This window comes from Mesorhizobium australafricanum (assembly GCF_033977265.1).
GTDB classification, from domain to species: Bacteria; Pseudomonadota; Alphaproteobacteria; order Rhizobiales; family Rhizobiaceae; genus Mesorhizobium; species Mesorhizobium australafricanum.
Window position 1 is genome coordinate 1 of sequence record NZ_JAVIIT010000027.1, and the last position, 48,369, is coordinate 48,369.

General features: G+C 63.8%; 44 protein-coding genes. 26 read left to right on the forward strand and 18 right to left on the reverse strand.

Going from position 1 to position 48,369, the window contains the following annotated elements:
* Window positions 1–300: 300 nt before the first annotated feature.
* Complete coding sequence (locus tag RFM98_RS29725) at window positions 301–558, reverse strand: hypothetical protein (RefSeq protein ID WP_320212693.1); 258 nt, start codon at window positions 556–558, stop codon at window positions 301–303.
* A 120-nt stretch (window positions 559–678) separates the two neighbouring features.
* On the opposite strand from RFM98_RS29725, the gene hemF reads away from it, so the two are divergent.
* The 5 genes from hemF (at window position 679) to RFM98_RS29750 (ending at window position 4,456) form a co-directional block, all read left to right on the forward strand.
* Window positions 679–1,593 carry an oxygen-dependent coproporphyrinogen oxidase gene (gene hemF / locus RFM98_RS29730; RefSeq protein ID WP_320312076.1) on the forward strand — a complete coding sequence of 305 codons (915 nt, stop codon included), beginning with the start codon at window positions 679–681 and terminating at the stop codon, window positions 1,591–1,593.
* Window positions 1,594–1,839: 246 nt separating this feature from the next.
* The gene (locus RFM98_RS29735) at window positions 1,840–2,100 is read left to right on the forward strand and encodes a DUF1344 domain-containing protein (RefSeq protein WP_320312077.1); all 261 of its coding nucleotides are present in this window, start codon (window positions 1,840–1,842) and stop codon (window positions 2,098–2,100) included.
* A gap of 248 nt (window positions 2,101–2,348) precedes the next feature.
* Window positions 2,349–2,534 (forward strand): DUF1059 domain-containing protein, encoded by a 186-nt coding sequence (locus RFM98_RS29740; protein ID WP_320312078.1) that lies wholly within the window; start codon window positions 2,349–2,351, stop codon window positions 2,532–2,534.
* A gap of 284 nt (window positions 2,535–2,818) precedes the next feature.
* On the forward strand, window positions 2,819–3,397 hold the full coding sequence (locus RFM98_RS29745) for a hypothetical protein (RefSeq protein ID WP_320312079.1): 579 nt from the start codon (window positions 2,819–2,821) through the stop codon (window positions 3,395–3,397).
* A 78-nt stretch (window positions 3,398–3,475) separates the two neighbouring features.
* Complete coding sequence (locus tag RFM98_RS29750) at window positions 3,476–4,456, forward strand: S8/S53 family peptidase (protein WP_320312080.1); 981 nt, start codon at window positions 3,476–3,478, stop codon at window positions 4,454–4,456.
* Window positions 4,457–4,478: 22 nt separating this feature from the next.
* Here RFM98_RS29750 and RFM98_RS29755 read toward each other — a convergent pair whose 3' ends face one another.
* From RFM98_RS29755 to RFM98_RS29765, 3 genes are read right to left on the reverse strand one after another with little or no spacing between them, the layout of a single operon-like run.
* Window positions 4,479–5,747, reverse strand: a complete 1,269-nt coding sequence (locus RFM98_RS29755; protein WP_320312081.1) for a CCA tRNA nucleotidyltransferase — start codon at window positions 5,745–5,747, stop codon at window positions 4,479–4,481.
* Entirely contained in the window at window positions 5,744–6,376 is a 633-nt protein-coding gene (locus RFM98_RS29760; RefSeq protein WP_320312082.1) for a CoA pyrophosphatase, read from the reverse strand. The genes RFM98_RS29755 and RFM98_RS29760 overlap by 4 nt, the downstream gene beginning before the upstream one ends.
* On the reverse strand, window positions 6,376–7,020 hold the full coding sequence (locus RFM98_RS29765) for a DUF1285 domain-containing protein (protein ID WP_320312114.1): 645 nt from the start codon (window positions 7,018–7,020) through the stop codon (window positions 6,376–6,378). The genes RFM98_RS29760 and RFM98_RS29765 overlap by 1 nt, the downstream gene beginning before the upstream one ends.
* 154 nt (window positions 7,021–7,174) lie before the next feature.
* On the opposite strand from RFM98_RS29765, the gene RFM98_RS29770 reads away from it, so the two are divergent.
* Genes RFM98_RS29770 through RFM98_RS29785 form a run of 4 tightly spaced genes read left to right on the forward strand, consistent with a single transcriptional unit; the run spans window position 7,175 to window position 14,000 of the window.
* Window positions 7,175–8,179, forward strand: a complete 1,005-nt coding sequence (locus RFM98_RS29770; RefSeq protein ID WP_320212700.1) for an AAA family ATPase — start codon at window positions 7,175–7,177, stop codon at window positions 8,177–8,179.
* Complete coding sequence (locus tag RFM98_RS29775) at window positions 8,179–9,093, forward strand: DUF58 domain-containing protein (RefSeq protein WP_320312083.1); 915 nt, start codon at window positions 8,179–8,181, stop codon at window positions 9,091–9,093. Before RFM98_RS29770 ends, RFM98_RS29775 begins: the two co-directional genes overlap by 1 nt.
* Entirely contained in the window at window positions 9,090–11,909 is a 2,820-nt protein-coding gene (locus RFM98_RS29780) for a DUF4159 domain-containing protein (RefSeq protein WP_320312084.1), read from the forward strand. Before RFM98_RS29775 ends, RFM98_RS29780 begins: the two co-directional genes overlap by 4 nt.
* A 3-nt stretch (window positions 11,910–11,912) precedes the next feature.
* The gene (locus tag RFM98_RS29785) at window positions 11,913–14,000 is read left to right on the forward strand and encodes a hypothetical protein (RefSeq protein ID WP_320312085.1); all 2,088 of its coding nucleotides are present in this window, start codon (window positions 11,913–11,915) and stop codon (window positions 13,998–14,000) included.
* A 174-nt stretch (window positions 14,001–14,174) separates the two neighbouring features.
* Here RFM98_RS29785 and clpS read toward each other — a convergent pair whose 3' ends face one another.
* The 4 genes from clpS to RFM98_RS29805 form a co-directional block, all read right to left on the reverse strand.
* Window positions 14,175–14,480 (reverse strand): ATP-dependent Clp protease adapter ClpS, encoded by a 306-nt coding sequence (gene clpS / locus RFM98_RS29790; RefSeq protein WP_320312086.1) that lies wholly within the window; start codon window positions 14,478–14,480, stop codon window positions 14,175–14,177.
* Between the two features lie 131 nt (window positions 14,481–14,611).
* Entirely contained in the window at window positions 14,612–14,941 is a 330-nt protein-coding gene (locus RFM98_RS29795) for a hypothetical protein (protein WP_320312087.1), read from the reverse strand.
* A 153-nt stretch (window positions 14,942–15,094) separates the two neighbouring features.
* The gene (locus tag RFM98_RS29800; protein ID WP_320312088.1) at window positions 15,095–15,370 is read right to left on the reverse strand and encodes a hypothetical protein; all 276 of its coding nucleotides are present in this window, start codon (window positions 15,368–15,370) and stop codon (window positions 15,095–15,097) included.
* A complete protein-coding gene (locus RFM98_RS29805) occupies window positions 15,367–15,714 on the reverse strand; it encodes a hypothetical protein (protein WP_320312089.1) in 348 nt (115 codons plus the stop codon). The genes RFM98_RS29800 and RFM98_RS29805 overlap by 4 nt, the downstream gene beginning before the upstream one ends.
* Window positions 15,715–15,948: 234 nt before the next feature.
* Between RFM98_RS29805 and RFM98_RS29810 the strand changes: the two genes are divergently transcribed.
* The 3 genes from RFM98_RS29810 to RFM98_RS29820 all read left to right on the forward strand — a co-directional run bounded on the left by RFM98_RS29810 (window position 15,949) and on the right by RFM98_RS29820 (window position 18,540).
* Window positions 15,949–16,665 (forward strand): response regulator, encoded by a 717-nt coding sequence (locus tag RFM98_RS29810; protein ID WP_320312090.1) that lies wholly within the window; start codon window positions 15,949–15,951, stop codon window positions 16,663–16,665.
* The gene (locus tag RFM98_RS29815) at window positions 16,662–18,071 is read left to right on the forward strand and encodes an ATP-binding protein (RefSeq protein WP_320312091.1); all 1,410 of its coding nucleotides are present in this window, start codon (window positions 16,662–16,664) and stop codon (window positions 18,069–18,071) included. The genes RFM98_RS29810 and RFM98_RS29815 overlap by 4 nt, the downstream gene beginning before the upstream one ends.
* A gap of 94 nt (window positions 18,072–18,165) precedes the next feature.
* Entirely contained in the window at window positions 18,166–18,540 is a 375-nt protein-coding gene (locus RFM98_RS29820) for a YciI family protein (protein WP_320312092.1), read from the forward strand.
* 20 nt (window positions 18,541–18,560) lie between these two features.
* On the opposite strand, the gene RFM98_RS29825 is transcribed toward RFM98_RS29820, so the two are convergent.
* Both RFM98_RS29825 and RFM98_RS29830 read right to left on the reverse strand, forming a co-directional pair.
* The gene (locus tag RFM98_RS29825; RefSeq protein ID WP_320312093.1) at window positions 18,561–20,042 is read right to left on the reverse strand and encodes a pyridoxal phosphate-dependent decarboxylase family protein; all 1,482 of its coding nucleotides are present in this window, start codon (window positions 20,040–20,042) and stop codon (window positions 18,561–18,563) included.
* An 82-nt stretch (window positions 20,043–20,124) separates the two neighbouring features.
* On the reverse strand, window positions 20,125–21,210 hold the full coding sequence (locus tag RFM98_RS29830) for a PLP-dependent cysteine synthase family protein (RefSeq protein WP_320312094.1): 1,086 nt from the start codon (window positions 21,208–21,210) through the stop codon (window positions 20,125–20,127).
* 169 nt (window positions 21,211–21,379) lie between these two features.
* Here RFM98_RS29830 and RFM98_RS29835 point away from each other — a divergent pair, with 169 nt between their 5' ends.
* Window positions 21,380–23,446: a transcriptional regulator gene (locus tag RFM98_RS29835; RefSeq protein WP_430682367.1), complete on the forward strand. Its 2,067-nt coding sequence runs from the start codon at window positions 21,380–21,382 to the stop codon at window positions 23,444–23,446.
* 270 nt (window positions 23,447–23,716) lie between these two features.
* Here the strand turns inward: RFM98_RS29835 and RFM98_RS29840 are convergent, their stop codons facing one another.
* The 5 genes from RFM98_RS29840 to RFM98_RS29860 all read right to left on the reverse strand — a co-directional run bounded on the left by RFM98_RS29840 (window position 23,717) and on the right by RFM98_RS29860 (window position 30,258).
* Complete coding sequence (locus RFM98_RS29840) at window positions 23,717–24,754, reverse strand: MBL fold metallo-hydrolase (protein ID WP_320312095.1); 1,038 nt, start codon at window positions 24,752–24,754, stop codon at window positions 23,717–23,719.
* 186 nt (window positions 24,755–24,940) lie between these two features.
* The gene (locus RFM98_RS29845) at window positions 24,941–26,974 is read right to left on the reverse strand and encodes an autotransporter outer membrane beta-barrel domain-containing protein (protein WP_320312096.1); all 2,034 of its coding nucleotides are present in this window, start codon (window positions 26,972–26,974) and stop codon (window positions 24,941–24,943) included.
* A gap of 114 nt (window positions 26,975–27,088) precedes the next feature.
* On the reverse strand, window positions 27,089–28,270 hold the full coding sequence (gene choV, locus RFM98_RS29850) for a choline ABC transporter ATP-binding protein (protein ID WP_320312097.1): 1,182 nt from the start codon (window positions 28,268–28,270) through the stop codon (window positions 27,089–27,091).
* A complete protein-coding gene (gene choW, locus RFM98_RS29855; RefSeq protein WP_320312098.1) occupies window positions 28,267–29,121 on the reverse strand; it encodes a choline ABC transporter permease subunit in 855 nt (284 codons plus the stop codon). The genes choV and choW overlap by 4 nt, the downstream gene beginning before the upstream one ends.
* Before the next feature lie 201 nt (window positions 29,122–29,322).
* A complete protein-coding gene (locus RFM98_RS29860; RefSeq protein WP_320312099.1) occupies window positions 29,323–30,258 on the reverse strand; it encodes a choline ABC transporter substrate-binding protein in 936 nt (311 codons plus the stop codon).
* A gap of 231 nt (window positions 30,259–30,489) precedes the next feature.
* Between RFM98_RS29860 and RFM98_RS29865 the strand changes: the two genes are divergently transcribed.
* The 10 genes from RFM98_RS29865 (at window position 30,490) to RFM98_RS29910 (ending at window position 41,999) form a co-directional block, all read left to right on the forward strand.
* On the forward strand, window positions 30,490–31,101 hold the full coding sequence (locus tag RFM98_RS29865) for a thymidine kinase (protein ID WP_320312100.1): 612 nt from the start codon (window positions 30,490–30,492) through the stop codon (window positions 31,099–31,101).
* A 133-nt stretch (window positions 31,102–31,234) separates the two neighbouring features.
* Window positions 31,235–31,624 (forward strand): c-type cytochrome, encoded by a 390-nt coding sequence (locus tag RFM98_RS29870; protein WP_320312101.1) that lies wholly within the window; start codon window positions 31,235–31,237, stop codon window positions 31,622–31,624.
* A 282-nt stretch (window positions 31,625–31,906) separates the two neighbouring features.
* Complete coding sequence (locus RFM98_RS29875) at window positions 31,907–32,995, forward strand: coiled-coil domain-containing protein (RefSeq protein ID WP_320212730.1); 1,089 nt, start codon at window positions 31,907–31,909, stop codon at window positions 32,993–32,995.
* 34 nt (window positions 32,996–33,029) lie between these two features.
* Window positions 33,030–34,175, forward strand: a complete 1,146-nt coding sequence (locus tag RFM98_RS29880) for a hypothetical protein (RefSeq protein ID WP_320312102.1) — start codon at window positions 33,030–33,032, stop codon at window positions 34,173–34,175.
* Window positions 34,176–34,222: 47 nt separating this feature from the next.
* Window positions 34,223–35,014: a Fic family protein gene (locus RFM98_RS29885; protein WP_320312103.1), complete on the forward strand. Its 792-nt coding sequence runs from the start codon at window positions 34,223–34,225 to the stop codon at window positions 35,012–35,014.
* A gap of 2 nt (window positions 35,015–35,016) precedes the next feature.
* Window positions 35,017–36,921: an ATP-binding protein gene (locus tag RFM98_RS29890; RefSeq protein ID WP_320312104.1), complete on the forward strand. Its 1,905-nt coding sequence runs from the start codon at window positions 35,017–35,019 to the stop codon at window positions 36,919–36,921.
* Between the two features lie 61 nt (window positions 36,922–36,982).
* On the forward strand, window positions 36,983–37,396 hold the full coding sequence (locus tag RFM98_RS29895; protein WP_320312116.1) for an endonuclease domain-containing protein: 414 nt from the start codon (window positions 36,983–36,985) through the stop codon (window positions 37,394–37,396).
* Window positions 37,397–37,460: 64 nt separating this feature from the next.
* A complete protein-coding gene (locus RFM98_RS29900) occupies window positions 37,461–38,759 on the forward strand; it encodes a DUF6638 family protein (protein WP_320312105.1) in 1,299 nt (432 codons plus the stop codon).
* Between the two features lie 116 nt (window positions 38,760–38,875).
* Window positions 38,876–40,000, forward strand: coding sequence for a DUF2333 family protein (locus tag RFM98_RS29905; RefSeq protein WP_320312106.1), 1,125 nt, complete (start codon window positions 38,876–38,878; stop codon window positions 39,998–40,000).
* A 319-nt stretch (window positions 40,001–40,319) separates the two neighbouring features.
* Entirely contained in the window at window positions 40,320–41,999 is a 1,680-nt protein-coding gene (locus RFM98_RS29910) for a formate--tetrahydrofolate ligase (RefSeq protein WP_320312107.1), read from the forward strand.
* 86 nt (window positions 42,000–42,085) lie between these two features.
* Here RFM98_RS29910 and RFM98_RS29915 read toward each other — a convergent pair whose 3' ends face one another.
* Complete coding sequence (locus tag RFM98_RS29915; protein ID WP_320312108.1) at window positions 42,086–43,399, reverse strand: hypothetical protein; 1,314 nt, start codon at window positions 43,397–43,399, stop codon at window positions 42,086–42,088.
* 463 nt (window positions 43,400–43,862) lie between these two features.
* Window positions 43,863–44,504 (reverse strand): cysteine hydrolase family protein, encoded by a 642-nt coding sequence (locus RFM98_RS29920; RefSeq protein ID WP_320312109.1) that lies wholly within the window; start codon window positions 44,502–44,504, stop codon window positions 43,863–43,865.
* Window positions 44,505–44,630: 126 nt separating this feature from the next.
* On the opposite strand from RFM98_RS29920, the gene RFM98_RS29925 reads away from it, so the two are divergent.
* A complete protein-coding gene (locus RFM98_RS29925) occupies window positions 44,631–45,629 on the forward strand; it encodes a helix-turn-helix domain-containing protein (protein WP_320312110.1) in 999 nt (332 codons plus the stop codon).
* Between the two features lie 36 nt (window positions 45,630–45,665).
* Here RFM98_RS29925 and RFM98_RS29930 read toward each other — a convergent pair whose 3' ends face one another.
* Complete coding sequence (locus RFM98_RS29930; protein WP_320312111.1) at window positions 45,666–46,223, reverse strand: sugar O-acetyltransferase; 558 nt, start codon at window positions 46,221–46,223, stop codon at window positions 45,666–45,668.
* A gap of 132 nt (window positions 46,224–46,355) precedes the next feature.
* On the opposite strand from RFM98_RS29930, the gene RFM98_RS29935 reads away from it, so the two are divergent.
* Window positions 46,356–46,817, forward strand: a complete 462-nt coding sequence (locus RFM98_RS29935; protein ID WP_320312112.1) for a DUF4126 domain-containing protein — start codon at window positions 46,356–46,358, stop codon at window positions 46,815–46,817.
* Window positions 46,814–48,190 carry an FAD-containing oxidoreductase gene (locus RFM98_RS29940; RefSeq protein WP_320312113.1) on the forward strand — a complete coding sequence of 459 codons (1,377 nt, stop codon included), beginning with the start codon at window positions 46,814–46,816 and terminating at the stop codon, window positions 48,188–48,190. Before RFM98_RS29935 ends, RFM98_RS29940 begins: the two co-directional genes overlap by 4 nt.
* Window positions 48,191–48,369: the final 179 nt, after the last annotated feature.

The window sequence follows — 48,369 nt, forward strand, 5'->3', positions numbered from 1 at the left end:
ATCGCCAGAAATATCCTTCAGGCCGCAGATGCCGACAAAGTTCCAATCAGCCACCGCATCAAAAAATGCGCCTGGAATGACGCCTATCTCATCCAGGCGATAACTCATATGCGATAGCCCTGCCGTTCACGGGGAGAAGGTGCCCGAAGGGCGGATGAGGGGCGGCGCTGATTTCGGTGATTGGCTGCGGCCCCGGGGCGACGCCAAAACCATCGCCTGGCTATGCGATAGTCTCGGAAGCCGGCGCCGCCCCTCACCTGCCTGCCAGCATCCTCTCCCCGTAAACGGGGCGAGGAAATCCTAATCCGCCGCCGGCAACCGCCGCATGGTGAACTCGATGACATCGCCCGGACGTTCGAACCAGCTTTCGATCTCGGTCCAGTAGGCTTGCTTGGGGAAGCGCTCGAACCATTCCTTGGCCTTGAGGCGGGCGTCGGGGCGTGGCAGCACGAAGGTCTCGCGCAGGAATCCGTCACGCGGCTCTCTTTCGCGCTCGGCCCGCGAGCGCTCCAGCCTCTTCTTCAAGCCATCCAGCGGCGGTCTTGCCGGGGTGCGCACGAAGGAACTCCTTGCACCTTGGTCAGATGAGACTTGACCCTTGCCCCCAAGAGATTAGGGATCGCGCGCAGAAAAAACGAGTCATTTATCGGGCAAGTGCGCCTGTAGCCGGAGACTGAATTGGAAAGACCTGACCTTCCCGTGGGGCTGCCGGCCGACATCGAGCAGAAGAAGATGAAGGCCCGCCTCTGGTTCGAAGCTTTGCGCGAACGCATCTGCGCCACCTTCGAGCAGATCGAGCAGGAACTCACCGGACCGCAATCCTCATGGTCGCCCGGCCATTTCGAAAAGACCGCCTGGGAGCGCGACGAAGGCCGTGGTGGCGGCGGCACCATGTCGATGATGCGCGGCCGCGTCTTCGAGAAGGTCGGCGTGCACACCTCGACCGTCTATGGTGAATTCTCGCCCGAGTTCAGGAAGCAGATGCCCGGCGCCGAGGAGGACCCCCGCTTCTGGGCGAGCGGCATCTCGCTGATAGCGCACCCCTGGAATCCCAATGTGCCGGCCGTGCACATGAACACGCGCATGGTGGTCACCACGCGCCAGTGGTTCGGCGGCGGCGCCGATCTGACGCCGGTGCTCGACCGTCGCCGCACCCAGGACGACCCGGACACGGTCGCCTTCCATCGCGCCATGCAATTCGCCTGTGAGAAGAACGCCGCGGTCGCCGACTATCCCAAATTCAAAGCCTGGTGCGACGAGTATTTTTTCCTGCCGCACCGCAACGAGGCGCGCGGCATCGGCGGCATCTTCTTCGACTGGCTGCATTCGGACGAGGACAAGGGCGGCTGGAATGCCGATCTCAATTTCGTCCAGGATGTCGGGCGGTCTTTCCTCGTCGTCTATGCCCATCTGGTGCGCGGCAACTTCGACCGGAACTGGACCGATGGCGAGCGCGACGAGCAGCTCATCCGGCGCGGCCGCTACGTCGAATTCAACTTGCTTCACGATCGCGGCACCATCTTCGGCCTGAAGACCGGCGGCAATGTCGCCTCGATCCTTTCCAGCCTGCCGCCCGAGGTAAAATGGCCGTAACGATCCGGTGAGCGCGGCCATGGCCGCATTGTTGTCCCATTCGCCGAATCTTGGCGCGCAATGTGGCGGGCCGGATTTCTTTTTCGTCTAATATCCTTTTGAAAAAATTGAGTTATTTAAGGTCGTCGGGCCGAGAAGCGCCGGCGGTTCGCCATTACTGCGAGCCGTGACCCGACGCGACTTGACGGCCCTGATCGAGAGGGATGCCTTGCCAAACGGGCACCCGCATTTCCAGGAGAGCATGCCATGCGCAAGCTTATCGTGACGGCGGCAGCCGCCGCCTTTCTCGCCTCCGGTGGCGCCGCGTTCGCGGCGGTCAAGCACACCACCGGCACCGTCAAGAGTTTTGATGGAACGGCCATGAGCCTTGTACTGGACGATGGATCGACTTTCACGCTGTCCAAGGCCTTCAAGGATCCCGGCATCCAGACCGGTGAGAAGGTCCGCGTGTCCTGGGACATGAGCGGTAAGAACAAGATTGCCGAGGCCGTCAAGATCATGAAGTAACGGCTATCCCGGCAACGCAGGCTCAGGCAGCACGAAAGGCGGAGCACCCAGTGCTCCGCCTTTCGGTTTCGTGTTTTTGCCGCGCCGACCGCCCTTGGCTACTCTTCATGCAACCGAAACCGGCGGCATGTGTTATTGATATCCATCCGAGCAATCCCGCGAGAACGCGCCCCGCTTCCGATGGATTGCATAAACAATCGCTGGAGCGGTCGGGCTGGGTGGCTCCAGAGCGAGGAAAGGAAAACCCCATGAAGGAATTTCAGTGTGGATCGCTGGTTCCCGGCTGTGACTGGCACACGCGCGCCGGCGAGGAAGCGGAGGTCATGCGCCGCGCCGTCGAGCATATGCGCGAGACGCATGGCGAGACCGTCATCCGCGAGACCATGATCGAGGCGATCCGCTCGCGCATCCAGAAGGTTCGCGACGCCGCCTGATCGGGTCAAGTCGCAGCCTTCGAAACGTCACAAACCGACAGGCAAGATGGCGGGACGTTGCTCCCGACGCATCCGGCCTTCTTCGTTGGCGATCCCCTGATCGCCGGCCGAGGTGTTATTCATGCATAATTCAAGCAAATTCTTATATTCGTAACGGCTTAGATAACTTTGCGGTAACGGTGCGCGTGCGACCCTCCTGCCCATGATCCGGCCAGAGGCGGCTGCCCGAGGAGCCCTTCGCCATCAAGGCGCTGTCCGGAATGGTGGGGTGAGGTGCTTCGCGCATGCGCGAGCGGTCCAACATTCGAGGCGGTCTCTGCGTGGCGGCGCTGCTGTCGTGCACGTTCCTCTGTGCGTCCGCGGCAACCGCCCAGGAATGGACCACCTCGCTCGTCGATGTCCATCAGGGCTCTCCGCTCAGCGACCGCGCCAGGGGCCTCGGCAATGGCGGCTACGAGTTGCAGAGCGGAAGCTGGGTGTCCTTCAGCCGCTGGTACCATGCGAGCTGGGTCGATATGCACGTCGATCTTCTCACCCAGATCACGCCCGATACGGGCATTCTCTGGGGATTTGGCACCGGGGAGCAAGCCGAGAAATACCGCATCCAGCCCAGTCTCAAGCTTGGCTTTCTCACCCAGACCCATCCGAACCCGAACAGCACCCTGTCCCTGTCGGTTACTTCGACCTTCGGCGGCAACCTGACTGAAAAGCCCTGCGTGGCCGACTACGGCGACCTGGGTAGCTACAGCGTCAATTGCCGGCTCGCCGCTGGCGAGACGGCGCCCGAGGAAACGTTGAAGTATCTGGTGAGCGCCAAGCCGGAGACCATGCATCTCTGGCTGAACTACCGTCTCACTTTCTGATTGGAGGGCTGATGAAAATCATCTCGTCCCGAAATTCACGATCGTCCGTCCTGGTTCTTGTCTGACTGGAGAATGAACATGTCGGTTAACTCCTTGAAGTTCGGCCTCGCTGTCGCCCTGGCCACCCTTTCGGCACCGATCGCATCGGCGCAGGAGGCTCTGAGCCCAGACGAGATGGCCGCGCTCTGTCATGGCGGTGGGTCCATATGCGTGAGCGCTACAATCCCGGTCGCACGGACGACGCAGGCCGTGCAGAGCTGGATGAACCCCGATGTCGGCGCGGCATGGGCAGCCGGTTACAAGGGCAAGGGCGTCACCATCACGATGGTCGACGACTTCAGCAGCACCTCGCGCTTCTCCGGCAATTTCGGCATCGGTGTGCAGACGCAGCGGCACGGTGAATGGACGCGCGAGGAGGCAAGCATGATCGCGCCCGCGGCGACCATCCGCTCCAAGGATTTCTCGACAGGTTCGGCCGTCTCGCTGGCCGCCGGCCGCAACGTGCTCAACCTCAGCTACGGCATGTACACCACCGCGGGCTACAGCGTGAACCAGATCGGCTGGGCCCCGGAAGAGGCGTCGATCATCTATTATGCGACCAGAGGATCGGCCGTCGTCTCGAAGGCGGCCGGCAACGACGCGGTCGCCGTCGGCGGGGTCACAGGCGGCCAGCAGGACTATCTTGACCTCGCTTTGATCGGCAAATCGACGGCGATCTTCGTCGGCGCGCTGTCGACAAATGGCACGACAGCCAACAAGGCTCAGCTCGCCTGGTATTCCGACTACGCCGGCTCCAACCCGCTTGTGCAGAGCCACTTCCTCGTGGTCGGCGTCGAAGGCGCCAAGACCGGTCTTTACGGAACTTCGTTCGCCGCGCCGATCGTCTCGGGCTACGCCGCGATCATCGGCAGCAAGTTCACGAGGGCGACGCCGGTCCAGATCACCAATGACCTGCTCAACACGGCCCGCACCGACACGCTGGCCAACTACGACCCGTCCGTCTACGGCAAGGGCGAGGCAAGTCTCTCGCGGGCGCTGGCTCCCGTGGCGATACATTGACAGGCGCCGTCGCTCCGGCCGTCTAAACCTCCAGGGCTTGCGCGGCACGTTCCATGAGCGCGCCGCGTTCCAGCGTGAAGCCCGAGCCGACCCATTCCTTTTCGAGGTTCTTCAGCGTGGCGCCGAGCTTCGGCCCAGGTGACGCGCCAAGCCCGGTCAGGTCGGCGCCTTTGATCGGAAACACCGGCTTTTCCCATTTCAGCGTGAAATTGAGCAGACGTGAAAAGCCGCCGGCTTCGATCATCGCCTGATTGTCCTCGACGGCACGCGTCCGTGCGGCGGCGAGGGCCAGCCGAATGCGATCGAGATAACCGTCGCGATCGCCGTAATAGAGCTTTTTGGCCAGCTCGGTCTCGGTCATCTTCGCATCCGGGGCGATGGTCAGCGCCCAATGCCGCAGGCGATCGGCCTCTTCGTTCGAAAGTCGCAGCCGCTCGCTAAGCGTCTTCATCCGTACGGCGTCAGGCGGGACGATCGCCTCCAGTCTCAGCATCGGATCGGTGGTCCATCGCAGATCCGTCCCGGTCCTGACCAGGCCGTGAATGGCGTCGATGCCCCATTTCTCGCTTTCCGGGAGCGCGGCGGACAGCACGCCGGCCTGGCGCATCCACAGCAGCGCGCGCGAGGGATCCGGAGCCGACAGCAGCTTCTTCAGTTCCGACCAGACGCGTTCGGCCGAAAGCTGGGCAAGCCCCTCTTTCAGCCTGGCGCAGGCCTTCAGCCCTTCCGCGTCCGGCCGCCCGTCGCCATACCAGGCGAAGAAGCGGAAAAAGCGCAGGATGCGCAGATAGTCCTCGCGGATGCGCGCTTCCGCGTCGCCGATGAAACGCAGCCGCCGCGCTTCGATATCGGCAACGCCGCCGACAAGGTCGACGACCGTGCCGTTGGCTTCGGCATAGAGCGCGTTGATGGTGAAGTCGCGCCGTTCCGCATCCGCTTTCCAGTCGCGCCCGAAGATCACTTTTGCCCGCCGGCCGTCGGTCTCGATATCGGCGCGCAGCGTCGTCACCTCATAAGGCTTGCCGCCCGCCACCACAGTGATTGTGCCGTGCTCGATGCCGGTCGGCACCGTCTTGAATCCAGCCGCTTGGGCGCGTCGGATCGTCTCTTCGGGCAAGGTCGTCGCGGCGATATCGATGTCGGCCACCGGTTGGCCAAGCAGCGTGTTGCGCACCGCGCCGCCGGCGACACGCGCTTCCTCGCCGCCTTGCTTCAAAGCCGCAAGAAGCCGCTGCAGGTGCTTGTCGTCCAGCCAGCCGGCCTTGCCCGAAAGAGTGATGTCGGCGCTCAAGCGTAGAGTCTCTCGTAAAGGGTACGGACGATGCCGGCGGTGACGCCCCAGATGCGCTGGCCGCCATAGGGTATATCGTAGAAGAACCATTCGAGGTCGTTCCAGAAACGGCTATCGCGCGCGTGGTTGGCCGGCTCCATGAGGAAACTCAGGGGCACCTCGAAGGCCGCGTCGACCTCATCGGCATTGAGCGTCAGCGAAAAACCCGGCCGCACGATGGCAAGCACCGGCACGATGCGGTAGCCGCTGCCGGCGACATAGTCGGGCATGCGGCCGATGATCTCGATGAAGTCCCGCTCGAGGCCGATCTCCTCAAAGGTCTCCCGCAGCGCCGTGCCTTCAGGGCCACGATCGGTCGGATCGATCGTGCCGCCCGGAAAAGCCACCTGGCCGGAATGGCTGCGCAGTTTCTCGGCGCGCTTGGTGAGCAGCACCGTGGCGCCCTCGGCACGGTCGACCACCGGGATCAGCACCGCCGCGTCGCGCAGCGGTTTGACGTGTTCGAGCCTTGGATGGCCGGGATTGAACCGATGGTCGCCGAAATCGTCACCGGGGACGATCGCCGCCTGCGCCGCGGCACGGGCGCGAAAATCAGCGATCGAAAACGGCACCGGCGTCACCTGGTCCATCACGCGCTCAGCCGTTTCAGTTTCTCGACCGGCATGATCGGATAAGCCTCGCCGCCCGAGCGGACGGCGAACATCGCCTTGCCGTCGATGTCGATCTCCTCGCCATGTTCGACCAGTTCATACATCACCGGCCGCGCCACCAGCGCCTCCAGCCGTCCGCGCACCAGAACATAGGGTTTCAGCCCACCGGTTTCGTCCTCGTCGACGAAGCGCAACGGATGGGCGGGCCCGGCGGCGACGACGTCGCCGACATTGGTGCGGAAAGTGATGATCTGGTCGTCACCGCTCCCGGACACGTTCATTTCCACAGCGATAAAGGGCGCGTCGACGACGCGGATCCCGACGCGCTCGACCGGCGTCACAAGATAGGTCTTTCCGTCCGCATCCTTGCGCAGGACGCTGGAAAAAAGCTGTACCAGCGGCATGCGCCCGATCGGCGTGCCGAGATAGAACCAGGTGCCGTCGGCCTTGATCTCCATATCGAGGTCGCCGCAGAAGTCAGGATTCCAGCGCTCGACCGGTGCCGGCCCCTTGCCGGCCCGCGCGGCCCGGGAGATCAGCGCCTCCAGGCCGCGCGCCTCGGTGGCGCCGGCCAGGCTCGGTTCGCTCGGGCTTTGTTCACGATGTTCGCTGCGTTCCGCCATGGTCACGAAATAGTCACTGTTGTCCCGATTGTCAGCCTTGTCGGCCTAAGTCTGTGATTTAAGATCGAATGCAGGCGCCAGGCGAGGCCGAATCGCGGCATTCTGCGACATTGAGAATGCAGGCCGGCATTTCCAACCACAAGGATCGAGCGGCATGAGCGTGATGATCAAGGAAAGCCCGATCAGCGAAAAGGCGATGATCGAGGAAGCCGAAAAGGCGCTGGCCGACATCTCCAGGGTCCGCGATGCGGTCGGCCGGGTGATCTTCGGCCAGGAAGCCGTCGTCGAGCGCACGCTGGTGGCGCTGCTGGCGGGCGGTCATGCGCTGCTGGTCGGCGTGCCGGGTCTCGCCAAGACCAAGCTGGTCGAAACGCTTGGCATCGTGCTTGGCCTCGATTCGCGCCGCGTCCAGTTTACGCCCGACCTGATGCCGTCTGACATCCTCGGCTCCGAAGTCATGGAGCAGGACGAGTTCGGCAAGCGCTCCTTCCGCTTCATTTCCGGGCCGATCTTCACGCAATTGCTGATGGCGGACGAGATCAACCGCGCCTCGCCACGCACGCAATCGGCGCTGCTGCAGGCGATGCAGGAATATCACGTCACCATCGCCGGCGCCCGCCACGACCTGCCCTCGCCCTTCCATGTGCTGGCGACGCAGAACCCGCTGGAACAGGAAGGCACCTACCCGCTGCCCGAAGCCCAGCTCGACCGTTTCCTGATGCAGGTCGACATCCTCTATCCGGAAATCGAGGCGGAACGCCGCATTCTGCTCGAAACCACCGGCGTCGACGAGGCCAAGGCCGATAACGTGCTGCAGCCGGCCAGATTGAGGGAAATCCAGACACTGATCCGCCGCATGCCGGTGCCGGAAAGCGTCGTCGAGGCGATCCTCAAGCTGGTGCGTTCGGCCCGGCCCGGCCAGGGCAATGCCGAGACGGACAAGCACGTCGCCTGGGGACCGGGCCCCCGCGCCAGCCAGGCGCTGACCCTGTGCGCCCGCGCCCGCGCCCTATATGATGGCCGGTTGGCGCCGTCGGTGGACGACGTTCGCGCCCTGGCGGAGCCGGTGCTGCAGCATCGCATGGCGCTGACTTTCGCCGCCCGCGCCGAAGGCACTTCGGTGCGTGACGTGGTGGCGAAGCTGGCAAAAGGCGTCTGATGGGTCGAATAGGCGAGGTCCAGGCACCGGTTGCGACGCGCGACGCGCTCGCCCGTGGCCGGTTGCGGGCTTCCTTGGTGCCGGACCTGCTGGTCGAGGCACGCCGCATCGTCAACACGGTGATCGCCGGCTGGCACGGCCGCCGCAAGCGCGGCATCGGCGAAAATTTCTGGCAGTTCCGGCCCTATGTCGAAGGCGATGCCTCGCGCATCGACTGGCGCCGGTCGGCCAAGGACGACCATACCTATGTGCGCGACCGCGAATGGGAGGCGGCTCACACCGTCTGGCTCTGGGCCGATCCCTCCCCTTCCATGCTCTACAAATCCGCCGGTGCCGGCGTTTCCAAGGAATCGCGCGCGCTGGTGCTGGCGCTTGCCATGGCCGAGCTTTTATCGCGCAGTGGCGAGCGCATCGCCTGGCCGGGCCTGACCGACCCGTTCACCGCCCGCAACGGCGCAGAGCGTATCGCCGCCCAGCTCAGCCATGCCGGCGCGCTGCCCGCCAAGCCCGATCTATCCTCCATCCGCCGCTTCTGCGACATCGTCCTCGTCGGCGATTTCCTCGATCCGGTCGAGGAAACCAAGGCCTGGCTCGACGTGCTCGCCCGCCACGGCGTGCGCGCGCATCTGATCGAGGTGGCCGACCCGGCCGAGGAAACCTTCCCCTATGCCGGCCGCACCGAGTTCACCGATCCGGAGACCGGCGACAAGCTGACCGCCGGCCGCGCCGAGATGCTGGCCGAGGAGTATCGCCTGCTTTACCAGGCCCGCCGCGAGGAACTGGCCGCCTGGTGCAAGCGCCTCGGCTGGAGCTACACCGTCAACCACACCGACCGCCTCGCCTCCGAGGCGCTGGTGCGCGTCCATATGGCGATGACCGCCGACGGCACTAATCTTGGAAGGGCGGTCGCATGAGCTGGCTGCCGCTTTCCTTCGGGACACCCATGGTGCTGTGGGGCCTTCTGGCGCTGCCGGTGATCTGGTGGCTGCTGCGGCTCACCCCGCCCAAGCCGCAGGCGGAGGTTTTTCCGCCGCTGAAAATCCTCGCCCGGGTCCTGAGACGCGAAGAGACCCCGCAGCAAAGCCCGTGGTGGCTGACGCTGCTTCGGCTGCTGATGGCGGCGCTCGTCGTGATGGCGCTGGCCGAGCCGGTCTTCAATCCGCGCGAAAAGCTGCCGGCGGAAGGTGCTGCCCTGGCGCTTGTCGTCGACAATGGCTGGGCAAGCGCTGCCGACTGGTCCAAGCGCGTCGCTACCGCCGAGCGGCTGATCACCGATGCCGGCTCGAACGGCGTGCCTGTCGTCATTGCCTTCACCGCCGAGAAACCCAATGCCGAGATCGGTCCTTTCGATGCCTCGGCCGCGCTCGGCCATCTGCGCGCCGCCAAGCCGCGTCCGGTCCCGCCGGACCGTCCTGCCGTCTACGCCCGCGTCGCCGCCGCGTTGGAGCGCCTGCCTGGCGCCAGCGTCGCGGTGCTCGCCGATGGGCTTGCCGCCAAAGGCGACGAGGCCGCTTTCAAGACGCTGCTCGAAAAGAACGCGACGCGGCTGGTCTGGGTCGCGTCCGACCGGATGTCGCTAACCGGCCTGATTGGCGCCGACAACCAGGTCGACGGCTTCGCTCTGACCGCCATTCGCGCGCCGGGCGATCCGGCGCCGGCGCAGGTCACCGCGGGCGCCTTCGACGACAAGGGCCGCCGCATCGCCGATGCGACACTGACCTTCGCGCCCGGCGAAGCCACCGCCACGGCCACGATGACGGTCCCGTTCGAGCTGCGCAACGACTTCGCCTCGATCGCGCTCGACGGCGAGCATCAGGCCGGCGCCGTGCGCGTGCTCGACGAGAGTTCCAAGCGCCGCCGCGTCGGCCTTCTGTCGCAGACCGAGGCCGACCAGGCGCAGCCGCTTCTGTCGCCGCTCTACTACATCCGCCGCGCTCTGCAGCCCTTTGCCGACCTGGTCGAGCCGTCGAGCGCCGATCTCGCCGACGCCATTCCGCAGCTTCTCGACCAGAAGCCGGCGATGATCATCATGGCCGATGTCGGCACCATCCCGGAGCAGGTCAAGCAGCGGCTGGTCGATTGGGTCGACAAGGGCGGCACGCTGGTCCGCTTTGCCGGCCCGCGCCTTGCCGCGGCCGGCAATGACGATGACCTCCTGCCGGTCCGGCTGCGCAGCGGCGAGCGCGCACTGGGCGGCGCGCTGTCGTGGACGACACCGCAGGCGGTTACCGAATTCCCGAAGAACGGTCCCTTCGCCGATCTTTCCCCACCCTCCGAGGTGACGGTGAGCCGGCAGGTTCTGGCCGAGCCGACGCCCGACATCGTCGAGCGTACCTGGGCCACGCTTGCCGACGGCACGCCGCTGGTGACAGGCATGAAGAAGGACAAGGGTACGCTGGTGCTCTTCCATGTCACGCCCGAGGCGACCTGGTCGACCCTGCCGATCTCGGGCAGCTTTGTCGAGATGCTGAGGCGCGTCGTGCAGTTGTCGCGCAACCAGGGCGCCGCGATCGCCAATGCCGAAGCCACGGCCGCGTCGCTCGCGCCTTACCGCATGATCGGCGCCGACGGCATGCTGACGCCGCCCTCGCCCGATGCGCGGCCGCTGGTCCCCGGCGCCGGCCCGCTGCCGGTGACGCTGGAAAACCCGCCCGGCCTTTACGGCTCGGAGACCGGCGTGTTCGCACATAATCTTCTCAACGCTTCGAGCACATTCGCGCCGCTGGCGCGCCCGCAGCTGTCGCTGCCGGTGACAGCCGTTCCCTATGCCTTCGATGAATCGGAGAACCTCAAGGGGCCGCTGGTCGCCATTGCGCTCCTGTTGATGGTGCTCGACACTCTGGCCGTGTTCTGGATGGGCGGCCTGCTGGCGCGCCGGCCGCGCCGCTCGGCCGTGGCGGCCGCAGCCGCAGCTCTGGTCGTGCTGGGCGGCCCCTTCGGCCACGCCGATCTCGCCCGCGCCGACGATTCGAAACCCGGCGACGCCCAGGCGATCGAGGACATCTCGAAAACCCGCATCGCCTATGTGATCACCGGCGAGCCCGGCGTCGATGCGATCAGCCGCGCCGGCCTCGAAGGCCTGACACGTTTCCTCATCGAGAAGACGGCGCTCGAGCCCGGCCCCCCGGCTGGCGTCGACATCGCCAAGGACGAGCTGTCCTTCTTCCCGCTGATCTATTGGCCGATCGATGCAACGGCGCCCATGCCCAGCCAGGCGGCGATCGCCCGCATCGATGCCTATATGCAGCAGGGCGGCACGGTTCTGTTCGACACGCGCGACCAGTTTTCAAATGGCATCGGCGCCGGTTCGGCAAGCCCGGCGACCGAGCGGCTGCGCGACATCCTCGCCAATCTCAACGTGCCGCCGCTGGAGCCGGTGCCGTCGGACCACGTGCTGACCAAATCCTTCTTCATCCTTCCGGAGTTCCCCGGCCGCTTCAACGGCAGCCCGCTCTGGGTCGAGGCCTCGCTCGAGGCAAGCAACACCGAAAACCGCCCCGTGCGCACCGGCGACGGCGTCTCGCCGATCATGATCACCGCCAACGACTTCGCCGGCGCCTGGGCCGTCGATGAGAACGGCGATCCAATGCTGCCGACCGTGCCGCCGGACCCGATGCAGCGCGTCTACGCGCTGCGCGCCGGCGTCAACATCATGATGTACATGCTGACCGGCAACTACAAATCCGACCAAGTGCATGTGCCCGTGCTGCTCGAACGGCTGGGGCAGTAGCTCATGAACTGGTCGATCTCCTTCGAACCGCTGGTATCCTGGTCGCTCTTTGGCCTGCTCTTCGTGCCGTTGCTGCTGTTGGCGCTGGTCGGCCTGTGGTTTCGCCAACGCGGCTCGGCGCTGCGCTTCATCGCGCTGCTCGCGCTTGCCGCGGCATTGCTCAACCCGGTGTTCCTCGCCGAGGAGCGCGAGGTGCTGAAGAGCGTCGTCGCCCTCATTGTCGACCGCAGCCAGAGCCAGGACATCGGCGACCGCGCCAAGCAGACCGACGAGGCGCTGGCCGGGTTGCAGCAGCGTCTTGCCCGCTTCAAGCAGTTCGATGTCCGTGTCGTCGAGGCCGGCAAGTCCGAAGCCGCCGACGAGCGCACCGAAACCAGGCTGTTCAGCGCGCTGGAGGGCACCTTCCGCGACGTGCCGCCGTCGCGCATTGGCGGGGCGATCATGATCACCGACGGCGAGGTGCATGATGCGCCCGCCGGAGCGCCGGAATTCAACGCGCCGCTGCACGCGCTGATCACCGGCAACGAGCATGAGAAGGACCGCCGCATCCGCTTCGAGAACGCGCCGCGCTTCGGCCTCGTCGGCAAGCCGCTCGACATGACCTACCGTGTCATTTCGACGGAAGGCGATGGCGCCCCGGTGGATGTGCGCGTCTCGGTCAATGGCGAGCAGGTCTCGGTCGAGCACGCAACCGTCGGCCAGCCGATGAAGCTGCAGGTCACCATACCCAATGCCGGCCGCAACATCGTCCAGCTCGGCATCGACCGCGAGCCGGGCGAGCTGACCGACGCCAACAACCGGGCGATCGCCTTGGTCGACGGCATCCGCGAGAACCTGCGCGTGCTGCTGGTTTCCGGCGAGCCGCATGCCGGCGAGCGCACCTGGCGCAACCTTTTGAAGTCGGACGCGTCGGTCGATCTCGTCCACTTCACCATTCTGCGCCCCCCCGAAAAGCAGGACGGCACGCCGATCAATGAACTGTCGCTGATCGCCTTTCCGACGCGCGAGCTGTTTGTCGAGAAGATCAAGGATTTCGACCTGATCATCTTCGACCGCTACCAGCACCGCGACGTGCTGCCGATCCTCTATTACGACTACATCTCCGAATATGTCGAAAAGGGCGGCGCGCTGCTGATTGCCGCCGGTCCCGAATATGCCGGCGAAAACTCGATTGCGCGCACGCCGCTGAACGCCGCGCTGCCGGCGATGCCGACCGGCGAAGTGGTGGACAAGGCCTTCTATCCGCGTCTGACGGATCTCGGCCAGCGTCATCCGGTGACGCGCGGGCTCGACGGCTCGGCGAGCGAGCCGCCGCATTGGAGCCGCTGGTTCCGCACCATCGGTGTCAAGAATCCGGAAGGCGAAGTTGTGATGAAGGGCGCCGACGACCGGCCGCTGCTTCTGCTCGACCGCAAGGGCGAAGGTCGTGTCGGCATGCTCTTGTCCGACCAGGGCTGGCTGTGGGCGCGCGGCTTCGAGGGCGGCGGGCCGCATGTGCAGCTCTATCGGCGCATCGCCCACTGGCTGATGAAGGAGCCGGAGCTGGAAGAGGAACGGCTCACCGCCGACGGCCGCGGCATGATGCTTGAAATCCGCCGCCAGACGATGAGCGACGATCCGGGCCCCGCCCAGGTGATCACGCCTTCCGGCAAGGCGGTGACGGTGAAGCTTGAAAAATCCGAACCAGGCATCTTCACCGGCAGCCTGCAGACCAGCGAGATCGGCCTTTACCAGATCGGCAATGGCGACCTTACCGCGCTTGCTCATGTCGGTCCGATCAACGCGCCGGAATTCTCGGATGTCGTCTCGACCGAGGACAGGCTGAAGGCGCCTGCCGGGGCGACCGGCGGTAGCGTGCGGCGGCTGGCCCCGTCATCGACGCTCGGCAATCTCGCCGGCGGCGTTACCCTGCCGTCGATCGTGCCGGTCCGCTCTTCGGCGGCCGCTTCGGGTGACGACTGGATCGGCCTGCGCACCACCGACGACAGCACGCTCAAGGCCGTCTCGCGCGTGCCGCTGTTCGGCGGCTTCCTCGGCCTCGGCCTGCTGCTGCTCGCCATCGGCTCGATGTGGTATCGCGAAGGGCGGTAGCGCCGCCTGTTCCTTCTCCCCTTGTGGGAGAAGGTGGATCGGCGCGATAGCGCCGAGACGGATGAGGGGGTGCTCCAGCGGAGTGAGACGTAAGCTTTCCCTGGAACGCCCCTCATCCGACCGGGCTTCGCTCGGCCACCTTCTCCCACAAGGGGAGAAGGAAAAAGGCGCCCCCTACTCTTCCGGCTCGACGGTGAACAGCAGCGGATAGCCCTTGGCCTTGCCGGCATCGGTGGCCCGGGTCGCCTTGGTTTCCGCGATATCCTTGGTAAACACCGCGACGACGCACACGCCGCGCGTATGCGCGGTGATCATGACGCGGTGCGCCTGATCCTCGCTGAGCTTGAACTCACCCTTGAGCACCGTCACCACGAATTCGCGCGGCGTAAAGTCGTCATTGACGAGGATGACCTTGTAGAGCTTCGGCCGCTCGGTTTTCGGCTGCGTCTTGACGCGGGGCTTGATGACGGTTTCGGGCATCGGAATCCACCAGCGATGAACTGGGTTTTCATTCTTACTTTGTCACGCAGGAGCACACACGTCCATTTGTCCGCACGGCAGCGGCGCGACCCGGACGATGAAAGCTAATGTGGGAAAGCGTTGCCTGTCGTTCAACGGCCTTGCCGGTGCATGGTCGTGCCTGACCGGCCTGAACCGCCATCGTCCACGCCCGATCCGCGTTCCATGAACGCAAAGAGCAACCAGGCGATAAGGCCGATCACGGTCGCGCCGGTGAGCACGATCAGGATCCAGGATTGTGTCGGGGTGATGTAGTCGAAGCTGGACGAGATCACCGGCGCGAAGAGCTCTGGCTCGGTCCTGCCACTGGCGGGATCCGGTACCGGGCTGGCGGTGAAAATAATCAACGATCGCGCCACCGCGGTGGCGATTAGGCCGCCGAGGGTCAGCGAGCGCATCCGGGACGAAAACCGCTTCTTCATGCGGATTGTCCTACAGCACCGGCATTGCGATCGGGTTAAGGATCGGACTTGGCATGGCAAGAGCCTGCCGGTTTCGGGGTCCTGCCGCAGGTAAGCCGCCCCGGCCGAAATCGGCTGGAGCGGCCTTCGTCTAAATTGGTGCCGAGCCCTGGATCAGGGCTTCTTGGCGGCGGGCTTCGCGGCAGCAGGCTTCTTTGCCGGCGCCTTCTTCGGAGCCGGGCACTTGTGCTTCTTGGTCGGCTTGCAGACCTTCTTGGCCGCTACCTTCTTCGGGGCAGGCTTAGCGGCCATATCGGTCGCCGGAGCGGTGGTCGTCGTGGTGGAGGCAGCCGGAGCAGCGGCCGTGGTGGCGGCGGCGTTGCCGAGAGCCGGCATCGAGAAGGCGAGGGCAACAGCGAGGCCGAGGGCGGAGAGGATGGACTTTTTCATGGCTTGGTTTCCTTACTATGCAGGTCGGTTTTGGGTGCCACTGCATCGGGATCGATCGGTGTCACTCCAAGCAGCTTCAAAGCGTTTGCGAGCATCCGGATGCCCTGCGCCTGTTTCTTGTTGGCGCAGAACCGGTTTCCCTTTCTTTGAAGTGCCTTCGCCGCGGTGACCTGCGTTGCCGCGGCATGGGTTTCGAGGGCTTCGTCGACTTGACGGCTGAGATTAGTGCAGCGCTCCGTCCGGGTGAGCGGTGGTGCGACCTTTGCGGTAGAGGCGCCGGCCGCTGCCGTGATGAGCGATATGCTGAGCAAAGCACCCGTCACGCTGATCCAGAACCTCTGCATTGATCTCGTCCGTCACTCCGGAGACTTGCGTCGCAGCCATCACCTGACCGCCACGGCACCGGTTATGGCCTTGAAATTTTTCACCAGTTTTTCCCGATTGTAGAATTTTGTTTCTGGATTGTTTCTGGGAGGGCGAGCCGCCGGACGCCGCCGCCACTGGCCAAGATGTGGCCCGAATTCTATCGTGTGGGTGGTCGGGAAGGGATTGCTTGGCTAACAAATGACAGGGTTCCAGTGAAATCCGATGCACACATACTGATCGTCGACGACGACAAGGGCATACGCGACCTGCTGCAGGAGTTCTTCCAGAAGCGCGGCCTGCACACGACGGCGGCCGGCGACGGCACCGAGATGGAAGCGATCCTGCGCCGCACATCTGTGGACCTGATCATCCTCGACGTGATGCTGCCCGGCAAAAGCGGCCTCGAGCTTTGCCGCGAGATCCGCGCCAACTACGCCACGCCGATCATCATGTTGACCGCGGTCACCGAAACGACCGATCGCGTGGTGGGCCTCGAAATGGGCGCCGACGACTACGTGCCCAAACCCTTCGATCCGCGCGAGCTTTTGGCCCGCATCCGCGCCGTGCTGCGACGCAACGGCAGCGCCGAGCCGCGGCGCGCTGCCGCCAAGCAGATCTACCGCTTTGCCGGCTGGACCATGGATTGCGCGCGACGCCGCCTGACGGCGCCCGACGACGTGCGGGTGGAGCTGACGATGGCGGAGTTCAACCTGCTGCAGACCTTCGTCAAGAGCGCGCAGCGTGTGCTCACACGCGAACAGCTGATCGAGCTTTCCGGCGGCGACACCGGCTACAGCTTCGACCGCAGCGTCGATATTCTGGTGAGTCGCCTGCGCCGCAAGATGGAAGACGATCCGAAAACGCCGAAACTGATCCTGACCGTGCGCAGCGGCGGCTATCAGTTCCTGCCCGAGACGACGTCCGAATGAGACGCTTCCTGCCGCAGACCCTGCCTGTCTGGGTGCTGCTCATCGTCATTGCCGGCCTCATGATCAGCCAGGTCGGGACGCTTTACATCGTCGCGCGCGACCGCGCGGCCGCCAACGGTATCGTCGATCTCTACCGGCTGAACGACCGCGCCTATTCGCTGGTGCAGCTGATGCATGACGCCACGCCCGAAGAGCGCAAGGCGACCGCGTCCGGTTTGTTCAACTCGACCTATGCGCTGACGGTTTCGGACACGCCCGCCGTCACTTCCTCGATCGCCGGCGACGACCAGCTGGCCGAGCTGGAGGACATACTGGTCGGCCGCCTGTCGAAATTCGGCATCACCGACGCGCGGGTGCGGCGCGATCCGGCCACCCAGGAGTCCGACGTCCCGGACGGCGAGGCGGTGAACAAGGATGTCGGCCAGGTCGAGCGCGACCTGCTGGTTCTCGCCGCGGATTTCGCGCAGAGCGACAAGCTGACGGCCTCGCTGCGCTTTTCCGATGGACAGTGGTTGAATTTCACCGAACCGATCACGCCGCCAGGACCGATCCTCAGCCTCGACAGCCTGCCGCTCTACTCGCTGATCGCCGGTTTGATCGTGATCATGTCGATCTGGTCGCTGCGCCGGCTGACCGCGCCCTACCGGATGATGGAAACGGCGGTGACGCGCATCGGCAACGATCTGAAAAGCCCGCCGATCGCCGAGAGCGGCAGCCGCGAGATCCGCGCCGCGGCAAAGGCCATCAACGCCATGCAGATGCGGCTGCGCGACTATGTCGAGGACCGCGAGCATCTGGCCGCCGCGCTGGCGCATGATCTGCGCACGCCGCTGACCCGGATGCGCCTGCGCCTCGAGCTGTTGCGCAGGTCGCCGGCGCGCGAGGCGCTTGCGCACGACCTCGCCGACATCGAGAGCATCGCGAGCTCCGTCATCGACTTCGCCAAATTCGAGGTGACCGAGGAAAAGGCCGAGCGGATCGATTTCTGGTCGCTGGTGGAATCGGTCGCGGACTCCTTCGACGGCGCATCCTTCGACGAAGACGTGATCCCTTCCCGCGGCCTGATCTGCATTGCGCGGCCGGTGGCGCTGCGCCGCTGCATCACCAATCTCATCCAGAACGCTGTCACCTACGGCAAAAAGGCGCATCTCGGCGTGCGGCGATCGGGCGACACGATCACCCTTTCGATCCGTGACGAGGGTCCCGGCATTCCGCAAGCGAAACTGGACGCGGTGTTCGGCTCCTTCGTGCGGCTGGAGGAATCGCGCAACCGCACGACCGGCGGGCTCGGTCTCGGCCTCACCATCGCCCGCAACATCGCCCGCGGCGCCGGCGGTGAGGTCGATCTTTCCAACTATCCCGGCGGCGGCCTGCTGACCGAACTGCGGCTACCTGTGGCAACTTGAGTCAGCAGGCGGCTGCCTGATCCCAATCCGCTACTGGATCGGCCGGCTCTTCCTTGTGATAGTGCCGCCCGACTCGGCATGAGGAGACCGCATCATGTTCTACGCTGTCCTTGCCTATCACGTCGAAGAGGCCGTCCAGTCCTGGACGCCTGACGAGGATGCGGCGCTGATGAAAGACCTGCTCGATGTCAACGACAGGCTGACCCGCGAGGGCAAGCTCGGACCGGCGGCCAGGCTTGGCGCGACGGCGGATGCCGTGACGCTGCGCGGTCCGGGCGACGGCATGGTGATCGACGGTCCCTTTGCCGAGACCAAGGAACAGTTGCTCGGCCTCTATGTCCTCGACTGCGCGGACCAGGACGAGGCGATCGCCGCCGCGCGCGATCTCAAGCGCGTCAATCCCAGCGCCGTCTACGAGATCCGGCCGATCATGCTCTATCTGCCGGGCGCGTCGCTGGCGGCCAGTTGAGAAAGGTTCCCTGACGCGCTTCAGACCGATGTCCCGGCTGCCTCGATTTCCCGCCCCAGCCGGAGCATTTCGCTGACCAGCAGGTCGAGATCATCGCGGCGCGTTCGGTGATTGGCAATTGCCACCCTGAGGCAGTGCTGGCCGCTCACAGTGGTATCGGACAGGGCCGCGATGCCCTCCTCCTGCAGCCTGAGCATGATCTCGGTGTTGAACGCCTTGAGCCTTTCCTCGGACGCGCCAGCCAGCCGGTGACGGAAGCTGACGATGTTGATGGTGGTCGGCGCCATCAGCTCTAGCGCCGGCTCCGCGTCGATCAACCGGGTGAGGTAACGGGCCTGGGTGATGTTCTGGTCGATCAGCCGGCCGAATTTCTCGGCCCCGTGCTCCTTCAGCGCCATCCAGATTTTTAGCGCGCGGAAGCCGCGCGAAGTCTGCAAACCGTAATCGTGCAGCCACTCTCCGGATGCAAGGCCGCGCGGCGTGGATTCCAGATATTCCGGCGTGACGGCAAATGTGTTGCGGTGCGCCGATGCGTCCCGCACCAGCGCACAACCGGCTTCGAACGGCGCATGCAGCCATTTGTGGGGATCGAGCGCGACCGAATCCGCCTGCTCGATGCCGGCGACCAGCGACCGGCTCTCAGGTGCGATCGCGATCAGCGCGCCGATACAGCCGTCGGCATGGAACCAGAGAGCCTCTTCGGCCGCCACGCTCGCCAGCGCCTGAAGGTCGTCGACGGCGCCGGTGTTGACGGTGCCGGCGGTGCCGATCACGCAGGCCGGCTTGAACCCCGCCTCGCGATCCTCCGCGATTGCCGCCTTGAGCGCGGCGATATCGATGCGCAACCCGGCATCGGTTGGAATCCGTCGCAACGCCCGATTGCCGAGGCCCAACACTTCCATGGCCTTGCGGTGACAGGAATGGACCTGGTCCGAGGCATAGTAGCGCAGCGGCTTGGGGATGGCGCCGACGCCACGTTCGCGTATGTCGACGCCGGCCTTGACGTTGCGCGCCACGGTCAACCCGATGATGTTGGCCATCGAGCCGCCGCTGACCAGCGTGCCGCTGGCCGTGGCCGGAAAGCCGACCATCTCCTTGCACCAGTTGACGACCTGGCTGTCCATCAAGCCGGCGGCATGGTTGCCGCCACCGAGATTGGACCCCTGGATCGCCGCCAGGAAATCGCCGAGCGCGCCGGTGAAATTGCTCGATCCCATGTACCAGGACCAGAAACGCGGATGGACGTTACCCATCGGGTAAGGCATCACGTTGCGGGCGACATCGTCATAGACGTCGGCCACCGGCGCCGGCGATCGCGGCAAGGGCGCGCTGAAAAATGCCCGCACCTCGGCCGGCATCTCGCGCCAGACCGGACGCTCACGGACATCCTTGAGATAGGTGATGGCATCGTCGAGAATCCGGTGCGAGAGCGCTCCGACATCGGTCCAATCCGGTGGGTCGAGCGTTTCGTCCGCGTTCGTCGCTTCCTGAAAGGTGTCCATCCGTATCTCCCGCCGGCATGTGGGTGATCGTGTGCAAAAAGGCGACGCCGCCGTTCGAACGGCGGCGTCGCGGTATCTATGTTCAGGCCTCGAACTGACAGCTCGGCGTCGAGCGCGACAGCGCCGTTTCCTCGGCGTCCATGTCGGCGTCGATGCCATCGAAGAGCGGCGTCGACATATAGCGCTCACCCGTGTCGGGCAGCATGCACAGGATAACCGAGCCGGCCGGCGCGGTGCCGGCGATCTGGCGCGCCACGGCGAAGGTGGCGCCGCCCGAAATGCCGGTGAAGATACCCTCCTGCTGCGCCAGCGCCTTCGCCCACTTGATGCCTTCGGGGCCGGGGATCGGCACCACCTGGTCATAGTAGCGCTTGTCGATCGCCTCCTGCAGCACGTTGGGGATGAAGTCCGGCGTCCAGCCCTGGATCGGATGCGGCTCGAAAGCCGGATGGCTGGCGGCCGGAGCGCCGTCGGCGCCGCGCTCCTGTGTCTTGCCGCTGCCGATCAGTTGCGCATTGGCCGGCTCGGCAAGCACGATCCTGACCTCCGGCCGCTCGCGGCGAAGCACGCGGCCTACGCCGGCGACGGTGCCGCCCGTGCCGTAGCCGGTGACCAGATAGTCGAGGCGCGACCCCGCGAAATCGTTGATGATCTCGCGGCCCGTGGTCGCCTCGTGGATGGCGGCATTGGCTTCGGTCTCGAACTGGCGGGCCAGGAACCAGCCATTGGCTTCGGCAAGCTCGACCGCCTTATTGTACATGCCCAAACCCTTCTGGGCGCGCGGCGTCAGCACCACTTTGGCGCCAAGCATGCGCATCAGCTTGCGGCGCTCGATGGAGAAGCTGTCGGCCATCGTCACCACCAGCGGATAGCCCTTCTGCGCGCAGACCATGGCAAGGCCGATGCCGGTATTGCCGCTCGTTGCCTCGACCACCGTCTGACCGGGCTTCAATTTGCCGCTGCGCTCGCCTTCTTCGATGATGTTGAGCGCCAGCCGGTCTTTCACTGAGGCCGCCGGATTGAAGAATTCGGCCTTCACATAGATCGTCGCATGCGCCGCACCGAGATTGTTGACGCGGATGACCGGCGTGTCGCCGACCGTATCGAGAATGCTGTCGAACAGCCGGCCGCGCCCCGCCGTGGTTCTGATTTTCAACTGATGCAACATGGCTTTGCTCCTTGACGTGCTCACAACCGGTTACAGGCCGGCGGCTCGGGCGGCGCGGTTTCGACACCTTGCCGCGCTAGTTGTTGACCTGCCGCCAATGCGGCAACGGTGGCATTTCCGGCGCGCAACAGAGCTGCCGGATGCTTCCTGTCGTCTTTGGTGATAGAACATGGACCAACTGGTCAGCGTTGGAGAGAGCGTGGAAACATACGTGGAATCCACCCGATCGAGCCTGAACAACACCGGCGCCGGCCTGTCCGTAAGGCTGCTCGGACAACTGACGATTGCCCGCGACGGGATGCCCGTTACGTTGCCCTCCTCGCGCAAGCTGCGCGCGCTGCTTGCCTATCTGGCCCTCGCATCCCACCCTGTCAGCCGCAGCCGGCTTTGCGAACTTCTCTGGGATGTGCCCAACGACCCGCGCGGCGAGCTGCGCTGGTGCCTGAGCAAGCTGCGTGCAGCGCTTGATGGCCCGGATCGGCGTCGGGTCGAAACCGACGGCGATATGGTGTCGCTCCGTCTTGACGATGTCCAAGTCGACGCGCTCGATGCCGCCGCGGCGGTGGCCGAAGGTGTCGAGACGCTCGATCTCGTACGGCTGCAAACGCTTTCGCAACATTTCGCCGGCGATTTTCTCGATGGCCTCGAGCTCGATCGCAGCCCGCATTTCGGCAGCTGGCTGACGGCGCAGCGCCGCCGTTTCCAGTCATGTCATATCGCTGTTCTCGAGCACATCATCGGCCTTGTCCCGCAGGGAGCCGATGAAGCCGGCGCCTATATCGACAAATGGCTGGAGCTCGCGCCGTTCGACGGACGCGCGCATGTCGCGTTGCTGGGAAACCTGGCTCGGCGCGGACAGATCGCGGCCGCCGAGCAACATCTTGCCACGGCGGCAGAACTCTTCCACTCCGAGGAATTGGATCTTGCGCCCGTGCGCGAGGCCTGGCGGGAGATCAAATCCCGCCAATCCAGCCCGCAACCTTGTGCCCGCGAGACGCCCACCTTTACCTTGCCCCAAGCGCAGGGCGCACTGGACGAGCCTGACGCTTCGGCGACACGCCGTGCCTCGCTGGCGGTCATGCCGTTCGCCGAGGATGCCGTGGCCTTTCGCGGCGGGCTCGCCGACGGCCTGACCCACGACATCATCACGCGTCTTGCCAAGCTGCGCGATTTCTTCGTCATTGCCCGCGGCTCGGTCTTTGCCTTGGCGGAAAAGGATGTCGCGCCGGAGGAAGCCGGTCGCCGGCTGAATGTCGACTATGTCGCAGCGGGTTCTGTCCGCAATCTGCCGGGCCGGGTGATCGTTTCGGTCGAACTCGTCGAAGCGCGCACGGCGCGCATCCTTTGGGCCGAGACCTTCGAGCGCAAACCCGACGACATCTTCGTCGTGCTTGACGACATCGGCAACAGCATCGTCTCCTCGATCGCCGCCGAGATTGCCACCGTCGAGCGCAATCGCGCCCTGCTCAAGGCGCCCAATTCGCTCAATGCCTGGGAGGCTTACCATCGCGGCCTCTGGCACATGTACCGCTTCACGCGGCAAGAAAACGAACTGGCGCAGCATTTCTTCAACGAAGCGCTGAAGCTCGATCCGACCTTCGCCCGCGCCTATGCCGGCCTTTCCTTCACCCATTGGCAGAGCGCCTTCCAGCGCTGGGGCGACCGCGACCGGGAAACGGCGCTCGCCTTCGAAAGCGCCGGACACAGCCTGCTGGTCGATGACCGCAACCCTGCCGCCCACTGGGCGATGGGCCGCGCGCTGTGGCTGCGCGGCGAACAGGACGGCTCGCTGCTGGAGCTGGCGAGCGCCGTCGACCTCAGCCCCAATTTCGCGCTCGGCCACTACGCGCTGTCCTTCGTCCATTCGCAGTCGGGCGACCCGCAATCGGCGATCTGTTCGTCCGATCATTCGCGCCATCTGAGCCCGTTCGACCCATTGTTGTTCGGCATGATGGGCGCGCGCGCCATGGCGCATGCCCGTCTCGGCGAATATAACGAAGCCGCGGAATGGGCGCTGAAGGCGGCTGCGAGGCCAAACGCTCATATCATCATTCTGGCGATCGCCGCCCACTGCCTGGCGCTGGCCGGACGGCAGGATGAAGCGCGAACCTTCGCCGCCACGCTCCGCAACACGTTGCCGGACTATCGCGCCGACGATTTCATCGCGACATTCCGGTTTGACCGCGATGCTGAAGCCCTGTTCCGGAACGGCGCCAAGCTTATCGGATTGAATTGATCCGCTGGCTTTTAGCCGACGAGGGGCGTGCTGAGATTCAGGTTAGCCTGGCATCTCAGAAGGATTTCCTCTGCACCAGGATTTCACCGCTCGCTTCGGTGAACAACCGCAAACGCTCGCAACGGCGGAAGCCTTCCCAACGTCGTCATTCTGGGGTCTGCGCGCGTCGCTTCGCTCCTTGCTCCGCCCCAGGATGACGATCGCGAGAGGCGTTTGGGCCAATCTCCAACGCATGCGATCTGCCCACGCAATCAGACCGAACTAGAGAACTCAGTGCATCAGCGGGCCGCTTGCCTTGCGCCAGGCGTCGATGCCGCCCTGGATGTGACGGGCGCTGGCAATGCCGACGTCCTGCGCCGCTTGCACCGCCATCGCCGAGCGCTCGCCGAAGGCGCAGTAGAACAGGAGCTGCTTGCTCGTCGACTTCGCCAGCTCATGCAGCATGCCGCCAGCAGCGATGTTTTCCTGCAGCCGTGCATAGGGCAGATGGATCGCGCCGGGGATGACGCCGTGGCGCTCGCGTTCGGACTGCTCGCGCAGGTCGATCAGCGCCACGTCGGGCCGCCCGACCAGCGCCAGCGCCTGTTCCGCGCTCACCGCCCAGCCGCGGCTGGCAATATCGTCCTGGTGCAGTCCGACCCGCATATTTGCGGGCACGGCCACGTCCATCATTTTCGGGTTGGAAAGGTTGAGGTTGTTCATGATGTTCACATACTCGTCGACCGACTTCACCTGCAGGCGCGGGTTGAAGGCCTTTTCCTCGCCGATCGTCGATACGGTCTCGCCCTTATAGTCATGCGCCGGGAAGATCAGCGTCTCATCGGGCAGCTTGAGCAACCGGCCGAAGATCGATTCATATTGCTGACGCGGATCGCCGTTCTGGAAGTCGGTGCGGCCGGTGCCGCGGATGAGCAGCGTATCGCCGGTGAAGACGCGGTCGGGCAGGATGAAGCTATAGGAATCGTCGGTGTGGCCGGGCGTATAGATGACGTCGAGCGCCAGACCTTCGATGCCAAGCTTGTCGCCGTCGGCAAGCCGCATCGACACCACGTCGGCCTTGGTCTGCTCGCCCATGACAGTCACGCAATGCGTCTTGTCGCGCAGCGCGCCAAGGCCGGTGATGTGGTCGGCATGCAGATGCGTGTCCACCGCCTTGACCAGCCTCAAGTCCAGCTCATTGACCAGTTGCATATAGCGCTCGACCTTCTCCAGCACCGGATCGATGATCAGCGCCTCGCCTCCGCGCCGGCTGGCGAGCAGGTAGGAATAGGTGCCTGAAACGGAATCGAAAAGCTGACGGAAGATCATTCACAAATACCCCGTTGCATTTTCGCACCGCCGGGCGACGTCCGCGCGGTCGCGGCAATATCCTACCGCACCGGCCAGCGGAATCGGAATGGAATTCGAAAAAAATATACGCCGGTAGACTGCCTTCCCTGCGGCGACAGAGTGCCGGTCTTCAAATGTGGTGCCGGGGTTTGTCGAGCAGTTCCCTCAAAAAGCCTTGCTTATGCGAGCCTGGCCCCGGACCGTGAAGCCATTGTCGCTTCCATAGCCGGCCTCGAAGCCGGCGTTCAGGGTCATGCCGGCGCCCACTTCCGCCGAGACGTCCCCGCCGACAAAACCGCGCAACACCATCTTTTTGCCGCCGGCGGCAAAGGAGATGTCCTGGCCAAGCAGCGTCGCCGACACCTCGCCGCTGTTTTGCGCTATCGCGTCGATCCCGGCCCGAAGCGTTGTTTGCCAGGCCTGGCTTCGCGTGCTGACGGGCGCCAAGGCCAGCGCGAGTTGGCCACGCGCCTCGAAGACGTTGACGTCGCGCCGCGAGACCACGACGTCGCCGTCCGAACCAGTCTCCGAGTAGCCGTCGATGAAGAGCCCGGCGTAACGCAGCCGCACGCTGGGTATCAGCGTACCAGCCGCGACCGGCAGCCGCATGCCGAGCGCAACCGAAGGACTGAGGAAGATGCCGTTGGAATTGGCCCGCGCCATCTCGACGCCATTGAGCAGCAGATTGTTCGCGACACGGCGGCGGCTGCGCTCCTGCAGCACGCCGGCAACGAATGTCGCCTCGGAAAAATGCGCACCTGCGTCATAGCCGAGATAGCCGCCCGCAAATACGCTGCGATGAGCGATCTCCTGCGCGTCATCGTCGACCTCGGTCGATCCGGCAGCGCCTCCCAGCAGCAAGCCGCCCAGGAAGCCGTCGCCCGGGCGCCTTTCGGCCCCGACGACGACGCCGCCCAGCGCCTCGCTGAATCCGGCCGATGCGCCGGAACCGCCCTGGTTGCGTATCCCGCCAAAAGTGGAGATCCAGGCGTCCCGACCGTTATTCGGCGCAAGCAGGACGTTGCCTGGGGCGGCCATGCGCGCCTCGGCGACGCCGGCTATGCCGTCGACAAGGTCTTCCATCAGCGGCGCGCTGCTCGCAAATCCGGTGATGTCGATCACCGCCACGCTGTTGCCGCTCGTCACGAACGGCCTGCCACCGGTCAGGACGTTTTGCGGCAGGCCGCTTCCGGAAAAACTCATGACGGCGCTGAGTGCGGGGCCGAAGGTCACGATGTTGCCGCCGCCGGAAAAGACGATCGGTCCCTGGATGGCCGTTCCGCCCAAAAGGTTCAGCGTCGCGCCGGGCGCGCCGAAATAGATCGCCACGCTCTGGTCGCTGAAGACACGTCCGGAATTGGTGACGACGGAGTTGCTGCCCTGGGCGGCAATGCCCACGCCGCCCGCACCCTCCACGATGACCGAACCGGAATTGGTGATCGTCGCGTTGCCGAACAGGGTGCCGATGCCAGTCGATGTTGTCCCGAAGACGTTGACCGTGCCGCTGTTGGCAATTGCAATGTCGTCGCCGCTGGCGCCGATGCCGACGGAAGCCAGCCCCGACACCGTGATCGACCCGGAATTTCGAAGTTGAAGACCGTTGTTCTGCCAGATGATTCCGGCGGCGGCGGTCCCATAGGCCTCGATCGAGCCGCTATTGTCTATCGTCAGGTCCGGCCCATCGCCGATTATGCCGCCGGCGGCCGTGCCGGAAACCCCGATAAAGCCATGATTGTCCACACGCCCGCCCGGGGCGTCGCTGATGATGCCGTATGTGGCGACGCCCAGCGCTTCTATCGCGCCGTTGTTCACGATACGCGCATTGCCACCCTCTGACAAAATGCCGATGGAGGCATCGCCTATCGCCAGAATGGCGCCGTTGTTGAGCATGGTTGCGTCGGGTCCTTGCGAATGCACATTGGCGGCACCGCCGCCCAACGTTGCAATCAACCCGAAATTGGTGAGCCGCTGGTCCGAATTGAACATCCGCACGGCATCGACGCCGGCGCCGAATGTTTCGATCGCTCCGCCTGGAGTCACGACCCCGGTGTCGCCGGCACCGGTCATCGTCTGCTGGCCAGCGGTGACGCCATTGCCGATGACAAAGCTTTGGCAAAGCGCCGCGCCGCTTCCAAGCGGGACCGCGACGAAAATCGACAGCGCAACCGCGCCTGGAACCCTTGTGCGCGGCGTCGGCATCACCCCCTCGGCGCATGGGCACGCAACACGCTGACTCTGCGCTCGATGGAGGCGAAAAACAAGCCGCAGGCAGCGCGCCTGGACCGGGGAGCTGGGCGGCGCCTGCGAAGAGGCCTATCGCCTGAGCACTGCGCTCAGCACGTCGCGGATGCCGATTGCGCCGACGAAGCGCGAGCCTTCGTCGAACAGCGCCACCGGCGCCGTCTGCGAACGGTGCATGGCCAGCATCACCGTCTTCAGTGGCGTGCCGGGATTGGCCCAGAACACCTGGGCTCCCTCCTCGGGCTGGCTCTCGACGTCGGCGCAGGAGACCCACACCGCCGGCTTGCCGTCGCGCTCGGCGGCGGCCACCAGGCCATGCTCGTCGATCTTGAAGCGCGTCGTCTTGCGCCGGTCGAGCCACACCCAGCCGTTATCGCTCTGCTCAAGGTCGCGGCGGTCCCGCATCACGTTCCAGGCCGTCAGCACCGAAAGCGGGTTCACATTGGCGATGAAGTCGCGGACATAATCGTTGGCGGGCCGCAGCACGATGTCCTCCGGCGCCCCGGTCTGCACGATGCGGCCGCCTTCCATGATGGTGATATGGCTGCCGATCTTCAGCGCTTCCTCGAGGTCGTGGCTGACGAAGATGATGGTCTTCTTCAGCTCGGCCTGCAGCTGCAGCAGTTCGTCCTGCAGCTTGGTGCGGATCAGCGGGTCCAACGCCGAGAACGGCTCGTCCATCAACAGGATCGGTGCCTCGGTGGCGAAGGCCCGGGCGAGACCGACGCGCTGCTGCATGCCGCCCGAAAGCTCATGGGCATATTTCTTCGACCACTGGTCGAGATGGACAAGCTGCAGTTGCTTCTGCACGCGCGCCTTGCGTTCTGCCTCCGGCACGCCGGCAAGCTCGAGGCCGAAGCCGACATTTTCCTCGACCGTGCGCCAAGGCAGCAGGCCGAACTGCTGGAACACCATGGCCACCTGCTTCTGGCGCAGCCGCCGCAAGGTCGCCTCGTCGCAGGTGACGACATCGACGGTACGGTCGCCATCCTTGACCAGGACCTGGCCGCGCGACACGACGTTCAACCGGTTGACGGCCCTGAGCAGGGTCGACTTGCCGGAGCCCGACAGGCCCATCAGCACCGATATCTCGCCCTCATGCACGGTCAGGCTGGCGCCGGCGCAACCCAGCACGTTGCCGGTCTTTTCGAGGATCTCGGCGCGGCTGGCGCCCTTGTCGATCATCGCCAGCGAACCGGCCTGATCGGCACCGAAGACGATGTCTACGTTCTTGAAATCAACCGCGACGGTCATTTCTTGCCTCCAACGCCGATGCGGGTCATGCGGTCGAGCACGATGGCGAGCACGACGATTGCCAGGCCAGCCTCAAGCCCGAGATCGATGCGGCGCGAGCCGAGCGCGCGGTTGATTTCCGTGCCGAGGCCGCCGGCGCCGATCAGGGCGGCGAACACCACCATCGACAGCGACAGCATGATCGATTGCGTCAGGCCCGCCATGATGGTCGGCAGCGCCGATGGCAGCTCCACCTTCCACAGAAGCTGGCGCTTGGTGGCGCCGAAAGCCTCGCCCGCTTCGACGATTGCCTTGGGCACCGAGACCACGCCGAGATGGGTGAGCCGCACGGCTGTCGGGATGACGAAGATGATGGTGACGATCAGGCCGGGCGCGTTGCCGAGCCCGAACAGCGTGAGCACCGGGATCAGGTAGACGAAGGTCGGCAGCGTCTGCATGAGGTCGAGCACCGGCAGCATGACGCGGTAGACCTTCGGCTTGTGCGCGGCCCAGATGCCCAGCGGCACGCCGATCGCCATGGCCATGGCGGCGGCGGCAACCACCAGCACCAGTGTCTGCACCGTCTGCTTCCACAGGTTCTGATTGATGATGAAGATCAGGCCGAGGAAGACGCCGATGGCAAGTGGCCGCGAACGCTGCAAAAGCCATGCGACGATCGCGATGACCAGCGCCAAAAGCACGGGCGGCACCATCAGCAGCAGGCCCACTGCTCCATCGAGGATGAAATTCAGCCCGTTTGAAAACGCCCGGAAGATGGTGTCGAAATTGTCGGTCAGGAAACCGAAGAAAGCCTTGCCCCATGGCCCGATGGGGATTTTGTAGTCGGTCAGGAATTTCGAAATCGGATCCATCTTCCCCTCTCGGCTTCGCCGCACTTTCCGTACGGTCATCTTCTCACAGCTTAACGCATGTCACCCAAAAGTGCGCAGCGATTTTAGGAAAATGACATGAGTAAAAACAGAGACTTAAAGCGCGGCGCGCTTTAAGAAAAAGGGCAGCCTTTTCTACTGGCTGCCCTTTTCCGGATCATCATGCCGGACCCAAAAGCCGGCTCAGCTCCCGAGCGCGGTCTTGACGGCAGCAGCCGCGTCGCCGCCGTCGAAGGTGGTGACGCCGGCAATCCACGGCGCCACGGCGTCGGGATGCTTCTTCAGCCAGTCGGTCGCCACCGTCTGGGCATCGCCGCCCTTCAGGATCGCGTCCATCATCTCGCCTTCCATGTCGAGATTGAACTTCAGGTTGGCGATGAACTTGCCGGCGTTCGGGCATTCGGTGGTGTAGCCCTTGCGCACAATGGTGTAGACGGTGGCGGCGCCGAAGCCGCTGTCGCCCATGCCATCGAGATAGGTGATCTTCATGGCGCCCATCACCGGATGCGGCGTCCAGCCGAGGAAGGCGATCCACTCGTTGTTCTTCATCGACTGCTCGGCCTGCGTCAGCATGCCGGCCTCCGACGACTCGACCAGTTCGAAGCCGCCGAGATTGTCGGCCGGGTTCTTGATCATGTCGAGGATGATGCGATTGCCGTCATTGCCGGCCTCGATGCCGTAGATCTTGCCGTTGAACTTGTCCTTGAACTTGCCGAGATCGGTCAGCGTCTTGACGCCGGCGTCCGCGACATAGGTCGGCACGACGATGCCATAGCCGGCGCCGGTCAGGTTGGTGCTGATCGTCTCGACGGAGCCGTCGGCGGTGTAGTCCTTGATGTCGTTGGTCATCGACGGCATCCAGTTGCCGAGGAAGACGTCGAGGTCCTTGTTCTTCAGCGAGGCCATGGTCACCGGCACCGAAAGCTGGATCGTCTGCGGCTCGTAGCCGAGCGCGGTGAGCAGCACCGACGCCAGGCCCGTGGTCGCCTGGATGTCGGTCCAGCCGACATCGGACAGGCGAACCGCCTTGCAGCTCGCCGGATCGCCGGCATAAGCGGCGGTCGTGCTCAGAAGCGCCGCAAGGCCGAGGCCAGCGACGATAGATTTCATACGCGACATGAACTTTCTCCCATTGCAATTTCTTAGGCGATGCGAAGTCACGGTTCTTGCGCCCGCCTTGTTTCGTCAGCCAAACACCATTTTGATGTTGTTTCAAGCGGTTCAACACCACGATGAACGGCGCGCACTGGCCATTAAGCGACATGACAGGTTTTTGAACGACATGGAGTTTTTGGTGGACGGAGCCGGCGCCCTCTCCCCGCGCCGCGCGAACTCAGCTTAAAAGCACCTATGGCCAAGCTTTACTTCCACTATGCGACGATGAATGCCGGCAAGACGACCATGCTTTTGCAGGCGTCCTACAATTATCGCGAACGCGGCATGTCGACGATGCTGTTCGTCGCCGGCCAGTATCGCAAGGGCGACAACGGGCTGATCTCGTCGCGCATCGGTCTCGAATCCGAGGCCGAGATGTTCCGCCACGGCGACGATCTCTATGCCAGGGTCGCCGAGCATCACCAGCATGCCCCCGTGCATTGCATCTTTGTCGACGAGGCGCAGTTCCTCGAGGAGGAGCAGGTCTGGCAGCTCGCCCGCATCGCCGACCGGCTGGGCATTCCGGTCATGTGCTACGGGCTGCGCACCGATTTCCAGGGCAATCTGTTCTCCGGCTCGCGCGCGCTGCTCGCCATCGCCGACGACCTGCGCGAGGTGCGCACCATCTGCCGCTGCGGCCGCAAGGCGACGATGGTGGTGCGCCTGGGACCCGACGGCAAGGTGGCCAAGCAGGGCGAGCAGGTGGCGATCGGCAAGGACGTCTATGTTTCGCTCTGCCGTCGCCACTGGGAAGAGGAGATGGGCAGGGCAGCGCCCGACGACTTCATCGGTTTTGTCAGCGGCTGAGCCGGAAGCCTTGTGCCTGCCTATCATCGGGGAGCCGGCTGCCACCGGCCTGCAATTGCGCGGTTTTATGCTGCCTTTGTTAAGGCCTGCCGGTTATTTCAGCCATCAGCCAAGAGCCATCGGGGAATCCGTCATGCTTCGAGCCATTCCATGCGCCGCGGTCTTCCTGCTTGCCGGCTGCCTCGCTGCGCAAGCCGACGGCGACGCGGCGCTGGGCAAGAAGGTCTTCAACCGTTGCATTGCCTGCCATGAGGCGGCGACGGATCGCGACAAGGTCGGTCCGCATCTGATGGGTGTCGTCGGCCGCAAGGCGGGTTCCGCGGAAAGTTTTGCGGACCATTATTCGCAAGCCATGAAGGATGCCGGCGCCGCCGGCCTCGTCTGGAACGAAGCCAACCTTGCCGAATATCTCAAGGCGCCCAGGCAGAAGGTTCCAGGCAACAGAATGGCCTTTACCGGCCTGACCAGCGATGATGACATCGCCAACGTGATTGCCTATCTCAAGGCAGACCCCAAGCCCTGATCGGTGCCGGAGAAACCGGTATTGCCGCCGCAAGAGATTTGCCGGCGCTGTTTGATCACCTTGGCCGTTCGCAAAAAACAAGACCTTAAGGCATGTCAGCTAAAGCCGGTCGACGACGGTGCGCGTTACTGGGCGCCTTACGCATGCTTGCCTTGTCTTTCAAGAACCTAACCACTTCTTTTGTTTTGACGCCTCCCCTTGTCTTCCTTCTTTCAATCCCTTGAAGCCCCACATATATTCGCCGCCACGACACGGAAACGGATGCCGAAGCGGGAGGCCCCAATGGCGACATTGCAGAATTTCGATGCCGAAATTGCCAAGACCAAGCAGGTCGTGCAGGACATGCGCACCAAGATCGAGCAGTCCGGCACAGTGCTCGACACGCTTGCTCAGGCCGACAAGAAGATCGGCGACGCCAATTTCGACATCGAGAATGCCCGCATCGAGGACGTGCTCAAGCAGCAGAAGGTCATGGAAGGCAATATTGCCGACCTGATCATCGGGCTGGAGGACGCCACCAACGTCTTCGGCGCCGAATTCGAAAGCATGAAGAACTACACCGGCTGGGAAAACTTCGTCGGCGTCTTTTCGGCGCAGCGAAAGCAGCGCATGCGCACCGACCGCGTCCGCAACATGTCGCTGGCCGGCAACCTGCAGGAGCTTTTGGCGAAGTCGGATACCATCGTCGGCATCTTGAAGGCGCAGAAACAGGTCCTCGACCAGCGTTACAAGACCTCCGAGGCCAGCCTGTCGCAGGTGATCGAGCGCCGCAAGGTGACCATGACCGATCTTGAAGCGGTGCAGAAGCGCATCGAGGAATTGAACCCTCTCCTGCTCGACATCGAGAACAAGATCGCCGCCTCCACGACCCAGAAGGAGCGCACCGAGCTTGAAGGCGAGCGCTCGAAAATGGCGACCGAATACAACGAGAAGCAGGCCAAGGAGCAGGAGTTGCTCGCCGAAAGCCAGACGCTGGAGCGCTATACTTCGATGTTCCAGACCTTCGTCGATTCGCTCAACAACCAGATCGCGGCGCAGTCGACGCTGATCAACAAGCTGACCATCGACACAGAGCAGCGCATCGTCCTCTACAAGGCCCTGGAAGATTCGCTGAAGACCGCTGCCCAGCAGGACGTCGCCCACAAGATCAACACGCTGGGCAGTCAGGTCGACAACACGGCCGAGGAGACGATGGCCGGCATCGGCGCCGCCTCACAGAAGCACATCGGCGACCTGCTGGAGATGCATGAGAAGAACATGGTGGCCAGCGCCGACATCCAGCGCCGCAAGAAGCTTGCCGACGATGCCTTCGCCCGCCGCTTCGACGATGTGATGAAGAAGCACAACGCCGCCAACTATGTACAGTCGTAGGCGACGCCGCTGACTTCATATCCACGGCAGCACAATGACACCTGAGAACGACGCGGCGGCACGCTATTTCTCCGCCATCACGGCGGCGCTGAGCGGGCTGGAAGTGTTCATGCGCGACGACCGCTCGCCGCTTTACCGGCACGGCATCGTCGCCAAGATCGTCGCGGAGTATATCGCGCGGCTGGACAAGTCCTTTGCCTGCTGGCGCAACCGGCTGGGCTTCATGGACACCTTCCGCATTTCGCGCGCCGAAAGCGGCTACCCCGTCTTCCAGAACCTGCTCGAGCTGGAAAACGACCGCCAGCAGGCCGATGCCCGCCTGGCCAACATCCCGCTGGCCGGCGAGCTGCGCGAGGAGATGGCCGACTTCATCCTGCGCCGCAAGGAATTTCCCGAAGCGCTGCAGAAGTCGATGGCCGAGCGGCTCTATCTGGAGGACGTCAAGAGCGAGGCGACCTTTGGCCCGTTCACGCTGGCGCAGACGGCCAAGGTCTCGGTCAACCCGAAGACCATGCGGCCCTATTATCTCGTCCACTGGGCCTCGTTCGACGGCAGCGCCAACCTGCCGCTGGTCTACATGGTGACGGTGGAGGACTCCTCCGAAAGCATGGTGCGCCAGCTGGTCGACGTGAACGGCAAGCTCAACGAGCGTGTCGACATTACCCTTCCCGTCGACGGCCTGCTCAATCCGGAGCTTGCCCACCGCTTCGACGACTTCACCGAAAAGAACTCTGCCTATACGCTGTCGCCAGCGACCATTGCGGTCAATCTCGACAAGGATTTCGAGCCGCTGCATCCCAAGCAGCTTCGGCGCGTCGTGCTCGGACCCTTCTACTCGGCCGGCATCACCGACAACAATTCGACCGTGACCGAGGTGCTCGCCAAGGTTCGCAAGCCGGAGAACGCCTGGCTGCTCACCTGGACCATCCAGGAAGTCTTTTCCAAGAGCGAGAAGCCCGGCCGCAAGGGCCTGTTCTCCAGCGAGAAGACGACGCAGGAATTCTTCATCAACACCGACGATCTGGAAGCGGCGCGCCAGGGCGTGTCCAGCTACGAGAACCATGCGCTGATTCCGCACGAGGCCTACCAGGCCCTCTACGCCGCGGGCGAGGCGCAGAAGATCTTTTCCGGCTACAAGGTCCACATCCTGTCCAACGGACAGGTCATCAGCGACGTATGAGAATGCTTGCGCGGTCAGAAGCGCGACGCGCAAGCGAGGTGCGAAAGATGACATCAGCAGGCAAGGTTTTCGCCAAGAAAAGAGAACTTGACGCTTTAAGGAAGAAAGTTCGCCCAGGTGCGTTGGATAGCCTTGAGCACACCCAACGGATCGACATCACCTATACGTCGAACGCGATCGAGGGCAACACGCTGACCGCGGGTGAGACCGCCCTGGTCCTAGAGAAAGGCATCACAATCAGCGGCAAACCCCTCAAGGACCACCTCGAAGCAGTCGATCATGCGCGGGCCCTGAACTGGGTGCTGGAAATCGCAGCACAACGCGACACTGCTATAGTCGAGGCGGACATTCGCAACCTGCACCATCTGGTCGTCGCGAATTCCAAGCCGGGGATCGCCGGCCGCTACGCCGATAGCGCTCGCTATGTGAACACCGATGCCGGCGTTCATGATTTCCCAACGCCGACGGAAGTGCCCGCGCTCATGGAAGCTTTCTGCCGCTGGCTTGGCGCGGCACGAAATAGGCCGCAAACCGCATTCGAGGCCCATCGACGGCTGGTTGGCATTCACCCCTTCAATGATGGCAATGGCCGCACGGCGCGGCTCCTGATGAACCTTGTGCTGGCGCGTGCCGGCTATCCGCCGGTGGCAATCCGCCCGGAAGATCGCCCTGCCTACATCGCGGCGCTTGAAATCGACCAGCGCGGCGGCGGTCATGCGGCCTTCGACAAGCTGCTTTTCGAAAGACTGGACCAAACGCTGGATCTCTATCTCGATGCCGCGCATCAAGCTCGTGATCCATCTGTGGATGCTGGCAAGATAATTCCGATGAGGAGCTGATCATGGACACCGGGCTGACCACGATCTCGGAAGCGGCAATCGAAAAGCACCGCGCGACCGCGCAGAGCTTCATCACCCGCATCGTCGTGCTGGAGGACCCTTCGCGCGAATCCGGAACGGCGCTTGCCGGCACCAACCGCCGCTTCGTCTCGACCGTGTCGGTCGGCTCGGTGCGCCGCACGCGCGAGGTCGAGCTCGCCAAGACGGTCGCGGCCACCCACCCCGATGACCAGTTGATGACGATCCCGCAGCACACGCTCCTGTTCCGCGCCCGGCGCGGCCTGGCGATCGCGCTGGCCATATCGGATGTCTTCGCCGAAGGCTCCGATCTCGAAAGCCTGCAGGCCAGGAACGTCCGCGCGCCGCTCGAGGGCGACGAAGCGTCGACCTTCAAGAAGCTTTTGTCGGCTTCGGCTTACGTTTCGGCCTTCAGCTTCGCCTCCTACCTGTTCCAGCTGATCGACAGCGACGGCGAGGCGCCGAACGACATTCCCGAGCCCGACTTCCTGTTCGATACGCCGCAGGACGCGGTGAAGTCGATCGTCGCCGGCCTCGACAAGGCGATCGCCGGTTCGAAGGACGACGCCGACCTGACGACGCGGGCGCGCGCCTTTGCCCGCGCCGCCATCGACGGTCTGTTGGCGCGAAAAGGTCGCTTCGACGGCATCGGCCCGTTCGATAACGCGCATATCCGCATCGATGTCGACGATTTTACCCTCGACGGCTTCGACGTCGCGCCCGGCAAGCGCTCCAAGCCGCTGGTGATGACCTTCAAAAAGCCCGAAGAGGTCGTCGGCAACCACATCGCCAAATTCCAGTCGGTCAGGCTGGCCAAGATGCTGATGGCCTACGATTTCGAGCGCGAGCTGAACCCTTTCGTCGAGCTCGGCGGCTTCCTCTTCACCTTCATCGGCGACGGTGCGCCGGGCACCGGCAAGACGACGCTGATCCAGATGATCGCCGGCCTCGTCAACGGCTATTGCCAGGTGGCCGGCTACCCCTTCGCCTACGAGAATTTCGGCGTCGACCAGATTTCGTCCTACCAGGGCAAGTCCGGCCAGAACTGCCGCCAGTTCATCAACAACGTGCTCAATCCGCGTGTCATCGGCTTCGGCACCATCGACGACATCGACCAGGTCGCCGCGCGCCGGTCCGACGACCGCGCATCGGCCGGCCAGCAGGAGATCACCGGCGTCTTGATGGATGCCTTTGCCGGCGCCTCGACAGTGGTGCGCGGCAACTGCTCCTTCGGCATGTTTTCCAACTATCCCGAAAACGTCGACGACGCGCTGCGCCAGCGCGCCGGCGCCCGCTGGCTGGTCGATGGCCCGCAGACCCGCGACGACTATATCGACATCTTCGTGCTGCTTGCCGGCAAGAACCACAAGATCCCGCTCGGCGAGCACGAGCTCTATGCCGCGCAGGAGATCCAGCGTGCCGTGACCGAGGCCTATGAAGAGCATGAGAAGCCGCAGGAAGACGGACTGATGAAGGTCTACGAGCGCTACATGAAGGAAAATGGCGCGCCGAAGACCATGGCCGATGTCGGCACCTACCTGCACATGATCAAGGACGCCGAGCCGCGCTTCACCGGCCGCGCCATCAAGAACGTCACCGACGCCATCAAGATGCGCGCCATGGACATCGAATTGCCGGACGACTGGTTCGAAAAGCCGGAAGCCTTCATGCACAAGGGCTACGACGACAAGAAGGCGATGATCGAGGAACTGCGCGGGCCGTTCTCGATGGACATGGTCATGCAGGAGATCAACCGCTACGCCGATAGCGAGTTCCGCTATTCCGACAAATCCGACGACGCGGCCGTGGAGAAGCTGCTGCGTGACGCGCGGCTGCGCGAGCGCGCGGCGCGCGAGATGGAGGAGATGAAGAAGAAGGGGCTGTGGTGATCTTTTCCTTCTCCCCGTTTACGGGGAGAAGGTGCCCGGAGGGCGGATGAGGGGCAGCGCCATGCGTGGAAGTAACGAACCGAAGGTTGCGAGAGCCCGCGAACTGCGGAAGGTTGAAAATGATGCCGAGGAAAGGCTTTGGCATGAACTGCGCGGACGGCGATTGAATGGCCACAAGTTTGTACGCCAGCTACCGATTGGGCCCTATTTCGCGGACTTCGCCTGTCGTGAAGCCAATCTGGTCGTGGAGGTCGACGGCAGCCAGCATGCAGGTCGATCTCGGGATCGATACCGGGATGAGACGATGAACGACAACGGTTGGTCGGTGCTGAGGGTTTGGCACACAGATGTTTTGACAAGCCTTTCGAGCGTTCTGGATACGATTGTTGCAGCCTTGGATGGTCGGCTGGATCGCAAGATGATTGGTGTTGACGTGAAATTTCTGCCGGCCGCGACTTCGGGGCAAAGACGATGAGCGTCTGCGCCGCCCCTCATCCGCCCTTCGGGCACCTTCTCCCCGTGAACGGGGAGAAGGAATAATGGCCAAAAAACCCGACCTTCTGCGCGACAACGAGCTGATCTACGGCAGGCTGCTCACGGTTGACGAGCCGCATCTTGTCCAGCGCTACAACAAGGCGCTTGCCGCCTTCGGCCTCCAGCCGACCAAGCTTACGAGCTTCCAGATCGACCGCACCGGCTTCTCCCCCGAGGTCGCCGAGGAGTGCGGCGACTATGACTATCTCGACCCGAACGAGGTCAACCGCCGCTTCATCATCCTGACGCCGTCGCAGATCGACCTGCCGGTGGTCCACACCGCCTTCTCCAACACCTCGCAGCTGATGTTCGAGTTCATGTCGAAGAACCAGCGCGCCATCGACGCGCTGACCATCAAGGACGTCATCTACGGCGAGATCGAGGACTCGGTCCCCAAGGTCAACGACATCGAGGACCTGCTGTCGATCAACCAGGTCGAGTTCAAGGTTTTGTCGGCCGAGGATGTGCTGGGCAAGGCGGCCGAGCTCGGCAAGCTCGTCGACCGGCTGAAGCAGGAGCCCGACGCCTGGCGCGACAACGCCATGATCGAGCGCATGGTCGATCTCGCCAAGATCTGCGGCGACATCCGCGAGAACGCGCTGGTGCCGGACCAGGTGATCTTCCGCCATAGCGCCTACTGGACCAGCCATTTCGGTGGGCTCTACGTCTTCGTCGACCCCGACATGACGACGGTGATCTGCGATCCCGCCGCTCCCGGCTTCCGCCGCTCACGCCCCTGGCAAGTCAGTTATCTGTCGATCAACGACGCCGACAAGGTGTTCCGCTTCCTTGCCGCCACCGGGCGCCTCGACCTGCCGCGCGCCTCATGGATCGAGGCTTCCGGCTATCTCGAACACCGCGCCGAGATGGTCGTGCGGGCACTGATCCGCGACGCCGAACCCAACCGCAATCTGACCGATGTCGACAAGGTCTGGCTGCAGACCTGGATCCACGGCCATGCCGACCTGATCGCAAGCGACGGCAATTTCCCGTTCCTCAACGCCGCCAAGCGCGAGATCGCCCAATTCGGCCATCTCAAGATCGAGGATGTGTCGCCGCGCCAGCGCTTCCTGGTCGTGCGCGCCAAGCCCGATCATCCCGATGCCTGGCTGACCAACCAGTTGATCTCGGATTTCGTGCCCCAGGATTTTGTTTCGCGCTACGTCTTCAACAAGCCTGGTTTCTATAAAGACTATGACGGCTACAGCGATGCCTGGCGAAGCCATGTTGTGGACGTTCTGAAAACCACATATTTGAAGGACAAGGTGGCGTTCCGCACGCGCCTCTACGGCTTGACTGACTAGAGCAATTCCAGGAAAAGTGTGGGCGGTTTTCCGCCCGGAATTGCGTTAAAACAAAGGGTTAGAGCAAATCGCCGTTTCCCTGGAAACGGTGAAATGCTCTGAGGGGTGAAACAGCCATGCTTGATCCGATCGTGAACTTCTTCACCCAGATCTTCCAATGGATCGGCCGCGGCATCGGCTTCGTCATTGGCGTCATCCTGTGGCCGTTCGTGTGGGTCGGCCGCTGGTATGGCCAGCGCGGCTGGATCCTGAAAGCGGCGGTGGGCGTCGCCCTTCTGGTGCTGATCGGCCTCTATGCCAATTTCTTCTACGCCACGCAGTGGTGGAACAATTTCAACCCGAACTATCCCGACACCTACACTTTCGAGAAGCGCAACGTGTCGGCCGGCGAGCAGGTTTCGGCCGGCACCGGCACCGATACCGCCAAGACCTGCGGCAACTCGGCGATCGCCCAGGTTGCCGCCGATTTGACGGACCTCAACGTCAATCAGAATGCCTGGATCTCGTCGATGATCCTCTACAAGCTCGGTCTGTTCGGCATCGACTGGGACAACACGCCATGGATGGACAACAAGGCGTCCTTCCAGCGCGGCATCAATCAGGGGGTGCGGCGCACCGCGACCGAGCTTGCCGACAATCTCGGCCGCGTGCGCACCACCTCGCAGATCGATGCAGACCTCCAGGATGCCCGCGGCAATCTGCAATTCGACGAGTACACCTGGTATTTCGGGCTCAATCCGTTCGGCCCCAAGACGCCGACGCCGAGCTATTATCGCGACGCGGTGCGCAAGCTGCGCTCCTTCAACGCTCGTCTCGCCACCTGCCAGGCGACATTCGATGCGCGCGCCGACAATCTGAAGCAGTATATCGACCGTATCGCCAGCGACATCGGCTCGACCTCGGCGATCCTCAAGGAGCGCGCCGAAAACCACAACAATGGCTGGTTCGACACCCGGGCCGACGACCGTTTCTGGTTCGCCTATGGCCAGCTCTACGCCTATTACGGTCTGATGAAGGGCGCCCAGGCCGACTTCGAGGACGTGATCAAGGAAAAGCACCTGCAGAGCCTGTGGGACACGATGGACGCGCAGTTCGTCTCGGCGTTGCGCATCCAGCCTTTCATCATCGCCAATGGCCGCGAGGATGGCTGGCTGTTGCCGACCCATCTGACGACGATGGGCTTCTATATTCTCAGGGTGCGCTCCAACATGGTCGAGATCAGCAACGTTCTGACGCAATAGGGCTGGCGTCCGTCAGTCAGGGCGATGGCGGATTTGCGCCGTCGCCTCTGTCGCTTTTCGCGTATTAGGCGGCTGTTTTGAGACGGCGAAGCGGCCCTCGCTCTGGCTTCTATACGCCGCAAGCGACCGGGCGCCGCAGACCCGAAAAGGGTCGAACCGGGAACAGCAATATTCTTTCTTTACAGGAAACATAGTTGCATGAAAGTTGACGCCGCGGCCGCGACAGGGTTAGAAAATACCCCTGCGCCCGTGCGGCGTTCAAAACATGCACAATTGATCACAACCGTCCTTCCACCGCCCAATCCAGAGGAAAGCCGTCATGGCCGAAGTGAAGTCCGACATCGAGATCGCCCGCGCCGCGAAGAAAAAACAGATCCAGGAGATCGGCGCCAAGATCGGTATCCCGAACGAGCATCTGCTGCCCTATGGCCATGACAAGGCGAAGGTCTCGGCCGAGTTCATCAAGTCGGTGAAGGGCAACAAGGACGGCAAGCTGATCCTGGTCACCGCCATCAACCCCACGCCTGCCGGCGAAGGCAAGACGACCACCACGGTCGGTCTCGGCGACGGTCTGAACCGCATCGGCAAGAAGGCAATCGTCTGCATTCGCGAAGCCTCGCTCGGCCCGAATTTCGGCGTCAAGGGCGGCGCTGCCGGCGGCGGTTACGCGCAGGTGGTGCCGATGGAGGATATGAACCTCCACTTCACCGGCGACTTCCATGCCATCACAACAGCGCACAACCTGCTTTCGGCGCTGATCGACAACCACATCTACTGGGGCAACGAGCTCGGCATCGACACCCGCCGCGTCGCCTGGCGCCGTGTCATGGACATGAACGACCGGGCGCTGCGCGAGATCATCTGTTCGCTCGGCGGCGTCGCCAACGGTTATCCGCGTGAAGCCGGCTTCGACATCACCGTCGCCTCGGAAGTGATGGCGATCCTGTGCCTCGCCACCGACCTCAAGGACCTCGAAAAGCGCCTCGGCGACATCATCGTCGCCTATCGCCGCGACAAGTCGCCGGTCTTCGCCCGCGACCTCAAGGCCGACGGCGCCATGGCCGTTCTCTTGAAGGATGCCATGCAGCCCAACCTCGTGCAGACACTGGAGAACAACCCGGCCTTCGTCCATGGCGGCCCGTTCGCCAACATCGCGCATGGCTGCAACTCGGTCGTCGCCACCACGACGGCGCTGAAGCTTGCCGATTATGTGGTGACCGAAGCCGGCTTCGGCGCCGATCTGGGTGCCGAAAAATTCTTCGACATCAAGTGCCGCAAGGCGGGCCTGAAGCCGTCGGCGGCCGTCATCGTCGCCACCGTGCGCGCCATGAAGATGAATGGCGGCGTCAAGAAGGAAGACCTCGGCAAGGAAAACATCGAGGCAGTGAAGAAGGGCTGCCTCAACCTCGGCCGCCACATCGAGAACGTGAAGCAGTTCGGCGTGCCGGCGGTGGTGGCGATCAACCACTTCACCACCGACACCGACACCGAAATCCAGGCGATGAAGGATTTCGTCAAGGCGCAGGGCGCCGAGGCGATCCTGTGCAAGCACTGGGCGCAAGGCTCGGCCGGTATCGAGGACCTTGCCAGGAAGGTCGTCGAAATCGCCGAATCCGGCGCCTCGCAGTTCTCGCCGCTCTATCCGGACGAAATGCCGCTGTTCGAGAAGGTCAACACCATCGTCAAGCGCATCTATCGCGGCGACGAGGCGATCGCCGACAAGTCGGTGCGCGACCAGTTGCATGCCTGGGAGCAGGCCGGCTACGGCAATTTGCCGGTCTGCATGGCCAAGACCCAGTACTCCTTCTCGACCGACCCGAACCTACGCGGCGCGCCGACCGGCCACACCGTGCCGGTGCGCGAGGTCAGGCTTTCGGCCGGCGCCGGTTTCGTCGTCATTATCTGCGGCGAGGTCATGACCATGCCCGGCCTGCCCAGCAAGCCGTCGTCGGAAAAGATCTTCCTGAACGAAGCCGGTCAGATCGAAGGCCTGTTCTAAGACAGGTCCACTTGAACGAAAGCGGGCGCCGCAGCAATGCGGCGTCCGCAGCAATGCGGCGCCTTTTTTTGTTTCGCACGGATCACTCAGGCCACCGTCGAGGTGCCGAACTTCTTGATGCCAGCGACCGACATCGAGACGAACTGGTCGAGGATGGTGAAGAAGATATCCAGGCTGAAGCCGAACAGGAAAGCGAAGGTGAACAGGCTGAAGCCTATGCCGGTGACCTCGCCGCCGAGCTTGGTGCCGGGCGCCATGAACCAGGCGAGGATCATGCCGGCAAGCCCGCCGAGCGCGATGCGGTGGATCAGCCTGGCCAGTGGCGGATTGGGTAAGAGCGGGTTCAGGATCATGCGCATGTGGAACATGATGCCGCCAAGCGCGCCATAGAGCGCGGGCAGGATCCACAGCGCATAGGGGCTGAGGACCTCGCTCAGTGTCTTGGCCTGCAATGTCAGCGTCGAGATCGAGTTCGGCGTGATGGTGATCACGCCTTCGCATTGCAGGTTGCGCGTCGCTTCATCGAAATCGGCGTTCAGGTCCTCCGCCTTGGCTGCCGGATCGGTAGCGCTGACGACCTCGGTGGCGGGTTGGCCGTTGTCGCTGTTCCTGCAGTCGAAATCCGACTGCTTGAGCGGCTGGCTGTTCTCGGCCCCGCTTTGTTGCTGCGCCGGCGCCACCTCCTGGTTGCAGAACTGGTTTATCGCTATCTGCCTGGGGTTCGAGAAATCCGGCGGCGCACCGGCCTTGGCGGGCGAGGCGGAGAGCTTGCAATAGCCCCATTGCATGCCCCAGATCGGAAACGGCGCCTCCTGCGTCATGAACCCTTGCGCCCTCACCAGCAGCGAGGAGAAGCGTTGATCGAGCGAATGCAGGCTGTCGACGGAATTGTAATAGGCGTCTTTCAGCAGCGTCAGATCGGTTGCTGACGCCTGCCGGACGGTGGCCGAGTTCAGTTGCTTCTTGGTCGCCCAGACCTGTCTGATCGACTGCCCGAACCGGGCGCTGAAATCGTTGTCGTCGATCTCCTGCAGTTCGGCATTGATCGAGACGCCCCTGTTGTAGACATAGGTCAGCTTGCCGATGATGATCATCATCGTCACCGACAAGGCTATGAGAAAATAGGTAGCGAGCGCGGTCCGGCGCGACATGTCGCCTGGCGACCAGCCGGTGCGGAGCGCTGCCAGCGTGGAAAACGGCACGGTGTTGGAACAGTCGTTGAGCACCGTCTGCAGTTTCACGACCTCAGGCTGGCTTGCCGTCGCTTCCTGGAGTTTTTCCGCATCGCCGATCGCGGCGAACAGCGCGCTGTCCTTGAAGACGCCGTAGCGGCCATAACCGGCGACCAGCTTGGCATCCTTGAGCAGCCCGGAGACAAGAGGATCGTTGGATGCCGTCATCGCAGGTCCCTCCGACGACTAACCCAGGTAACCCGGCACGAAGCCATATTGCGACGGGCACCCGCAGGGATAGCCGGCGGGCCCGGGTGGCTGCGCCCAGCACCAGAAGAACTGGGTAAAGCAGATCGTTCCCGGCGCGTGGGGCGGGACTTGCGCAAGAGCGGGCCAAGGCAGCAGCGCCGCGCCGACAGCAAGCGCCAGGACGACCATGGTTCTTGCAATGCGCGCTTTCAATTCAGCCCCCAGCCAACCGCGCTTACACACATGCGCCGCGACTTTCCGAAAATACCGCGATGGCGTCCGTGAAATAGGTCACGCTCCTCCAGCACATTCGTCGTCAAAGCAAAAGGCGCCGCATCTTGGCGGCGCCTTGGCTACTCGAACGCAGTTCGAGCTAATGCATGTCGCCCAGAAGTGCGCAGCGGTTCTGGGACAACGACATGCATCAAAACAAAGACGCGCTTTAGGCAGCGTTGCGGGCAAGCGCCCGCTGGTTCGATGCATAGATCGTGTCCCGCTCAGGCAGGGCCCCGGTCTTCAGGCAATCGATCCATTCGGGGGTCTTCAGCACCGCTGCGAAGCGCGACTGCAAAACGATGCTCACCACCCGATGGATGTCCTCGGCCGACGCATAGCCCGCGCTGTTGGCATAGGGCACCGAGCCGCTGGCATCCGAAAGGAACTCGACGGCAAAGCCCATATGCACGGCGTGGATGATGGTCGACAGATCGCAATTGTGGGTCATGTAGCCGACGACTGCGATCGTATCGATGGCGTTGGCGCGCAGCCAGGTCTCGAGATCGGTGCCGGTGAAGGCCGAAGGCAGCGTCTTTTCGACATAATGATCGCGTGCGCGCCTGGCGATCTCCGGATGCAGTTCGCCGCCATGGCTGCCCTTGGCGAAAATCGGCGACGTCTCCGGCGCCATCTGCTTGACGACGACGATCTTGATGCCGGCCGCCGAGGCGGCATCCATGGCGCGTGCCACATTGGCGACGGTCTGAGTGAATGGCGGATGCTGGATGGCGAGGTTGCCGCCATTGTAGTCGTTCTGGACGTCGACGACGACAAGCGCGCGGCGTGGTTGGCTGGCTGGTGCTGACATGGCGGTTTCCTTTCGACCGGGTTGATGAGTCGAAGCTAGGCGGATGTTTCGCGAACTGAAAGTGACCCGATTGACATCGATCGAAAGAATTGGGACATTTGCCAATCAATCCTAACGATGCCTGCCATGAAAAATCCGATCATTGCCGCTGTCGCCTTCGACGGCATCAGCCCGTTCCACCTCTCCGTGCCTTGCCTGATGTTCGGTGCGGACCGCACCAAGCTTGGGCTGCCACGCTTCGACTTCCGCGTCTGCGCCATGGAGGAAGGACCTATTCAAACCGATGCCGGTCTGAGCATCGTCGTGCCGTATGGGCTTTGCGCGCTCGACGAGGCCGACATCGTGATCATTCCAAGCTGGAAGGACCTCGATGCCCCTCTGGCCGCGTCGTTCAAGGACGCGCTGCAACGCGCGCATCGGCGCGGCGCGCTGATCGTGGGCTTGTGTCTCGGCACCTTCGCCATTGCCGGAGCAGGATTGCTTGCGGGGCGAAAGGCAACCACCCACTGGGCCTATACGGACCAGTTGCAGGCGCTGCATCCCCACGTCGCGATCGACGCGGACGTTCTTTATGTCGACGAAGGCGACATCATCACCTCCGCTGGCGTCGCTGCCGGGCTCGACTGCTGCCTGCACATCGTGCGCGCCCGCTATGGCGCGGAGGCAGCACTTCGGCTTGCCCGCCATGTCGTGCTCTCGCCGCACCGGCAGGGCGGACAGGCGCAGTTCATCGAGCGCCCGCTTGCGCCAACGCCGACCGCGGACCGGTTCACGCGCGCGCTCGACCATGTGCGGGCAACACCAGGCGAACCGCACAGTCTCGACAGCGTCGCCGGTACGGCCGGCCTCACCCGCCGCACCTTCACGCGCCGCTTCCAGAAGTCGATCGGCACCAGCTTCGGCGACTGGCTTGCCGACCAGCGTGTCGCGCTGGCGCAAAGACTGCTGGAGCAGACGGACAAGTCGATGGATGTGGTGGCCTTCGAGGCCGGCTTCGGCAGCGCCACCTCGCTGCGCCAGCATTTCGCCGCGCGGCTCAGGACCGCGCCGATGCAGTACAGGCGCGAGTTTTCGCGAGCAATTCCAGGAAAAGTGCCTGGCGGTTTTCCGTCGGGAATTGCCTGAGGACAAATCCTTAGAGCACCCAAAACGTAGGCGCGTTCAGCGGCGCATAATCGCTCGCGCCGGGTTGCCGACGACGGTCGTGTCGGCCGCCACGTCGCGCGTCACAACCGCGCCGGCGCCGACGATGGCGCCCTCGCCTATGTTGATGCCGGCGAGGATGACCGCGCTGCCGCCGATCCAGGCATGGTCGCTGATCGTCACCGGCCTGGCGATCTCCAGTCCGGCCTGCCGGCCGGAGGCTTCGCGATGATGCTCGGCACAATAGATCTGCACATTTGGGCCGAGCAGCGTCCTCTTGCCGATGCGTACCGGCGCCGTGTCGAGGATGGTGCAGCCGGCATTGAGGAAGGTGCCATCGCCGAGAAACAGGTTGAAGCCATAAGCGCAATGGAACGGCGCCTCGATGCGAGCCCCCTCGCCCGCGCCGCCGAGCAGCGCCCGCAAGGCAGGACCCATATTGCCGCGCTGCCGGGGCGGCAGGCTGTTATGCTCGAACACGGCATCGCGCGCGGCAGCGCGCAACGCCTCCAGCTCGTCGTCGATGCAGCTGTACCATTCGCCGGCCGCCATCTTCGTTCGTTCGCTTGTCGTCATGGCGGCACCTCCAGATTTGTCTGCTGCCAAAGCATAATCCATCGTCAGGCAAAAGCCCGTGGCCAAACGACCGGCCTATGCTAGCCTGCCTTCATGGAACCGTACGGGGTTCCGATTTTGAGGGGGTCGACTATGCTTTACATCCTTGCATTGCTGATAGGTGTCGTTGCCGGCCTGCGCGCCATGACCGCGCCCGCGGCCGTGGCATGGGGTTCTTATCTCGGTTGGCTGCCGGTTGCCGGAACCTGGGCGAGCTTCATGGGTCACTGGATTGCCGTCGGCATCTTCACCATCCTGGCCATTGTCGAATTGATCACTGACCAGCTGCCGTCGACGCCGAGCCGGAAAGTGCCGCAGCAATTTGGCGCCCGGATCATCTCCGGCGCCTTCGCCGGCGCGGTGATCGGCGCCACTGCCGGCGCCACGGTCGGCGGCCTCGTTGCCGGCGCCATCGGCGCGGTGATCGGCACGCTGGGCGGCGCCGAAGCGCGCGCCAGGCTGGCCGCCTCCTTCGGCAAGGATCCGCCTGCCGCCTTCATCGAGGACGCGATCGCAATTATCGGCGGCCTGCTGATCGTGGCGGCGGTCGCATGAGCGCCAAAACTTTCGATGCCATCGTCATCGGCGCCGGCCAGGCCGGCACTCCACTCGCCGGCAGGCTGAACGCGGCCGGCATGAGCGTGGCGTTGATCGAGCGCAAGCTCATCGGCGGCACCTGCGTCAACACCGGCTGCATCCCCACCAAGACGATGGTGGCGAGCGCCTATGCCGCCCACCTTGCCCGCCGCGCCGCCGACTATGGCGTGACCCTTTCCGGTCCGGTCGGCGTCGACTACCAAGCGATCAAGGCGCGCAAGGACAAGGTGTCGGGCGCTTCCCGCACAGGACTCGAGACCTGGATCGCGGGCATGGAGAACTGCACGCTCTACCGAGGCCATGCGCGTTTCGAATCCGCCAACACCGTGCGCGTCGGCGACGATGTGCTGACCGCGCCAAAAATCTTCCTCAACACCGGCGGACGCGCCTCGGTGCCCGACCTGCCCGGGGTCAACGACGTCCCCTACCTCACCAACGCCTCGATGATGGATCTCGATGTGCTGCCCGGCCATCTCATCGTCGTCGGCGGCAGCTACATCTCGCTCGAATTCGCGCAGATGTTCCGCCGCTTCGGCTCGCAGGTGACGGTGATCGAGAAGGCGCCGCGGCTGACCGGCCGGGAAGACGAGGACACTTCCGCGGCCATCCAGTCCATCCTCGAAAACGAAGGCATCGCCGTTCATGTCGGCGCCGGCGACATCGGCTTCGCCAGGCAAGGCAACGACATCGCCGTCACCTTCTCCGTCGGCAAGCCGGCGGCCATCGGCTCACATGTGCTGCTGGCACTCGGGCGCGTTCCGAACACTGACGATCTCGGCCTCGACAAGGCCGGCGTCGAGGTCGACAAGCGCGGCTACATCGTCGTCGACGACCAGCTGCGCACCAGCGTGCCTGGCATCTGGGCGATGGGCGACTGCAACGGCAAGGGCGCCTTCACCCACACCTCCTACAACGACTTCGAGATCGTCGCCGCCAATCTGCTCGACAACGACCCGCGCAAGGTCAGCGACCGCATCGAAGCCTACGCGCTCTATATCGATCCGCCGCTCGGCCGCTGCGGCATGACGGAAGCCGCCGTGAAGAAATCCGGCCGCCGCGCGCTGGTCGGACAGCGGCCGATGACCCGTGTCGGCCGTGCGGTCGAGAAGGGCGAAACGCAAGGCTTCATGAAAATCCTGGCCGACGCCGACACGGGCGAGATCCTCGGCTGCTCCGTGCTCGGGCCGGGCGGCGACGAGGCGATCCACTGCGTGCTCGATCTCATGTACGCCAAGGCGCCGATCTCGACGCTGGCGCGCGCCATGCATATCCACCCCAATGTCTCGGAACTTCTGCCGACCATCGCCCAGGAACTCAAGCCGCTCGCCTAATGCATGTCGCCCAGAAGTGTGCAGCGGTTCTGGGACAACGACATGCATCAAGACAAAGACTTAACAGGCTGCTGCAAAAGTCGCGTCCTTTTCGATTTTGATGACATTTGTCGGAATGCTTGGTCTGATCGGGCTGGATTTTGGCTTTTGCAGCTACCGGTTTTGCGTGTGTGTGGGTT

Bases quoted from the DNA above. Each gene is read 5' to 3' on its own strand.
- RFM98_RS29735 (WP_320312077.1), top strand. From the start codon at position 1,840: ATGCGCAAGCTTATCGTGACGGCGGCAGCCGCCGCCTTTCTCGCCTCC.
- RFM98_RS29740 (WP_320312078.1), top strand. From the start codon at position 2,349: ATGAAGGAATTTCAGTGTGGATCGCTGGTTCCCGGCTGTGACTGGCAC.
- RFM98_RS29745 (WP_320312079.1), top strand. From the start codon at position 2,819: ATGCGCGAGCGGTCCAACATTCGAGGCGGTCTCTGCGTGGCGGCGCTG.
- RFM98_RS29750 (WP_320312080.1), top strand. From the start codon at position 3,476: ATGTCGGTTAACTCCTTGAAGTTCGGCCTCGCTGTCGCCCTGGCCACC.
- RFM98_RS29760 (WP_320312082.1), bottom strand. From the start codon at position 6,376: ATGGACCAGGTGACGCCGGTGCCGTTTTCGATCGCTGATTTTCGCGCC.
- RFM98_RS29765 (WP_320312114.1), bottom strand. From the start codon at position 7,020: ATGGCGGAACGCAGCGAACATCGTGAACAAAGCCCGAGCGAACCGAGC.
- RFM98_RS29770 (WP_320212700.1), top strand. From the start codon at position 7,175: ATGAGCGTGATGATCAAGGAAAGCCCGATCAGCGAAAAGGCGATGATC.
- RFM98_RS29775 (WP_320312083.1), top strand. From the start codon at position 8,179: ATGGGTCGAATAGGCGAGGTCCAGGCACCGGTTGCGACGCGCGACGCG.
- RFM98_RS29780 (WP_320312084.1), top strand. From the start codon at position 9,090: ATGAGCTGGCTGCCGCTTTCCTTCGGGACACCCATGGTGCTGTGGGGC.
- RFM98_RS29785 (WP_320312085.1), top strand. From the start codon at position 11,913: ATGAACTGGTCGATCTCCTTCGAACCGCTGGTATCCTGGTCGCTCTTT.
- clpS (WP_320312086.1), bottom strand. From the start codon at position 14,480: ATGCCCGAAACCGTCATCAAGCCCCGCGTCAAGACGCAGCCGAAAACC.
- RFM98_RS29795 (WP_320312087.1), bottom strand. From the start codon at position 14,941: ATGAAGAAGCGGTTTTCGTCCCGGATGCGCTCGCTGACCCTCGGCGGC.
- RFM98_RS29800 (WP_320312088.1), bottom strand. From the start codon at position 15,370: ATGAAAAAGTCCATCCTCTCCGCCCTCGGCCTCGCTGTTGCCCTCGCC.
- RFM98_RS29805 (WP_320312089.1), bottom strand. From the start codon at position 15,714: ATGCAGAGGTTCTGGATCAGCGTGACGGGTGCTTTGCTCAGCATATCG.
- RFM98_RS29815 (WP_320312091.1), top strand. From the start codon at position 16,662: ATGAGACGCTTCCTGCCGCAGACCCTGCCTGTCTGGGTGCTGCTCATC.
- RFM98_RS29820 (WP_320312092.1), top strand. From the start codon at position 18,166: ATGTTCTACGCTGTCCTTGCCTATCACGTCGAAGAGGCCGTCCAGTCC.
- RFM98_RS29825 (WP_320312093.1), bottom strand. From the start codon at position 20,042: ATGGACACCTTTCAGGAAGCGACGAACGCGGACGAAACGCTCGACCCA.
- RFM98_RS29830 (WP_320312094.1), bottom strand. From the start codon at position 21,210: ATGTTGCATCAGTTGAAAATCAGAACCACGGCGGGGCGCGGCCGGCTG.
- RFM98_RS29835 (WP_430682367.1), top strand. From the start codon at position 21,380: ATGGACCAACTGGTCAGCGTTGGAGAGAGCGTGGAAACATACGTGGAA.
- RFM98_RS29840 (WP_320312095.1), bottom strand. From the start codon at position 24,754: ATGATCTTCCGTCAGCTTTTCGATTCCGTTTCAGGCACCTATTCCTAC.
- RFM98_RS29845 (WP_320312096.1), bottom strand. From the start codon at position 26,974: ATGCCGACGCCGCGCACAAGGGTTCCAGGCGCGGTTGCGCTGTCGATT.
- choV (WP_320312097.1), bottom strand. From the start codon at position 28,270: ATGACCGTCGCGGTTGATTTCAAGAACGTAGACATCGTCTTCGGTGCC.
- choW (WP_320312098.1), bottom strand. From the start codon at position 29,121: ATGGATCCGATTTCGAAATTCCTGACCGACTACAAAATCCCCATCGGG.
- RFM98_RS29860 (WP_320312099.1), bottom strand. From the start codon at position 30,258: ATGTCGCGTATGAAATCTATCGTCGCTGGCCTCGGCCTTGCGGCGCTT.
- RFM98_RS29865 (WP_320312100.1), top strand. From the start codon at position 30,490: ATGGCCAAGCTTTACTTCCACTATGCGACGATGAATGCCGGCAAGACG.
- RFM98_RS29870 (WP_320312101.1), top strand. From the start codon at position 31,235: ATGCTTCGAGCCATTCCATGCGCCGCGGTCTTCCTGCTTGCCGGCTGC.
- RFM98_RS29875 (WP_320212730.1), top strand. From the start codon at position 31,907: ATGGCGACATTGCAGAATTTCGATGCCGAAATTGCCAAGACCAAGCAG.
- RFM98_RS29880 (WP_320312102.1), top strand. From the start codon at position 33,030: ATGACACCTGAGAACGACGCGGCGGCACGCTATTTCTCCGCCATCACG.
- RFM98_RS29885 (WP_320312103.1), top strand. From the start codon at position 34,223: ATGACATCAGCAGGCAAGGTTTTCGCCAAGAAAAGAGAACTTGACGCT.
- RFM98_RS29890 (WP_320312104.1), top strand. From the start codon at position 35,017: ATGGACACCGGGCTGACCACGATCTCGGAAGCGGCAATCGAAAAGCAC.
- RFM98_RS29895 (WP_320312116.1), top strand. From the start codon at position 36,983: ATGCGTGGAAGTAACGAACCGAAGGTTGCGAGAGCCCGCGAACTGCGG.
- RFM98_RS29900 (WP_320312105.1), top strand. From the start codon at position 37,461: ATGGCCAAAAAACCCGACCTTCTGCGCGACAACGAGCTGATCTACGGC.
- RFM98_RS29905 (WP_320312106.1), top strand. From the start codon at position 38,876: ATGCTTGATCCGATCGTGAACTTCTTCACCCAGATCTTCCAATGGATC.
- RFM98_RS29910 (WP_320312107.1), top strand. From the start codon at position 40,320: ATGGCCGAAGTGAAGTCCGACATCGAGATCGCCCGCGCCGCGAAGAAA.
- RFM98_RS29915 (WP_320312108.1), bottom strand. From the start codon at position 43,399: ATGACGGCATCCAACGATCCTCTTGTCTCCGGGCTGCTCAAGGATGCC.
- RFM98_RS29920 (WP_320312109.1), bottom strand. From the start codon at position 44,504: ATGTCAGCACCAGCCAGCCAACCACGCCGCGCGCTTGTCGTCGTCGAC.
- RFM98_RS29925 (WP_320312110.1), top strand. From the start codon at position 44,631: ATGAAAAATCCGATCATTGCCGCTGTCGCCTTCGACGGCATCAGCCCG.
- RFM98_RS29930 (WP_320312111.1), bottom strand. From the start codon at position 46,223: ATGACGACAAGCGAACGAACGAAGATGGCGGCCGGCGAATGGTACAGC.
- RFM98_RS29935 (WP_320312112.1), top strand. From the start codon at position 46,356: ATGCTTTACATCCTTGCATTGCTGATAGGTGTCGTTGCCGGCCTGCGC.
- RFM98_RS29940 (WP_320312113.1), top strand. From the start codon at position 46,814: ATGAGCGCCAAAACTTTCGATGCCATCGTCATCGGCGCCGGCCAGGCC.